The sequence below is a fragment of the Bacteroides sp. 1_1_30 genome (assembly GCF_020982715.1).
In the GTDB taxonomy this organism is placed as follows: domain Bacteria; phylum Bacteroidota; class Bacteroidia; order Bacteroidales; family Bacteroidaceae; genus Bacteroides; species Bacteroides xylanisolvens.
Genome location: NZ_JAJKHN010000061.1, coordinates 1 through 41,359, shown reverse-complemented (window position 1 = coordinate 41,359; position 41,359 = coordinate 1). Strand labels below are relative to the sequence as shown.

Here is a 41,359-nt window from a genome sequence, read left to right as displayed (position 1 = left end):
TCATAAGAAAATATAGGCACTGACTGAATTAGCTAAATGAGCGGAGAAAAACTTACCACCAAATTTGACGAAGAACCGGATTTCTACTCATTTGGGGATTAATCGTCTTTCACAGAATTCACGGCAAGTTGTCGGATATTATGACTTTACAGATGATTATTATCTACATTCCAATTCTAAAGGAAACACATGGGTGGTGAGTCATGGTGGAATTTTCTACTATAATACATCTTATAAACGATTTGTACAGATTAAGAATCTGAAAGTACCCGTAGAGGATATGGATAAACGGGCGTTCGTAACGGATGATGGTGTTTTGTGGATTTTCACCCAACAAACAGGGGAGCTGTTACAGGTTTCGCAGGATGCTTTTGATTGTGACACATTATCAATTCATTCAACTGTTTCATCTACTAATTTTCATGCGAAACCTATTGAAGATGTCTTTTATCAGAATGGCGTTCTCTGTTTTATCGATAGTGAGCATGATCTTTATGTTTATGATATTTCCCGACAATCTAAAATTTATATTCGTAACCTTTCTTCATTAGTGCAGAAGAATGGAACTATTGCAGGAATAGCCCTTTTCTATGAAGATATTATTATTGGTTTTCGAACGAATGGGTTAGTCCGTCTCCGTACTTCACAAAAATATAAAGAAGAAGTGGTCGACCGGAATGTACGTATATATAGTATTTATCGAGATCCTCATCAGAATGTCTTATGGGTTGCTTCGGACGGACAAGGAACGATTATGTATGCTAAGAAATATTCTATTGCCACCAATTTGATGCTCAATCAACTGTCATCTAACTTAAGCAGGCAGGTACGTTCTGTTATGACAGACAATAGTGGTGGGCTATGGTTCGGGACGAAAGGTGATGGACTGCTGCATATACCGGATTATCGTGAGAATGAGGAGGCTTCTGCCGTTACAGTTTACTCTCCTGAAGGAAAGCAAAATGTTGTGTCTTATATACGATGGAATAAAGAATTTCCCGTTTATAAATTGGTTCAAAGCCGTTATATGGATGGCTTTTGGATAGGATCTGGAGATCCGGGACTATTTTACTATTCTTTTGAAGACAAAGCTTTGCATTCTGTGGAGAATCTGCCGGCACAACCCACCGAGATACATGGCATTTATGAGGAAAATGATAGTGTACTTTATGTGGTGACAGCCGGTTCCGGTTTTCATAAATTAATACTTGAGAAGCAGGCAGGTACCATTCGTTTCAAGTCGCAGAAAAGTTATCATTTTTTTCACGGTCAGCGAGAAATTACGATGTTCTATCCAATGTTGCCCGAAGGGGATTCTATTTTGTGGCTTGGCAGTCGGGAGAAAGGACTCGTACGGTTTGATAAGCGGACTGAAGAATATAAAGTGATTTCTTTGAAAGAAATGCTTCATAAGTCGGTAGACGATGTGCTCAGCCTGTATCGGACCAAAGAAGGGTTGTTATATGTAGGGACAACATCAGGATTGGTATGTCTGAATTCTAATGGAAAACAGATGAAAGCTACCTATATCGGACGGGAGCAAGGTTTGCTCAATGATATGATTCATGGTGTACTTGAAGATGAGAACGGACTCTTATGGCTTGGTACGAATCGGGGGCTGATTAAATACAATCCGATAAATGGCTCATCACATGCCTACTTTTACAGTGCAGGTGTTCAAATCGGTGAGTTTAGCGATGATGCTTATTACATGTGTCCATATACACAGGAGCTTTTTTTCGGTGGGATTGACGGGTTACTTTATCTGGATAAAGAGGTGCAGGCTGCTCCGGAATTTTATCCGGATATTTTGTTACGTAAGTTGACTGTTGGACATACGCAAGTGGTTCAGGGGGATGGAGATTACTATACAGACGATGGTAAGGCATTACAGTTGAAGGGGACGGAGGTTTCATTTGCACTTTCTTTTGTTGTTCCGGATTTTTTATCAGGAGAAGATATAGAATATTCTTACCAGTTGGAAGGATATGATAAGGATTGGACCTCTTTTAGTAGTATTAATGAAGCCTCATATACAGGAGTGCCGGCAGGTGATTATATCTTTAAGGTACGCTATAAGAGGGATGTATTTGATACGGAATATCGGCATTTTTCTATTCCGGTATATATCCTTTCTCCCTGGTATCGATCGGTGGCGGCTTATTTGGTTTATTTGGTCATTTTCTTGTTGCTGTTAGGGTACGTGATATATTTACTACGTAAAAACTACCTTCAGGAACGGATGATGAAAACACTGATGGGGACAGAAAGTTGCCGGAAATCCGAGACTGTATATACAAACCGTAGGATGCTTGAAGATTTTACTCTTATTTATAATTATTGTGACCAATTGCGTGCAGAGAATCTTTCTTATGAGCAATGTCTTGAGAAAGTGTCACTGATACGCGAAACTGTGATGAACGCACTTCTTAATCCTGACGCTCTGTTTTTGGAAGAACTTAAACAATTCTTTCCGGATCGGTTTATTGTTTCTGCACGTATGAGTATACAGGGAGTTTCTCAAGAGGTGTTACGTACGTTGGAAGAACAAGGGATTGATCATTCTTCTATATCGTCAATGATTCCGGAACACTTAACATTTCCAGTTTACAAGAATGCATTATACAGTATTCTTTATTGCTGCTATCTCCGGATTACTGAAATGAAAGGTACTCATGGCGTAATAGTAGAAATGTCAGAACAGGATGGTAAGATGCAGCTACATTTTTCTTCTAAAGATGCTACTGCGAAAGCGTTGTATGAATATCTTTCAGATAAAGCTTCTTCAGTGACGGAGAAAGATTCCGATCATGTGTTTGCTGTGCATTTACTTTTAGGTTTTGTACGGTCGGCTTTGGAACGTATTCATGCCGTTCTTCGTTATGATGATGAGAGTGGTAGTCGGTTGACGATTATCTTTGAACCGGCGGTCTTGACAGTGGCAGGTGAACAAGGGAAAAAAACTGTGCTTTTGTTGGAAGACAGAGATGAAATGACTTGGTTGATTAGTAATTTCCTGGCTGATGAATACGTGGTTCATCAAGTAAAGAGTGTGCAGCTTGCTTTTGACGAAATTCGTCGGTCGGCTCCGGCTCTATTATTAGTGGATATGACAATGTATGCCAATGCTGAAAGTACTTTTATGGAGTATGTTAGCCGGAATCGTACTCTGCTTTCAAAGACAGCTTTTATTCCATTGTTAACCTGGAAAGTTGGTTCGGCCATTCAGCGGGAACTGATCTTGTGGTCTGATTCTTATATTGTACTTCCTTATGATATATTATTCTTGCGGGAAGTTGTCCATAATGCTATTTATGGAAAGCGGGAAGCGAAGCAGATATATATGGAGGAACTGGGAGATTTGGCGGGACAGATTGTCTGTACAACTACCGAACAAGCTGATTTTATTCGTAAATTGTTAAAGGTGATTGAAGAAAACCTGGACAAGGAAGAACTGGGCTCAACGTTGATCGCTGATCGTATGGCAATGAGTTCCCGTCAGTTCTATCGTAAATTCAAGGAAATTTCCAATACTGCTCCCGGTGATTTAATAAAGAGTTACCGTATGGAAAAGGCAGCCCGCCTGTTACTTGATGAAGAACTTTCTATTCAAGATGTTATTATGGAGGTCGGTATTTCCAGCCGGTCTTATTTTTATAAAGAGTTTACCCGTCGGTTCGGGATGACACCGAAAGATTATCGGGAACAGCGAAAGGTATGCTGATTGTCAGGTTAAATTCTTTCGTATAGGTGATTAGTTGGGAAACATTATTATTTATTTGTTTGTCACAACCTTGTGCTCTAAATTCCTTTTGTCGATTTTATTGTATTGATTATTAGTGTGTTAATCTGTGCTCTAATTTACCATTCTGTGCTTTAGATATGTGTCTTTATTTTGCCGTTTTTTTGGCAAGGTAGAGCATTGGACTTTTATTCGAATAGCCTTTATTTGCAACAATCTTTTTAAAGGGAATTAACCTTATTACTAATCAAATTTAAAGGAATTATGAATGAAAAACTAAAGTATCTTACCTTATTTGTAATAGGTATGATGTTGAGTTTGGGCATGAATGCTCAATCTGTAAAATCAATCTCCGGTACGGTAACCGATGATCAGGGAGAGGCGGTTATCAGTGGTACGGTGAAAGTTAAAAACGGTAGTACAGGAACAATCACTGACATTAACGGTAAATACACTCTCTCTGTTCCTTCCAATGCCACCTTGGTGTTTTCGTATATTGGTTATATCACACAAGAATTTAAAGTCTCGGAATTAAAGAGTAATGTTCTGAACGTAGTTCTGCAATCGGATACGAAAGCACTGGACGAAGTAGTCGTTGTAGGTTATGGTACCATGCGCAAATCAGACTTGACGGGTTCCATTTCCACAGCCAAAGGTAAAGACATGCTGAAAGCACAATCATTCAATGCGCTTGACGGATTGAAGGGTAAAGTGGCCGGTGTGAATATCTTCTCTAATACCGGTCAGCCGGGTGGAGAATCACGTGTCATCATTCGTGGTATTTCTACTATCAACGCGTCGGCATCACCGCTGTACGTAGTAGATGGAGTGGTGATGTCAAACTTCGAATTGCTTAATCCGAATGATATCGAATCTATCGAAGTATTGAAAGATGCTTCCTCTGCTGCCATCTATGGTGCCCGTGGTGCGAATGGTGTTATCATGGTGACTACCAAGCGCGGTAATGCAGGAAAAGGAGTCCATGTTTCCTATGATGGTTCATTGTCTATCGGTAAGATGGCTAGAAAAATAGACGTAATGGATGCTAACGAATGGATGTCTACCTTCAAGCAGGGATTGGAAAATGCCAACGAATTTCAAGGCAAGAACTTCACAACTGATCTGTCACAGATATTCACAGACGAACGTTTGTTCAATGCAGACGGTTCTCCGAAATATAATACCAACTGGCAGGATGAAGCATCCCGCACTGCCATCTCTCATAACCATCAGATCAGTATCCAACGTACAGGAGAAGGATCTTCTATCGGAGCATTCATTAATTATACCGATCAACAGGGTATTTTGTTGAATTCTTACTTCAAACGTATCAATGCAAAATTGGCGTATGATGACAAACCGACTGATTGGCTGTCTACTTCCGTTAATTTATTAGTAAATCATACTTGGGGTAATAGAACTTCTGATAACCCTTACGGACAAGGCGCATTGCGTACAATGATCGAACAGTTGCCTTTCTTACCGGTTAAGCTGGATGGTGAATATACGCAGACGAACATTATTAATACAAGCTCTATTCTCAATAATCAGACTGATCCTAATAGCGGAAAACAAGGATTCAGCCCGGAAGGTGTAGGTAATCCCGTTGAGTTGCTCGAACGGATGCAGGCTATGCAATATCGTACGCAGATTTTTGGTAATGCTGCTTTGACTTTCCATCTCATGAAAGGATTGGATCTGAAGACCCAGTTCGGTATCGACTATCACAATAATCGTGATGCTAACTATACGCCGTTCACTCCGCGTCCGATGATTAATCAAAGTTCCGAGGGAGCAGCTTCTGCAAATAACTCCAACTCTTTGTATTGGCAGGAAGAAACCTATTTGACTTATGTGAAAGATATAAACAAACATCACATTAATGCAATGGCGGGTATGTCTTGGCAAGAGTATAATTATACCAAATTCGAAGCTTCCGACAGTAAGTATATTGATGACTTCTACGGATATTATAATTTAGGTTCCGGAACGAACCGTCCTTCTGTAGGCAATGATTACGACAAGTGGGCGATGAACTCTTATTTCTTGCGTCTGGCATATTCTTATGACAACAAGTATATGGCTACCGTAACCGGTCGTTATGATGGCTCTTCCAAATTCGGACAGAACAATAAATATGCATTTTTCCCGTCAGTCGGCTTGGGTTGGATGATTTCTAATGAAGACTTTTTGAAAGATAACTCATTGATCAGCAAGCTGAAATTACATACTTCTTACGGTCTGACAGGTAATTCGGAAATTGGTACATATAAATCATTGGCTACGGTGAGCCAGTCGAATACGATCATTGGTGATGCTCTGCATGTAGTGTCTTATCTGGACAATATGCCTAATCCGGACCTGAAATGGGAAAAGACAGGACAGTGGGACTTAGGATTCGAGTTGGGTTTATTCAATAACAGACTGAATTTCGATATTTCCTATTATTATAAGTATACTTCGGATTTGTTGCTCGACCGTCCGGTTCCTGAATCAACAGGTTACTCTTCCATTATGGATAATATTGGAGCCGTTTCCAATCGTGGTGTAGATATTCTGGTTACAGCATATCCTATTCAGACACATGATTTCCAGTGGACTTCCACTCTTAATTTAGGTTTCAACAAAAACCGTGTAGAGAAGTTGGATGAAAGTGCATCTGTTGATCCTGTCACCGGTAAGCGTCAGATTACGACCGACGGTTTTGTGGGTTACGATATGTTGATTCGTGAAGGTGAAGAGCTTTCCTCTTTCTATGGTTATAAGCGTGCCGGTATTTACGATGGTATTCCGTCTAACTGGGATCCGGAGACAATGAACATACCTTCCACTATCGGTGAAAAGGTAACTTATAAGAAACGCGAAATTATCGGTAACGGATTACCTGACTGGATGGGCTCATTCATCAATACCTTCAATTATAAAGGATTTGATTTGACTTTAGACTTCCAGTTTACATGGGGGGTGGACGTGATGCAAGAATATTATCACTCTACTGTAGCCCGTTTCCTAACTAACGGTATAGACCGTCTTTATAAGGAAGCATGGCATCCAACTCTCAATCCGTCGGGTAAAGAACAGGCAATTCGTCTGAATAACTTTGGTCAGGGAGCTAATAACCAGGCAGATGATGACTGGGTTTGCAATGGTTCTTATTTGCGTTGTAACATGATTCAGCTCGGATATACCTTCAATCCGACACTGATTAAGAAGATCGGTCTGTCTTCATTGCGTTTGTATGCGAATGTGAATAACGCATTCCTGATTACTTCTAAGGACTATAACGGATATGATCCGGATAACTCATCTCGTTTAGGTGACAACAAATGGGGGGCTAACCGCCAATTCTTCACCTATCCGCGTCCGAGAACGTTTACGTTCGGTCTTAATGTAGCATTTTAATTCACCGTTATAAAAACCATAAGAATTATGAAACTATTAAAAGTATATATATCTGTATTTTGTATGTGTTCACTTTCTGTGTTGCTGAATTCATGCGACGATTTCCTGAAAGAAGAACCATTGGATATGAAGTCATCTGACCAATTCTGGAAGACGAAAGCTGATGCGGAGTCGGGTGTGAACGCATTGTATTTCGGTGGTGTACCTTATTTACACAACACTGATGTAGGCGGTGGCTGGACTCCTAAAGCGACAATGTGGGGTGGTATTGTGTCCGGATTGTACGTTGATAAGCGTAAGGATAGAACATTTACTACGGCATCCGAAGGGTGTAACTTCAATATTGAATCTTTTGATGATATTGCAATGAAATACTGGCATGAGTTTTATAAAGGTATTTCACGTGCCAACTTTGTTATTGCCAATATTCCGACAATGACCGGTGTGCTGGATGAAGCTACTATTAATAATTATGTGGCTCAAGGTAAATTCTTCCGTGCATATGGATATTTCTGGCTGGTCAAAGAATTTGGTGGTGTTCCTTATATTTCAGAACCTTACACATCTACAGAAGGTATGTACAAAGAACGTCTTTCTGCTGAAGAGGTTTATAAGAAAATTGAAGCCGACTTGCTGGATATTGTCAACGGGGATGCATTGCCGAATAAAACGTTTTATGATAATGGCTGTTATGTCACTAGGGCAATGGCGCAGACTTTGCTGGCACAAGTTTATTTGCAATGGGCTGGTGCACCGTTAAACGGTGGAACAGACTATTATGGAAAAGCAGCGCAGATGGCTTTGAAAGTGATCAATGATAGTCCTCACGAACTTATTCATCCAAATGGAACGACTGATGATTTGAGCTCGGCATATAATGTAATCAAGACTACGAAAAGTTCTGCAGAAATCATTTATGCTAAAGAATATAATTATAGTGATTATAGTGTAGGTAACTCTTATGCTTGTCGTTCTATTGGTACAGATGCTTTCCAATGGGGAGTGTTCCATCCGGGAGGAGACGTGCTGTATAATGCATACCTTCCCTGTGATATGTTGCTTAACAGCTATGCCTCTAATGATATTCGAGGACATGAGAAACAGTTCTTCTTTAAGAAATATACCGATGCTGCAGGAAAGACTTATACTTTGAACAATGCAGGCAACTGGGCGTGGTTTGATGAAAATGCTTTGATTAGCGGTCACGACGGTGATTATAATATGCCGGTATTCCGTTTTGCGGAAGTCTTGCTGATTGCGGCCGAAGGTCTGGCACGTACAAATCATGAAGATAATGCTGTCGGTGGAGCTAAATATTATCTCAATCAAGTGCGTAAACGTGCTGGATTGGCAGATGAGATGGCTACAGGAAATGATTTAATACAATCGATTTTGACTGAACGTTTACATGAGTTACCGTTGGAATTTAAGATTTGGGACGACATTCGCCGTACTCGTTTGTATCCGGAAGCATCTACAGAATCAGGAAAATTGAAATGGACTGCTCTTGCATCGGCTCAAATCCAAAACAAGCCAGATGGAAGCACAAGAGCCGGTGCCATTCCTGAATATGCTTTGTTATGGCCTATCCCGTTAGATGAAATTCAGGCTAATCCTGCGTTGGAAGGACATCAGAACCCGGGATGGAATTAATTAGGTAATAATAAATATTTGTTTCTGATAGAATTGGAGAGAGGGTAAAGGCTAATTATCCTCTCTCTATTGCTTAAACGGTTAGTCTTTCGGTTGTACTCTCATTGTATACACATAAATATTATGTTTTGATTCTCAGTTGTTTAACTTGTACTCTCGTTGACACTCGTTTCCTTTGGTTGACTATACTGCTATTTTTTCTTATTTTGGCGTATCAGAGGACTGATAATTGCTGAAAGATGCTTTAATTTGTAACATAAATAAAAAAGACTTGATAATCTAGTATTAATAGTTTAATTCGTAGACCATGAACAAAAAGAAACTACTATCTTTCGCAATAGCCCTGCTATTGGGAGTTTCCTCTACCTTTGCACAAAAGCAACCGGTAGACTATGTGAATCCTTTAATGGGGACTGATTCGAAAATATCACTATCTAATGGGAATACATATCCTGCCATCGCGTTGCCTTGGGGAATGAACTTCTGGATGCCACAAACCGGAAAGATGGGTGACGGTTGGGCTTACACTTATGCATCCGACAAAATCAGAGGTTTCAAGCAAACCCATCAGCCTAGTCCGTGGATCAATGACTACGGTCAGTTCTCAATCATGCCGATGACTAAACAGTTGAAGATCGATCAGGACAGTCGTGCTTCCTGGTTCTCTCATAAGGCAGAGAAAGCCACTCCTTATTATTATAGTGTTTATTTGTCAGAGTATGACATGACAACTGAAATAGCTCCGACGGAACGTTGTGCATATTTCCGTTTCACTTTCCCTGAAACCTCCGATGCCTATGTGGTAATAGATGCTTTCGATCGTGGTTCGTATGTGAAGGTGATTCCCGAAGAAAATAAAATAGTTGGTTATACGACACGCAATAGTGGCGGTGTTCCTCAAAACTTTAAAAATTACTTTGTGATAGAGTTCGACAAGCCTTTTACTTTCAATAAAGTATGGGCAGACTATCATTTGGTTGAAACACATCTCGAACTACAATCCAATCACGTGGGTGCTGCTATCGGATTTTCGACGAAAAAAGGAGAACAAGTGCATGCAAAAGTGGCATCCTCATTCATCAGCCCCGAACAGGCGGAACTGAACTTGAAGGAAATTGGTAATAAGACTTTTGAACAGACAAAAGAGGCCGGTCGTAAGGCATGGAACAATGTCTTGGGGCGTATCAAGGTTGAAGACAGCGATGAGAACCGTATGCGTACGTTCTACTCTTGCTTGTATCGTTCGGTGTTGTTTCCCCGTATGTTTTACGAGGTAAACGGTAAGGGAGAAACTGTGCATTACAGCCCCTATAATGGTGAAATCCGTTCGGGATATATGTTTACCGACACTGGATTCTGGGATACTTTCCGTTGCTTGTTTCCATTTGTTAATTTGATATATCCTTCAATGGGTGAGAAGATGCAGGAAGGCCTGTTGAATACCTATCTTGAAAGTGGATTCTTTCCTGAATGGGCAAGCCCGGGCCATCGTGGTTGTATGGTTGGGAACAATTCAGCTTCTGTAGTGGCGGATGCCTTCATGAAGAATGTAACCAAAGCGGATGCAGAAAAAATGTACGAAGGCCTACTGAAAGGGGCCAATAGCGTACATCCGAAAGTTTCTACTACCGGACGCCGTGGATATGAATATTATAACAAACTGGGCTATGTGCCATACGATGTGAAAATTAATGAGAATGCGGCACGCACATTGGAATATGCATACGATGACTGGTGCATTTACCGTATGGGTGAAAAATTAGGCCGTCCGGCAGAAGAACTGGATGTTTATAAGAAAAGGAGTCAGAACTACCGTAATCTGTTCGATCCGGAAACTAAGTTGATGCGGGGAAAGAATTCCGACGGAACTTTCCAGACTCCTTTCAATCCTTTTAAATGGGGAGATGCCTTTACGGAAGGAAATAGTTGGCATTATACATGGTCGGTATTCCACGATGTACAAGGACTGGTTGACCTGATGGGCGGCAAGAAGATGTTTGTCAGTATGCTTGATTCTGTATTCAATCTTCCTCCTGTATTTGATGATAGCTATTATGGAGGAGTGATTCACGAGATTCGTGAAATGGAAATTGCTAACATGGGTAACTATGCACATGGCAACCAACCTATCCAGCACATGATCTACTTGTATAACTATGCCGGCGAACCGTGGAAAGCCCAATATTGGTTGCGTGAGACGATGAACCGCCTCTATCTTCCTACTCCGGACGGTTATTGTGGAGATGAAGATAATGGACAGACTTCGGCTTGGTATGTATTTACTGCATTGGGTTTCTATCCGGTATGTCCGGGCAGCAATGAATATGTAATGGGAGCTCCTTACTTCAAGAAAGCAACGATTACACTGGAGAACGGCAAGAAACTGGAAATCTCCGCCCCGAAGAATAACGATGATAATCGTTATATTCGTTCATTGAATTATAATGGCAAGAATTATACAAAGAATTATCTGAACCATTTCGATCTGTTGAAAGGCGGTCGTCTGGTGTTTGATATGGATAACAAACCGAATAAGGGAAGAGGTATCAACGAATCAGACTTCCCGTATTCATTCTCTCGTGACGCAAAGTAAGCTGATATGAATAATTTGAGAAAGAAAGTATTGATGATGACTATGGCGGCAGCAACTTTGTCCGCCATAGCCCAACAGCCGGTAGACTATGTGAATCCGATTATCGGGACCAATGGGATGGGGCACACTTTTCCCGGTGCTTGCACTCCTTTCGGATGGGTACAGTTGAGTCCGGACACAGACACAATTCCGCATAATGTAAATGGAGCTTATCAGAAAAATGCCTACGAGTATTGTGCCGGTTACCAATATAGGGACAAGACCATTGTTGGCTTCAGTCACACTCATCTTAGTGGTACGGGACATTCTGACTTGGGAGACATCTTGTTGATGCCTGCTGTTGGCGATGTGAAGTTAAATCCCGGTCGGGCGGATTATCCGGAAGAGGGATACCGTTCACGTTTTGACCATGCTACAGAAAAAGCTGTTCCCGGATATTATGAAGTGATACTGGACGATTATGGCATTAAGGCCCAACTGACAGCAACACAACGGACGGGTATACATAAATATACCTTCCCGAAAGGAAAAGATGGTCATTTGATTTTGGATCTGGTGCATGGTATTTATAATTATGACGGCAAAGTTCTATGGGCCAATTTGAGAGTCGAAAACGATACTCTGTTGACCGGATATCGTATCACCAATGGATGGGCGCGTACGAATTATACCTATTTTGCTATCTCTTTGTCACAGCCGATTAAAGACTACGGATATAAGGATAAGGAAAAAGTATTGTACAATGGCTTTTGGCGTCGTTTTAAGTTGGAAAAGAACTTCCCCGAAATCACAGGTCGAAAAATCGTGGCTTACTTTAACTTCGATACCGCTAACAATTCGGAACTGGTTGTAAAAGTGGCATTGTCGGCAGTCAGTACGGAAGGGGCCATTAAGAATCTGCATGCCGAGGCTTCCGGAAAGAGTTTCGAACAGTTGGCGGAAGCTGCTCGTACAGATTGGAATAGTGAACTGAAGCATTTCGAGATCGAAGGTACGCCCGATCAGAAAGCAATGTTCTATACTTCTCTTTACCACACCATGATTAATCCGTCTGTGTATATGGATGTAGACGGTTCCTATCGTGGGCTGGATCATAACATACACCGGGCGGAAGGATTCACCAACTATACTATATTTTCCCTTTGGGATACCTATCGTGCGGAACATCCTTTCCTGAATCTGGTGAAACCGGGACGCAATGCGGATATGGTGGAATCCATGATTAAACATGAGCAACAAAGCGTGCACGGAATGTTGCCGATATGGAGTCTGATGGGAAATGAAAACTGGTGTATGAGCGGTTATCATGCTGTGTCTGTACTGGCGGATGCAATAACCAAAGGCGTCTTTTCGAATGTGGATGAGGCATTGGCGGCAATGGTCAGTACATCCACCGTTCCGTATTATGAAGGTATAGCTGATTATATGAAGCTGGGATATATTCCGCTTGACAAAAGTGGTACAGCAGCTTCTTCTACTTTGGAGTATGCATACGACGATTGGACTATCTATCAGACAGCTTTGAAGGCAGGTAACAAGGAAATAGCGGAGACTTACCGAAAGCGTGCCCTCAATTATCGTACTATCTATGATACAAGTATTGGTTTTGCACGTCCCCGTTATAGTGACGGTTCTTTCAAGAAAGAGTTTGATGTATTGCAAACCTATGGTGAAGGTTTTATTGAAGGCAATTCATGGAATTTCTCTTTTCATGTGCCACACGATGTATTTGGCATGATCGACTTGATGGGAGGAGAAGGGACGTTCGTGCAGAAATTGGATGAACTGTTCTCCATGCATCTGCCGGAGAAGTACTATGAGCATAATGAGGATATTACTGAAGAATGTTTGGTCGGCGGATATGTGCATGGTAATGAACCGAGCCACCATGTTCCTTATCTATATGCGTGGACTTCCCAGCCGTGGAAATCACAGTACTGGCTGCGTGAGATTCTGAATAAGATGTATAAGAATGATATTAACGGATTGGGTGGAAATGATGATTGCGGACAGATGTCAGCATGGTACCTTTTCTCCGTGATGGGCTTCTATCCGGTTTGTCCTGGTACAGACCAGTATGTATTGGGAGCGCCCTACCTGCCTTATCTGAAGATGACGCTTCCTAATGGAAAGACATTGGAGATCAAAGCGCCGGGTGTCAGCGACAAGAAACGTTACGTGCAGTCGCTGAAATTGAACGGTAAGGTATACGACAAGATGTACATTACACATGAAGACATTTTGAAAGGAGGCGTGCTTGAATTCAAGATGGGGGCGTCACCTAACAAACGTCGCGGATTATCACCGGAGGATAAACCTTATTCATTAACTAACGGAATCAACGAATAATCAATAAAGGAGTATGAAAAAGATACATTTAATCTATGCAGCCTGCCTGCTGGTAGGTATGGGGGCTTGTGCTGCAAGTGTGCAAAAACAGGTGAAGGATAATTCTGATGTATGGAAAGAGTACAATACAGGTGCTGTATTGTTTGAGGATAAAGCACCGGAAACGCTGGGATCGGACATTTACCACCGGATCATTCCCGATGCTGAATCGTATATCAAGGAACAGGCACGTACTGTATTAGCTACTCTTTACAATTCTCCGGAAGATAGTATTCCCGCAGTGCACAAGATACATTATACTTTGGAAGATATCAACGGTATTTCTGCTAAAGGCGGTGGCAATGGTGATGTGACGATTTTCTACAGTACACGTCATATTGAAAAATCTTTTGCAGCGAATGATACGGCAAAGTTGTTTTTCGAAACGCGCGGGGTGCTCTTGCATGAACTGACGCACGCATATCAGCTGGAACCGCAGGGAATTGGTTCTTATGGAACCAATCGTGTGTTCTGGGCATTTATCGAGGGAATGGCAGATGCTGTGCGGGTTGCCAATGGAGGATTTGACGGACCGAATGCCCGTCCGAAAGGTGGAAATTATATGGACGGATACCGTACGGCGGGTTATTTCTTCGTGTGGTTACGTGACAACAAAGATCCTGAATTCCTGCGTAAGTTTAACCGGAGTACATTGGAGGTTATCCCTTGGTCGTTTGATGGAGCTATCAAGCATGTTTTAGGAGACGAATATAATATTGATGAACTGTGGCATGAATATCAAGTTGCGGTAGGTGATATACAAGCATAATAATGTAAATATGGTGAGTGTAATGGGTAAAAGAGGATTGTTTTTAGTATGGCTGTGCCTGGTGAGTATTTTGCCAGGCATGGCTCAAACCGAGAAACTGATTGATTATGTGAATCCATTTGTGGGAACAGATGGTTATGGTAATGTGTATCCGGGTGCGCAGATTCCTTTCGGAGGAATTCAGATGAGTCCGGACACGGATAGTAAATACTATGATGCGGCTTCCGGTTATAAATATAATCATTCCACCTTGTTGGGGTTCAGTCTGACTCATTTAAGCGGGACTGGTATACCTGATTTGGGAGACTTCTTGTTTATTCCCGGAACAGGAGAGATGAAACTGGATCCGGGGACACGTGAGGAGCCGGAAAAGGGATACCGTTCACGTTATTCTCATGAAAAGGAATGGGCATCACCTAATTATTATGCGGTAGAACTGTCAGATTATGGAGTAAAGGCTGAAATGACGTCAGGAGTACGTAGTGGTATGTTTCGCTTCACCTATCCTCAATCGGATAAAGCTTTTATAATGATCGATATGAACCATACTTTATGGCAATCTTGTGAATGGGCGAATCTGCGCATGGAAAATGATTCTACCATCACCGGATATAAACTGGTAAAAGGCTGGGGACCGGAACGGCATATTTATTTCACGGCTACTTTCTCTAAAAAGTTGACCGGCTTGCGCTTTATGCAGAATAAGAAACCGGTGATTTACAATACCTCCCGGTTTCGTAGCAGCTATGAAGCTTGGGGAAAGAATCTGATGGCTTGCATCTCTTTTGATACAAAAGCCGGAGAGGAAGTGATTGTAAAAACTGCTATTTCATCGGTCAGCACAAACGGGGCAAAGAACAATATGGCGGAACTTGCCGGACTCGCTTTCGATGAACTGAAAGCTAAAGGAGAAGCACTGTGGGAAAAAGAACTTGGAAAATATACCCTTACTGCTGACCGTAAAACGAAAAGAACATTCTATACGTCGGCTTATCATGCGGCTTTGCATCCGTTCATCTTTCAGGATGCAGACGGGCAGTTTCGAGGATTAGATAAAAATATAGAAAAAGCCGAAGGATTTACCAACTATACGGTATTCTCTCTTTGGGATACCTACCGGGCTTTGCATCCCTGGTTCAATCTGGTGCAGCAGGAAGTGAATGCCGATATTGCCAATTCCATGTTGGCTCATTATGATAAAAGTGTGGAGAAAATGCTGCCTGTCTGGTCGTTTTATGGAAATGAGACTTGGTGTATGATTGGTTATCATGCAGTTTCCGTATTGGCTGACATGATTGTGAAGGGAGTAAAAGGGTTCGATTACGAACGTGCGTATGAGGCTATGAAGACCACGGCGATGAATCCGAATTATGACTGTTTGCCGGAATATCGTATGATGGGATATGTGCCTTTCGATAAAGAGGCGGAATCAGTATCTAAAACATTGGAATATGCGTATGATGATTATTGCATGGCACAGGCTGCCAAGGCTTTGGGTAAAGAGGATGATTATCGTTATTTCTTGAATCGTGCACTCTCTTATCAGACTTTGATTGATCCGGAAACGAAGTATATGCGTGGCAAGGACAGTCAGGGAAACTGGCGTACACCGTTTACTCCGGTGGCTTATCAGGGTCCCGGATCTGTAAATGGATGGGGGGATATTACGGAAGGCTTTACTGTACAATATACCTGGTACGTACCACAAGATGTACAAGGGTATATGAACGAAGCTGGCGAAGACTGGTTCCGCAACCGGTTGGATGAACTGTTCACAGTAGAGTTGCCGGATGACATTCCGGGAGCACATGATATTCAAGGCCGTATCGGAGCTTATTGGCATGGAAATGAACCTTGCCATCATGTAGCGTATCTTTATAATTACTTGAAAGAACCTTGGAAATGTCAGAAGTGGGTACGGACGATTGCTGAACGTTTCTATGGCGATACTCCAGATGCATTAAGTGGCAATGACGATTGTGGGCAGATGTCGGCTTGGTATATGTTCAATTGCATTGGCTTTTACCCGGTGGCTCCTTCAAGCAATATGTATAACATCGGTTCTCCTTGCGTTGAGGCAATAACAGTTCGGATGAGTAACGGAAAAGTTATTGAAATGGTAGCAGATAATTGGTCGCCGAAGAATGTGTATGTAAAGGAATTGTATGTGAATGGCAAGAAGCATGACAAATCTTATTTGAAATATGAGGATATACGTGATGGCGTGAAACTACGTTTTGTCATGAGCAGTAAACCGAATTATAAGCGTGCGGTATCGGATGAAGCGGTAGCTCCTTCTTTGTCGTTGCCCGGAAAGACAATGAAATATCAGGTAAATTTAATGAAAACGGGTATATCAAACCAGTGAAAATGACTTTTGAAGGAGTATTACCCAGTCCGTTTGATAGTACGAAGTGATGTTTTTATTACATTTGCCATTGTAAAACGATTATTAATTAAATATCTAAACCATGAGAAGATATTTCCTGTTAGTTGTGTGTTTGTGCTTGGCATCACTACTTCGTGCACAGAATAAGTTAGAGTTAATTTCTCCCAATGGAGAGCTGAAAGTGTCCTTGAATCTCTCGGATAAAATCTATTATAGTATAGATTATAACGGAGATGTATTGTTGAAAGACAATACCCTTCAGTTGACATTGAGGAATCAGGTGTTGGGAGAAAATCCCAAACTGCGCCGTCAGAAACGTACGAGTGTCGACGAGCAATTAACTCCTATTGTTCCTTTGAAATATGCGAAAGTCAATAATCGTTATAATCAATTGCTACTGACCTTTAAAGATTATTCAGTAGAATTCCGTGCTTTTGACGATGGAGTTGCTTACCGGTTTATTACCTCACAAAAAGGTGATGTTGAAGTAATGAACGAAGAGTTTGCTATCAACTTCCCGTCGGATTATCTTCTTCACTTGCAACAACCGGGAGGCTTCCATACAGCTTATGAGGAACCTTACACACATGTTCAAAGTAATGCGTGGAAGCCTGAAGAACGGATAGCTGTTTTGCCGGTATTGATTGACACACAAAAAGACTATAAAATATTAATCAGCGAGTCGGATCTGGCTGATTATCCATGTATGTTTCTCAAAGGAACGGGTACGAACGGAGCAATCTCTGTTTTTCCTAAAGCTCCGCTTGCGTTTGCCGAAAACAGTGATCGTAGCGTGAAGATTACTCAAGAAGCTGATTACATTGCTAAAACAAAAGGTACGAGAAATTATCCTTGGCGTTACTTTGTGATAAGTAAAAATGATAAGCAGTTGATTGAGAATACAATGACTTATAAACTGGCTGAAAAGAATCAACTTCAGGATATTTCATGGATTAAGCCGGGACAGGTGAGCTGGGAATGGTGGAATGACGCTTCTCCTTACGGACCGGATGTGAATTTTGTTTCCGGTTATAACTTGGATACTTATAAGTATTACATTGATTTTGCTTCTAAATTTGGTATTCCATATATCATTATGGATGAAGGCTGGGCTAAAAGTACACGTGATCCTTATACGCCTAATCCCAAAGTAGACTTGCACGAGTTGATTCGTTATGGCAAAGAAAAAAATGTAGGGATTGTGCTTTGGTTGACATGGTTGACGGTAGAAAACAATTTTGATCTCTTCAAGACTTTCAATGAATGGGGAGTAAAAGGACTTAAGATTGATTTCATGGACAGAAGCGATCAGTGGATGGTCAACTTTTACGAACGGGTAGCCCGAGAAGCAGCCAAACATCATTTGTTTGTCGATTTTCATGGCTCTTTCAAACCTGCCGGACTGGAATATAAATATCCGAATGTATTGTCTTACGAAGGAGTGCGTGGAATGGAACAAATGGGCGGTTGTTATCCGGATAATAGTCTGTATTTACCATTTATGCGTAATGCTGTCGGTCCGATGGATTATACTCCCGGAGCGATGATTAGTATGCAGCCTAATGTGTATCGCTCGGAACGTCCCAATGCTGCAAGTATCGGAACACGCGCTTATCAGTTGGCACTCTTTGTGGTTTTTGAAAGTGGTCTGCAGATGTTGGCGGATAATCCTACTCTTTATTATCGTAATGAAGATTGTACCCGTTTCATTACACAAGTTCCCGTAACGTGGGACGAGACTGTGGCACTGGAAGCTAAAGCGGGTGAATATGTCATTGTAGCAAAACGGAAAGGCGATAAGTGGTTTATAGGAGGAATGACTAACAATGGTAAAAAGGAACGTGAGTTTACCATAAAGTTAGATTTCTTGAATAAAGATCGCTCTTATCAAATGACATCTTTTGAGGATGGTATCAACGCAGGACGTCAGGCGATGGATTATCGTTGCAAGTCATCCCAGGTGAAAGCCGGGGAGCAGCTAACTATAAAGATGGTTAGAAATGGCGGCTTTGCAGCTGTCATTGAATGATGGCACATATTCTAACTTTCCATACGTAAAAATGGAAATCCTCTTTCAATCTATCACCATCCTTCTGAAACGCATTGTTCATCGAGCTTTCAGGGTGGTGATAGATTGTTCTCCACCTATCACCTAATCATTCATCTATCACCGTTTGAAATGAACATGCCTGCATATAAATATAAGCTTGTATGTAAATAGAAGTTTCAACAGGGGATACCTTTGGTTTCAAGGCGGGAAACTTTAGTTTCCATTAGGGGAAACTGCAGTTTCAGAGGCTTGAAACTAAAGTTTCCTCGGTGAGAAACAAAGTGTTTTACTACATGAAACTGTTTGTTTCAAGCGTTGAAACCAATCGTTTCACGGCACGAAACACTTTGTTTTGCTATTTGTTCTAAGAAGGCAATGTCTCGGAATCAACGTTTTCTCTTAGAGAACCACTCTTTAAACTCTGCTACTCGGGCTTTGCTGACAAGTATTTTTTCTTTGATTCCTGAATAATACAAGTTGATGGACAGGCGGCTGTTGAACCATAAGTCAATATCTTTAATAGCTTCTCGCGAAATAAGATATTGGCGGTTAGCCCGAAAGAAAAGAGAAGGATTGAGACACTCCGTAAGTTCATCTAATGTTTGAGAAAAACAGTATTCGGTTTCATCGGTTAAGACTACTTTGACCTGACAGTCCTTAATATAAAACAATTGTATCATATCTACAGAAACGGGTAATAGTTTGTCTCCTTTGGTAGGAATAAGGAAATGACTTTTATAGTTTTCCTGCTTTTGGAGTGAATGTATCAGTTTCAGTAGCTCATTCTCCTGTTGTGGAAAGGGGAACTGGTGTTTGTCAGCAGCATCTTGTAAACCTTGGAGCTTATCGAAAGCGTGTTCTATGTCTTCCTTACCGATGGGTTTTAATAAGTAGTCGATGCTGTTTACTTTAAATGCACGTAACGCATATTCATCATAGGCAGTTGTAAAGATAATCGGACAAGTAATATTGATATGATTGAATATCTCGAAGGCGGAACCATCTGCCAGGTGAATATCCATGAATACCAGTTCCGGCATCGGATGAGAACTGAACCATTCGATAGTGGAACTGATACTATCCAGTATGGTCACGATTTCTCCATTCGGTTTTATTTCATTAAGCAGTGAAGTCAGGTTTCGTACTGCTGCTTTTTCGTCTTCTATAATGACAATCTTCATGGTGATTATTGTTCTAGTTGTGATTTTTCAATCAAAGGAATACAAACTGTAAACTCTCTGTCCTCCGTTATTTGTATATCCCGTTTAAACAAGAGCCTGTATCGCTTGGCAAGGTTGGCAAGTCCGATACCGGTTCCGGAAGTTGCAGTCCATTTGGGCTGAATGTCGTTGCTGATAGACAAATTGCCGTTATCGTCCGTCGTGATATGAATGGTCAACGGCTTCCGGTTGCTGATTTCGTTGTGCTTTACTGCATTCTCAATCAACACTTGCACCGCCATTGGAGGGAGGAGATATTCTTCGTAGGCATTGCTTATCTGTATGTCGAATTGTAGATTGTTCTCAAAACGCATCTTTAATAGAAATATATAAGCGGAAACAAATTCCATTTCTTCCCGGAGACTGACACATTGTGACTCATTACTTTGCAAAGTATACCTTAGTACCCGGGAGAGTTCCTGAATGTAATCCTGCGCTTTATCCTGATTTTCGCGTACCAGCGAACGCAGGGTATTCAGCGAGTTGAACAGCATGTGTGGGTTCAGCTGATTCTTCAGTACTTCATACTGATTGCGGAGATTCTCTGCCTGAAGCTGTTCGTTTTCAATAAGTACCAGTTGCTGCTTGAATATAAGATGAATGATGCAGCAACTACTGGTGACGAGACATGCCACAATGAAATCCCGCAATGGATGCAAATAATGATGTACCATGGCATCGATGGCCGGAATATCAAACGTTCTGTGAAGGAAAACAAAAAACTGTCCTGACAAGTTACTCAATATCCATGTCACGATAAAGGAAAGCAAAATCTTTGTCCCTGTAATTTTAATGGAAGCCTGATTGAAATGAAACAAACGGGTATTGATGGCAAAAAGTAACAATAGCGACAGAAAGGTAAACAGTATTTCGTTTGCCACATCTATAAACTTCATCCCCGGGAATAAGGAATGACTTTCGAAACGGTCGAAAAGAGATACTGATTCAGGAAAATGAATCAGTACAGCAACCGCTAAGGAGATGATGACTGTGGAAAGTATATATTTATCTTTTTTTATTGCTTTGGCTATCATACAACAAAGATAGTGGTAAATTATGAGTTACCGGTTATAAAATGTCAATGCTGTTGTCACAGTTGGTCAATTATTGTTTCTGAATGTGTGCCGTGACATACATACCAGGGCGGAATTGTACATTTTCCTCCTTGATGGAAGCATACACTTCGAGCGAACGATTGGTTTCGTCTACTTTTTGTCCGATGGAAATCACGATACCGTGAAAGGTTTGTGTCCCCATTCCGTTTACCCGAAACTGTACCGGGCTGCCGACTTGTATGTCTGCAAGATCTTTCTCGTAAGTAGTCAGGCAAAGCATCGGGCTGCTTTTATCGATAAGTTCGCAAAGTGCTTCTCCCGGATTGATATATTTGCCGATATTCATCGCTACATTAGCGGCATAACCACTAATGGGGGCTTTGACTTCCAGTAGCGGTTGTATTCCGTTCTTAAGTAATGCCTCCGTTTGAACGCCTAAAAGAGAAAGTTGTGCAGCAGCGGCGTCCTGGCGACTCTTCATGGAGAGAAAGTCCGCTTTACTTTGCTGGAATTTCTTTTGAGAAGCTGCTTGTTCGGCAGACAGATTTTTTTGCCGTTCGTATTCAGCTAAGAGATATTCGGTCTGTGCGTGACTGTCCAGATAAGTTTGTTGCAGGGTGATGAACTCCGGATTCTCTAACGTGGCGATTACACTGTTTGCAGTCACCCATTGCCCTGGAAGCAGAGAAGCCTTTTTTACAATGCCTCCCATGGTTAAAGCAATGGTTGCCTGACGTTGAGGAGGAAGAACGATTCGTCCGTTGAACGAAACCTGATTAGGCTTTGAGGTAGCTGAAGTAATGGCATCCACTTCGGGTGGTGCGATGGTATCTGCTATCGTTTCGGCAACGGGAATTGCGGCGGATTCGTTATTTGTAGTTTGCTGGTTTCCTTTGCAAGCCGTTAGAACTAGTAAAAGGATGGGATAAACTATCTTTTTCATATCTTATGTTTTATAATAATTATTCTGGGTGATGTATGTCATTCAATGTCTCGATTTTCCACCTACTTGAAAAGTTCATATTCCAGTGCAGCAATATTGTATTGGTAGACTGTTTCAATATAGCCTCTGCGGATCTCTCTGGCGGTGGTAATCGACTGTATATATTCGGCAATGCCTGTTTCGCTCTGCTGCAATTGCAGGTTGGCTGCCTTTGTCAGTTCGTCCGCTTCTTTCAAGGCAGAAGAGGTATAATATCGTAAACTCTCGTTATATCTGCGGAGGGATGCTTCCAGTTCGAGTGTCTTATTTCTTAACTCCCGGATGTTGGCATCTGCCTGTATTTGCGCTGAAGTGGCAGTTAGCCGTGCCTGCTTCACTTTGCTCTTTTGTGGCAGGAAGTAGATGGGGAAAGAAACCCCGATCATCCAGGCATTCAGATTCTTAAGTGGGAGAATGTCCTGACGTGTATACCCCACACTGATTTCAGGAAAGAAATGGCTCTGCTCTACACGGAGCATTGCTTTCGCTTCATCTGCCTGGCTTTGAAAGTAGGCAGTATGTGCTCCCGACAGGTTTCCATCCGAAATGCCGGTATAGAATAAGGATAAAGTGGAATCCACCGGAACAATGGGATCGTTGGAGTAGCAACTCCATTGGAAACGTGCCAATGCCATTTTCTCTTCTTCTTTTGCTTGGAACCAGCGGTTATGCAGATCGGCAGCTATGGTGGTCATCATATTTTTCTCTAGCAAGGTAATCTCTCCTTGTTGGTATCGTAATTCTCCGATGCGCTGCAGTTCTTCTGCCATTTTATCCTGATCCCGATACATTGAACAGAGATTAGTGGCATATTGGTAGTAGGCCCACGCCCTTTTCACTTCTGCTGTGATTTCTTTCTCTACCATCTGCCGATAATAGGTGTTCGTTTTTACCTGACGGTTGACTAACGCATTCTTATAGAATGGCGTTAGAAGGGAGCCCAGGCTTTGCTCGAAAGCCAGTTCCTTGTCTTTTTTGTTTTCTCCGTTAAGTTGACCCCAGGAATAGCTGAACGAGGTAGGCGTTGCTTCTATCACTTCTCCGCGAGTGGCTTTGGCTTGTTGAATAGCATTATTGGCTATTTTCAGGCGAGGATGATTTTGTTTGGCTATTTCTATCGCCTGTTCGAGACTGACTGTTTGTGTCTGTTGAGCGGAAACGAACGCGGGAAGAAACAAGAACAGGAGACACAATCCTCCGAAAGGCCAGCGCAGTTTGACTCCCGGACGTCTCCAGGTAGCAAATGAATTTACAATTTTGTAAAACACCGGAATAATGAGTAAAGTCAGTACGGTAGAAATAATCAAGCCACCGATGACCACTGTTGCCAACGGACGTTGTACTTCTGCGCCGGCTGAAGTGGCTATTGCCATCGGGACGAATCCCAGAGATGCAACCAGTCCTGTCAGGAATACAGGACGGAGCAAGTGTGGAGTCCCTCTTTTGATAATCTGGTTTGTAGTCATGGAATAGGTATTTTGTTTACGAAGTTCGTTGAAGTGATTTACCATCAGGATACCATTCAATACTGCCACCCCGAACAAAGCGATGAATCCTACTCCGGCCGATATGCTAAACGGAAGTCCGCGTAGCCAAAGTGCGGCGATACCACCGATGAGCGATAGGGGGACGGTTGAGAATACCATCAGGGTATAGGTGATGTTCTTGAATGCGAAGAACAGAATCAATAGAATGAGCATTAATGCTACGGGGATGACCACCAGTAAGGTATTGATGGCATTTTGCAAGTTTTCGAACTGGCCGCCGTATTCGAAGTAATATCCCGGCTTCAGTTTGATGTTCTTGTTCAATGTCTCTTGAATATTGGCGACAACTTGCTGGATGTCTGCGTCACGCACATTGACACCGATGACGATGCGCCGTTTGGTTGCATCCCGGTTGATTTGCAGTGGCCCACTGACAAGGTCGATGCTTGCTACCTCTCCAACAGGGATTTGAATTCCTTCCGAAGTGCGTACAAATAACTTATCAAGATTCAAGTCGGCCACTTTCTCCTGGTCAAGCCGGACCACGAGATCGAATCTCCGTTCGTTTTCAAAGATTACACCTGTTGACTCTCCGGCATAGGCAGTTCGGATAATGGTGTTAAGCTCTTGTATGTTGATGCCGTAACGGGCTATTTTGCCACGGTTGTATTTCACTACCAATTGAGGTAATCCCATCGTCTGCTCAACGATGACATCCGCTGCTCCTGGCACTTTTTCTACAAAGGTAGCTGCTTCTTTGGCTCTTTCATATAATTCGTGCGTGTCTTCTCCATATAATTTGATGGCAATATCTGCTTTTGCTCCCGTCATCAGCTCGTTGAAGCGAAGTTGTATCGGTTGCGAGAAGTTGAATTCGGCACGTTCGGAGAGCGGAGCAAGTGCGTCTTTCATTTTATCCACCATTTCTGCACGGCTTCCGGCACTTGTCCATTCTTTGAATGGTTTCATGATAATCATCACATCGGCGTCTTCCACCGCCATCGGGTCAGTGGGAACTTCCGCCGTTCCTATTTTGGCTACAACATGTTTGATTTCAGGGAATTTATCCATTAATGCTTTCTCTGCCAAGCGGGATACTTCGATACTTTCGGTCAGCGAACTTCCTGCGGGTAGTGTCATTTGCATGGCAAAATCTCCTTCGTCCAAAGTGGGAATGAACTCTGCTCCCAGGCGGGTAAAGAGAAAAAGTGAACCGATCAGTGCGGAGAAGGCTACGATGACGGTACGCCATTGGTAACGAAGACAGGCACGCAGGGTGTACTGGTAGGTCTTGTTCAGTTTCTCGAAGAAGCGGTCGGCAAGGGTGGGTTTCACAACAATGGTATGCTTCAGAAAGAGGGAGGCCATCATAGGAACATAAGTCAGTGAAAGAATTAAGGCTCCGATAATACAGAACACAAGTGTTTTGGCCATGGGGGTGAAGTATTTCCCTTCAATCCCGTTCAATGTAAGGATGGGGAAGAAGACGATAAGGATAATCAACACTGCAAAAGTGGCCGAACGTGCAACGCCGGAAGCTCCTTTTTCCACTTCTTTGTCCATCTCTTTGCGGGTCAGTGTGCGGCCTCGGAATTGTTTTCCGTAAATGTGAGCGAGGATACCTTCCAAGATAACGATAGAGCCATCTACTACAATACCAAAGTCAATGGCACCGAGACTCATTAGATTGGCGGTGACATTGAATACACGCATCATGATAAAAGCGAAGAGCATTGCCAGCGGGATGACGGATGCGACAATCAGTCCGGCACGGAGGTTGCCGAGGAAGAGGATGAGTACAAGGAAGACGATAACCGCTCCTTCAATCAGGTTGTTGACAACCGTAGAGATGTTCCGGTTTACCAGTTCCGAACGGTTCAAGTAAGGTTCTATACTGACTCCTTCGGGTAATAGCTGCTGTATTTTTTTTACCCGTTTTTCGAGTTCTTGAGTCACTACATTTGCGTTGGCACCTTTTAGCATCATGGCAATTCCGCCGACACACTCGCCCTCACCATCCTTTGTCATGGCACCGAAACGCTTTGGAGAACCGAAGCGGACAACTCCTACATCACTGATATGTACCGGAATCCCATTTCGGTTGGTCACTACAATCTGTTCAATATCCTTGATGCGGGTAATCATACCTTCCGACCGGATATAGTAGGCGTTCTTTATCTTCTCAATGTAGCTTCCGCCGGTATTTTGGTTGTTGCTGCTAAGTGCTTCGAACACCTCGCCGATAGTGATATTCAAAGAAAACAGGGCGTCCGGATCGACGGCTACTTCATATTGTTTCAGGTAACCGCCGAAACTATTGATTTCTACTATACCGGGTATACCAGACAACTGACGTTTCACCATCCAGTCTTGAATGGTGCGGAGTTCCATTGCGTCATATTTCTTCTCATATCCGGGAGCTACCTTCAATATATACTGGTAAATCTCTCCCAGACCGGTGGTGATGGGCATCATCTCCGGTGTTCCGAGTTCGGAGGGAATCTCGCTTGTTACGCTTTGTATTTGTTCATTTATCAACTGCCGTGCATCGAGTGTGGGGACACTTTCTTTAAAAACGACCGTTACGACCGATAGCCCGAAGCGGCTGACAGAACGGATATCTTCGACATTCATAATATTGCTCATCGCTATTTCGATAGGCATAGTGATGAGTTGTTCCACCTCTTGTGGCGCGAGTGTAGGAGATACGGTCACTATTTGTACCTGATTATTGGTAATGTCGGGCACGGCATCAATAGGTAGTGTCAGCATCGCATAGATACCTCCGATAAACAGGAAGAGAGTAGTGAGTCCTACAAATAGTTTCTTCTTGATTGAAAAACGTACAATAGCTGTAAACATGACTTTCGTTGTATTATTATTTCACAGTACAAAATTACTGCCTATCTTCATCCGTTATCACTAAGAATAAATGAAGCGGAAAGATTGTGGGGTGAAGTGACGGATTGGGGAATTGAAAGATGTAAAATCATTGTTCTTGTTTCACTGCTGAACAAACATTTCTTTCAGTTTACTCGTTTAATATAAAAACAAACTAAATGTATATTCAACATGAAAACATTCGTCTTGATGATGGTAAGCCTGTTGTTTGCAATTTCTTCGGAAGCGCAAAACAAGTCTTTTTATGATTTTACAGTGAAAACTATTGATGGTAAGGACTTTCCTCTTTCTTCACTGAAAGGTAAGAAAGTGCTGGTAGTCAACGTGGCATCTAAGTGTGGGCTGACGCCCCAGTATGCTCAACTGGAGAAACTATATGAGAAATATAAAGAAAAAGACTTTGTTATTATCGGTTTTCCGGCGAATAACTTTATGGGACAAGAGCCGGGTAGTAATGAGGAAATAGCTAAGTTCTGTTCTTTGAACTACGATGTTACTTTTCCGATGATGGCTAAGATTTCCGTTAAAGGAAAAGATATGGCTCCTCTTTACCAATGGTTGACGGAGAAAAAACAGAATGGGAAAGAAAACGCACCGGTTCAGTGGAACTTTCAGAAGTTTATGATTGATGAGAACGGAAACTGGGTGGGAGCTGTGTCCCCGAAAGAAAGTCCGTTCTCTGAAAAGATTATTACTTGGATAGAGAAGGAATAAGAGAAACTTTTTTCAGCTCTTCTTCGAAGTTGGGAGTGAAGATTCCTTTACCCAGATTTTCTTTTATTTCTTCGATCTTCCAAAATCGTCCACCGTCCAGTTCGTCGCTGGGATGGATTTCTTCCTCATAAACGGTTTTGTGGACAAAAACAAGCTCTTTTTCACGGCTGGATTCAAAAACATAACTGGTGAGAAGCTCGGGAGTGAAGTCTGTGATGCCCAATTCTTCACGGACTTCTCTCTTTAGGGCGATTTCTACGCTTTCGCCCAAATCAATATGTCCGCCTACAGCCGTATCCCATTTCCCCGGTTGAATGTCTTTCCATTCGGGTCGTTTCTGTAAATAGATGTCTCCTTGGGTATTGAATACGTGAAGGTGAACTACCGGATGAAGCAGTTTGCTACCGCTGTGACATTCTTCGCGAGTGGCGGCTCCGGTGATATTTCCCTGTTCGTCTACGATAGGGAACATTTCTTGGTTATTATCGCTTGGCATAGTGTCTTTTATATTGCGTAAAATCTTTCAGAGAGGAGAATATCTTATGGTATTAATAAAGAAGAATCTCCATAACTTAGGAATCGGAAATCATGCGCCAGTGCATAATCATAAATAGTGTGCCAATTCCCTTTTACAAAAGCTGAAACCAAAAGCAGCAAGGTACTTTGCGGCTGATGGAAATTAGTAACCATCGCCTTTACTATTTTATAATTGTATCCCGGTGCTATGATAATCTGTGTACTGGTGTGAAGGGTTTCCAAACCATTCCTGTCGAGATATCCTAATATCTTTTGCAGCGCAACAACGGGAGGAATCTGGTCGTACTTTTCATAAGGCTGCCATTGTTTGACACGTAGTTCTTCTTCCGTAGCATACGGATTTTCAGCCAATGTAACTCCAATGTGATACAGGCTTTCCAGAGTCCGTACAGAAGTAGTTCCTACTGCAATAGCACAACCGTCGTGGTCAATCAGTTTTTTGATGGTACTCCGATTGACCGATATATATTCCGTGTGCATCTCGTGACCTTCGATTTCTTCACTTTTTACAGGTTTGAATGTGCCTGCTCCTACATGTAGAGTTAATTCTTCAAGATCAATCCCTTTTTCTTGAAGAGCATCCAATACTCGTGGAGTAAAATGTAATCCCGCCGTAGGCGCAGCTACCGAACCTTTAATCTTAGAATAAACAGTCTGATAAGTCTCCTTGTCACTTTCTTCCGTATCCCGGTTTAAGTAAGGAGGAATAGGAAGTTCTCCGAATACTTCAAGGATATCGGCAAACGTCACTTCCGGATTATCCCATGCAAAATCTACCCAATGGCTGGTTCCTTTACATTCTCCTCGGGTAGCGGTCAGGGTAATAGGGAATCCTTTGACGGTCATTTCGCGTTTCAATTGTCCGTCTTTCCATTTCTTCAGATTGCCGATCATGCAAAGCCAGGCGGCATGTGCTGTCTGTTGGAAATTCAAGACATAATCGTTTGGCTGAATCGGTTCAAGACAAAACACTTCGATCAGTGCTCCCGTCTCTTTTCGAAAATGGAGGCGTGCCTGAATGACTTTTGTATTATTGAATATCATCAGACTGCCTTGCGGCAGATATTCCGGCAAAGACGTGAAAACATCTTCACTAACTTCTCCACGACGGTATATTAAGAGTTTGGACTGGTCGCGGGTAGGCAACGGGAATTTAGCAATACGTTCATCCGGAAGAGGATAACTGTATTCACTGATATGGATATGTCTAGGATCTTCTTTCATTGTTTTCTAAAATAAAAAGAGGTTAGAACCCATTCGGTTTCTAACCTCTTTAACCAGTCGGGGTGACTGGATTCGAACCAGCGACCACTCGCCCCCCAGACGAGTACTCTAACCGGGCTGAGCTACACCCCGAATTGCGGATGCAAAAGTACAGATTAATTTTTAATTAGCAAATAATCCGTTGATTTTTCTAGTATGAATAGTGCCGATTTATAGCTATTATTCTGATTATTAGTCTTTCTTGTGATTATACAAATCTTTATTTCAATGAGTTAGTAGTTTTTTTGATTGCCTCTTATGTGATATAATAGTACATTTCTTTAATTTTGCTTGAATTAGAAAACAATCTGCTTATTTTTCATTTGAAAGCATTAATCCTTTTCTTGTCCTAAAAACACTATAAAAAACAGGTCAGTCTATAATAAAACGAAATAGGAAAATGATAAATGAACTAACAATCAGAGAGTTTGTTTATAAATTAATGCAAATAAAAGGTGTTTGACTTCCTTAGTATGATACTATATTTCCATTTTTGGTGCGTGGTAAATTAGGAAGTTATACATTTGTAAAAAGACTTAGTTTAGAAAGGTGTTAAATGTTAGACATTAAAAATAGAGAGACATTAGAGATATACGTCCTGGGTGACGATTTTAAATTTTATCAAAATCTGAAGTATCTTCCTTTGACTTCTTATCCTTCTAATAATCAATCAGCTTTGATTATATATTGTTTAGGTGGAAAGGCCACAATTACAGTGCATGAAGATGTACATTGGATACAACCGGAGGAATTGATTATATTATTACCCGGACAATTTGTCTCATTTAGTGAGCCAAGTGAAGATTTCTCGACCGTTACGATGGTTATATCTACTTCACTGTTTAGTGATGCGTTAAGTGGTGTACCCAGATTTTCTCCGCATTTCTTTTTCTATATGCGGACTCATTACTGGTATCCGCAGACGGAACGCGATATTCCTCGGATATATAATTATCTGGGTATGATAAAAGATAAAGTTACCTCTCAAGATATATATAGGCGTGAGCTGATTATTCATTTGTTGAGGTATCTGTATCTGGAACTGTTCAATGCTTATCAAAAGGAATCGACCTTGATGACTGCCCGCAGGGATACCCGTAAAGAAGAGTTGGCTAATAAATTTTTTGGGCTTATCATGAAGCATTTTAAGGAGAATAAGGATGTGGCTTTTTATGCGGATAAACTGTGTATTACTTCCAAATACCTGACTATGGTAATTAAGGAGACAAGCGGGAAGTCTGCTAAAGACTGGATTGTTGAATACATCATATTAGAAATCAAGGCTTTGTTGAAAAACACAAGCCTGAACATTCAGGAAATAGCGATTAAAACGAACTTTGCGAATCAATCGTCGCTTGGACGTTTTTTTAGAAAGCATACAGGAATGTCGCTTTCACAATATCGAATGAGTAACTTAGAACAATAGTGCGGACAATTGCCTCACAATAGGCAATAATATCTATAGGGATTGGGAAGAGAAAGGGAATGAAGTCTATTTCATTCCCTTTTATTATGCGGTATATCTGATGTAGGATGGATTAAATTCCCATACATTCGCGATAGAAGTCGAGCATTTCGAAGATAGTGTCCTTATCGGCAGTCTGATTGATGCAAATGTCTCCAATATCTTTCAGTAAGGTGAAATTGATAGTACCTGAAGTATTTTTTTTATCATGCGTCATAAATGCATACAGTTGGTCATATTTCTTGCAGTCGAAAGTAAATACGCCATAATTATCCTTGATAAACTGGATCGTTTGCCGCATTTTCTCTTTCGGGAAACCTACTTTGAGATGAGAAAGATACAGTTCGCACACAATTCCCCAAGCTACTGCATATCCATGTAATACAGGACGGTTTTCTGCCAGTGCCATACTTTCGAACGCATGTCCTACGGTGTGTCCTAGATTTAATGCTTTGCGGATTCCATGTTCGAAGGGATCCTGTTCTACAATATCTTCTTTCACTTGTACCGATTGGCCTACCAATTGTTTGAGAGCTGCATAATCAATACTAGAGGAATCGAAATTGAGCAATTCTGCCCAATGTGCCGTATTGCTAATCAAACCATGCTTCAACATTTCAGCATATCCGGAGAAGAAATTGTGTGTGTCCAATGTGCGCAGGAATTCAGTTTCAATCAATACACTGTTTGCCGGAGCGAAAGCACCGATTTCATTTTTCAGTCCGTTGAAGTTGATTCCTGTTTTACCCCCCACTGATGCGTCCACCATAGCGAGCAGAGTGGTTGGTATATTGATATAGGAAATGCCCCGTTTGAATGTAGCTGCGGCAAAACCTCCGAGATCTGTCACCATCCCTCCTCCAAGATTGATAAGTAAAGAGTGGCGGGTAGCCCCTTGAGTACTTAATGCCATCCAGACGGAAGCGAGTGTTTCCAGAGTTTTATGCACATCTTCTGCTCCGATACAGATTTCTACAGCATCTTTTAACAGATCCGATTCCTTTAGAGAAGGGAGACAAAGACGCTGGGTATGCTCGTCTGTGAGGACGAATAATTTGTCATGCGGACATAGCTCAATGGCACGACCGAGGCTCGTTTCCAAGCTTTCGCAGAGAATAACTTCTTGTTTACTCATGATTCTTTTGCTTTTTTACTCTGCAAATGTATATAAAATATCTTTTTTTACTTACTTTTGTCTCATTAAAACGTTTAATCATGAAAGCATTATTACCTGTATATTGTCGTCCTTTAGGATATGTTGTCTTGTTGGTAGCTCTGTTCATCCCTTTTATTTTGGTGATGCAGGGAGTAGTAACTGATACTAACTTGCTGTTTTATAAAGAATGTACAAAGTTGTTGATGATGGCAGGATGCTTGTTAATAATCTTTGCATTGAGTAAGAATGAAAGCCGTGAAACGGAGCAAATCCGGAATTCGGCTGTTCGTAATGCTATCTTTTTGACATTCTTGTTCGTCTTTGGTGGTATGTTGTGGCGTGTTATGCAAGGAGATGTGATAAACGTCGATACTTCCTCTTTCCTTACTTTTCTGGTTTTTAATGTGCTTTGTCTGGAGTTTGGTCTGAAAAAAGCGCTTGTTGATCGATTCTTTAAAAGATAATTTTCTTTTCAATTAAACCTTTTACGATTCGATTTGTCAAAAAGACATTGTTATTGCTACTAATATAATCGTAAATAAGGTAAATGAAAAGATTTTCAGCAGGGTTGGTGCTGATGTTGCTATGCACCTTCTCAATTTTTGCACAGAATAAGGTTATTACCGTTTCGGGACGTGTGGTGGAATCCGATACTAAAGAGCCCGCAGCGCAGGCTACAGTTCAATTGCTATCATTACCTGATAGTGCTTATGCCGCCGGTATAGCCAGTAGTAACCAAGGATGGTTTACTCTCCCCAAAGTAAAAGCCGGAAAATATGTGTTGAAAGTTTCCTATATTGGATTCCGAACCAAGCTCGTACCGGTACAATTATCTGCTAACGCCACTGATAAAAAATTGGGAACCATTACATTGGACCCTGATGCTGTCATGCTGAAGGAAGCGGTGATTACTGCCGAAGCTCCGCAGGTGGTCGTGAAAGAAGATACGCTGGAATATAACTCAACAGCTTACCGTACTCCCGAAGGGGCGATGCTCGAAGAGTTGGTGAAGAAACTTCCGGGAGCAGAAATAGACGATGACGGTAACGTCAAAATCAATGGTAAAGAAGTAAAGAAGATTATGGTGGATGGTAAAGAGTTCTTTGGCGGTGATGTGAAAACCGGATTGAAGAACTTACCGGTCAACATGATCGACAAACTGAAAACATACGATAAAAAATCGGACTTGGCACGTGTTACCGGAATAGATGACGGAGAAGAAGAAACTGTTCTTGACCTGAAAGTGAAGAAAGGTATGAATCAAGGTTGGTTTGGTAATGCAAGTGTTGCCGGTGGTACAGAAGATCGTTACGGAAGCAACTTGATGTTGAATCGTTTTGTCGATAATAGCCAATTCTCTTTAATCGGTTCTGTTAATAATGTGAACGATCAGGGATTCTCCGGTGGAGGTGGCGGACCTCGTTTCCGGAACAGCAATGGTTTGACTGCTACCAAGATGTTAGGGGCTAACTTTGCTACCCAGACTGAAAAATTGGAACTGGGAGGTAGTGCCCGTTATAATTTCAGTGATCGGGATGCAACATCTACAAACTACTCGGAACGTTTCCTGCAAAATGGAAATTCTTATTCAAATTCGAACAGTAAAGGCCGCAATAAGAATACGAACTTTAATGCAGACTTTCGGTTGGAGTGGAAACCGGACACATTGACAAATATCATTTTCCGTCCGAACGTTTCTTATGGAAAGTCTAATAGTTATTCTATTTCCGAATCGGGTACTTTTAATGGAGATCCATTTAATTTGGTGTCTAATCCTAATGAGTTTTTGAATAAGATTTTCTGGGGAAGTACGGATGATCCTTTAGAAGCTATTCGTGTCAACGCCAGTAATAGTGAATCAAAATCTGAAGGGCAGAATCTCTCTGCAAATGCTTCTTTGCAAGTGAATCGTAGATTGAATAATCAGGGACGAAACATCACTTTCCGTGGTACATTTAGTTATGGAGATAATGACAGCGAACAGTTTAGTGAATCATTGACGCGTTATTTTGATGATAATGCAAAAAAAGAAGATGATGAGCGTAAACAATATACTACTTCTCCAACCAAGAATTATGATTATACTGCCGAACTGACTTATAGCGAACCGATTGCGAGAGCTACCTTCTTACAGTTCCGCTATAAATTTCAATATAAATATAGTGAAAGTGACAGAAGTACATACAGCTTGATTCCTGATGCCGATAAAGGACAGGATTGGTTTTGGAATTTTGGTGATGGCCTGCCTGTAGGATATGAAGAGAATAAAGATAGAGATTTGAGTAAGTATGCTCAATATAAATATTATAACCATGATATTAATGCAGGACTAAATATTATCCGCGAGAAATATAGATTGAACTTTGGAGTATCTTTGCAACCGCAGAACACCAGATTGGATTATAAGAAGGCCGAAGTAGATACTGTGGTAAAAAGAAATGTGTTCAATTTTGCTCCTAACGTTGATTTTCGTTACAGATTTTCTAAAGTCAGCCAGTTGCGCTTTACCTATCGGGGACGTGCAAGCCAGCCGAGTATGGAAAATTTGCTTGATGTAACTGATGACTCTAATCCGTTGAATATCCGTAAGGGTAATCCGGGATTGAAACCTTCTTTCTCTCATTCTATGCGTTTGTTTTATAATACTTATAATGCAGATAAACAGCGTGGCATGATGGCTCATGCAAACTTGAATATGACTCAAAATAGCATTACTAATGCCACTACTTATAATCAGAGTACTGGTGGAGTGACTGTTAAACCGGAGAATATCAACGGAAACTGGAATGCGATGGGAATGTTTGGATTCAATACAGCATTGAGAGACAAGCGGTTTACCATAAATTCTTTTTCCCGTGCTAATTATACCAATGCGGTTTCTTATCTTTTTAATGACGATACTAAAATAAATGACAAGAACACTAGTACGACACTGACTTTCGGAGAGAATTTGAATGGAACTTTCCGTAACGACTGGTTTGAATTTACCTTGAATGGTTCAATCAACTATAACTTTGAGCGAAATCAACTGCGTCCGGAAAACAATCAAGAACCCTATACATTTGGTTATGGTGCAAGTACTAATATCTCTTTACCTTGGAGTATGACGTTGTCTACCAATATCACTAATAACGCTCGTCGTGGTTATCGTGATGCCAGTATGAATAAGAATGAACTTATTTGGAATGCACAGATTGCCCAAAACTTCCTGAAAGGCAATGCCGCAACCATCAGTTTTGAAGTATATGATATTCTGCGGCAGCAATCTAATATCAGCCGTTCGTTAACAGCCGATATGCGTTCTGTTTCTGAATATAACGGAATTAATAGCTACTGCATGCTTCGTTTCTCTTATCGTCTGAATGTTTTTGGAAATAAAGAAGCTCGCGGCAATATGCGTCATGGCGGTTTTGATGGTGGTGGACCTCGTGGCCCGCGTGGTGGCTTTGGAGGTGGCAGACCACACTAAAGCAGAGTAATAGGTTTAAATAAAAACAGGAAGTCCCGGCACAACGATTCAATGTTGTTGCCGGGACTTCTTTGTTAATCCGAGAATTTACTCTATATTTGTTGTTTAGTATCCGTATGAAAGGAGATTCCTATGATTGATTGGAACTATATGCTTAGCCAGATAGCAACAGTGGCTTTTGATATTCTTTATTTTGGAGCCATTATCGGTACGATTGTCATCATCATTCTTGACAACCGGAATCCGGTTAAAACCATGGCATGGATACTCATATTACTTTTCCTTCCTATTGTCGGACTTGTCTTTTATTTTTTCTTTGGGCGGAGTCAACGTCGCGAACGTATCATTGGGCAAAAAAGCTACGACCGCTTATTGAAGAAACCAATGGCCGAATATCTCGCACAGGATTGTTCGGACGTTCCTTATGAATACTCCCGTCTTATTCAGCTTTTCCAGCAAACGAATCAAGCGTTTCCATTTGAGGGGAACCGTGTGGCAGTCTATACCGAAGGATATACCAAACTTCAATCATTGTTGCGTGAACTGCAAAAAGCGAAGCAGCATATCCACATGGAATATTACATCTTTGAAGATGACGCTATCGGGCGTATGGTCAGGGATGTGCTGATAGAAAAAGCTTCTCACGGGGTTGAAGTACGGGTTATCTATGATGATGTAGGTTGCTGGCATGTGCCTAACCGTTTTTTTGAAGAAATGCGCAATGCCGGTATTGAAGTCAGGAGCTTTTTGAAAGTACGTTTTCCCTTATTTACCAGTAGGGTGAATTACCGCAACCATAGAAAGATTGTCGTTATTGACGGACGCGTGGGCTTCGTTGGGGGAATGAACCTGGCAGAACGTTATATGCGTGGCTTTTCTTGGGGGATTTGGCGAGATACGCATATCATGTTGGAAGGCAAGGCAGTGCATGGTTTACAAACGGCTTTTTTGCTTGATTGGTATTTTGTAGACCGTACGTTGATAACCGCTTCCCGTTATTTTCCGAAGATTGACTCTTGCGGAAGTTCTTTAGTGCAAATTGTCACGAGTGAGCCTATCGGGCCATGGAAAGAAATCATGCAGGGATTGACTGTTGCCATTACCAGTGCAAAAAAATATTTCTATATGCAAACACCTTATTTTTTGCCTACAGAACCAATATTAGCAGCTATGCAAACAGCAGCATTGTCTGGGGTGGATATACGCTTGATGTTACCGGAACGTGCAGATAACTGGATAACTCATCTTGGATCGCGTTCTTATTTGGCAGATGTGATGCAGGCAGGTGTTAAGGTCTATTTTTATAAGAAAGGTTTTCTACATTCTAAGCTGATGGTTTCAGATGATATGCTTTCCACTGTAGGCTCTACCAATGTTGACTTCCGTAGCTTTGAGCATAACTTTGAGGTGAATGCTTTTATGTATGACGTAGAAACTGCCCTTGAAATGAAAGAAATATTTCTTCAGGACCAGCGCGAAAGTACACAGATCTTTTTGAAGAATTGGGGCAGACGTTCGTGGAGACAAAAAGCTGCGGAGTCTATCGTGCGTTTATTGGCTCCGCTACTTTAATAAGGATGAAATTGTATTTGGATCTTATCTGAACAGTGAGAAGTTTACGCTTCCATACACCCTTCTCTCAATGAAATGTGGATTCTCTTCGAAGTTATTATCTTTTCCGTGTTCTAGTACCAATAATCCTCCTTCTTTGAGAAGATTGTTTTGGAAAATTAATTCGGGGATTGTTTCCAACTCTTTTAAAGCGTAGGGAGGATCGGCAAAAATGAAGTCGAACTGTTCGCGGCCATTCTTGATAAACTTGAATACATCTCCGCGTATCGGCAGACATTTGTCTGTCTGCACCTCTTTCATGATTTTGCAGATGAATGAGTGATGTGCAGGATCTTTCTCAATGCTGATAACACGGTCGCATCCGCGGGATACCAGTTCGATACTGATGCTTCCTGTCCCGGCAAACAAATCAAGAGCTGTTATTCCTTCTTCAAAATCGATATAGTTATTGAGTACATTAAACAGATTTTCTTTGGCGAAATCTGTTGTGGGGCGTGCTTTAAATGTTCGAGGCACGTCAAATCTTCTTCGTTTGTAAATACCGCTGATTACTCGCATGTTAATAAGGCTTGCATGTCAATATTAGTTGCAGGATTCATGATGAATACCTGTAGGATAAACTTTTTCAATTCACTCATTAAAACGTCTTTCTCCGGAAGTATTCCGGTTAGGTGTAACTCATCCCGTTCCTGATTAAACTCCAGTTGTTTCCAGGCGTACAATAAATAGTAAATACGGTCTTCTGTGTGCGTACATTCAAAGGAATTAGCCAGAAGCAGATGTCCTCGTTCAAAACAATAGATGTCAATACCGTCTTTGCGTACAGAAGCATACATCTTCTTACTGTTTCCCAATCTGCTTTTTACAGAAAAATAATCGATGAATGGAGTAGATTGAGAATAGAAACGAGCTTCGGGATATTGTTCATTCAAAAAGGTCTGTGCGCTTTTGTCTATGCCGAAGATGACAGCTACATTATTCTTTCTTAGAATATTATAGAGCACCGTTTCGTTTTCTCTTTTCTGATGATTATGATAAAACAGAAGTTCCGCCTGTCCCTCCTCAAATAAGTCTAATGGCGCAATTGTAAAACGCTTGCTTGCCATCATTATATTTACCCGTTTGTAAGGATGATTTAGGAAGTCCGATTCGTGAAAGACCGCCTTTAGATTGGCTGTAAGGGATAGAGATGTGTCTATCTCTTTCTCTATTATTGAAAGCGAATCGTCATGAATCGGGTTATAGATAGAAAAAGAAAATCCATCCGTACTAAGACGGATGGATAAAGTATATTGTTTTGATTTAGTAAAATCAATCATTATTCCCAGTTACCAGCACCATTGTTTGGAGTATCGATAGAACCTACCATCAAGCCGCTATATTTACCTAGTTTAGAATCCAGGTCTTTTAGGTTGATGATTTCTTGTTTGTCAAGTCCGCTCAAATAAGTTTCGTATGGAGCTTTCACTTCGAACAAATATACTGGAGCACCAGACTTGGCAGTGTCATTTTTCACGTTCATTTCGAATTGAGCACCATTTCCGTGAGGAATATATTTCATAGAGTCGGCATTGAATCCTTTTGGATAGATAGTATCCAATACAGCTACCCACATAGTGTCACGTTTGAAGTTTTCAAGTCCCCATTTCTTAACTTCATCGTATCTACCGGTTTTCTTTGCTTTTTCGATGATAGCCATGGCTTTCTTTTCAGTCAGTCCGTCTTCCAATTGCTTGTCAGTTAACATTCCCATCTTCATAACGAACGGCAATTTTTGATTTTTAACGAAATCAATCAGTGTGTCTAATTTGGGTGCATACATTCCGCGGTGCAGCGAACGGTATTCCTGCTGTGCCTTACGGATGTCGATCAAACGGGCAATGACTGCTTTTTCTCTTTCTTTTTTTGCGTTTTCAAAATTGATAGGACCCATAATGCTGGTGTAACAGATGTAAATCAGTGCAGCAGCACAAAGCACCAATACAATATTAAATACTGTTTTCATGATAAATTATGTTTTTAGTTGTTATATTCGCATCGCAAAAATAGAATAAATAAATTTAAATACGATAGTTCCTCGAACTTTTTTCTCGTACAAAAATGATAAATAACTATTTAGAAAGGCAAATTAAGGAAAATTTTCCTTATCAGCCAACTTTAGAGCAGGAAATTGCTGTAAAATCTCTTTCAGAGTTTCTGCTGTCCACACTGGCAGATGAAGTCTTTATCTTAAGAGGCTATGCTGGTACTGGTAAAACATCGTTGGTAGGGGCATTGGTGAAAACGATGGATCAGCTGCAGCAGAAATCTGTATTGTTGGCTCCTACAGGACGTGCGGCAAAAGTTTTTTCAGCGTATGCAGGACATCCGGCTTTTACTATTCATAAAAAAATATATAGACAACAATCTTTTTCTAATGAGCTTAGTAACTTTTCGATCAATGACAATTTAGCTACCAATACATTGTTTATTGTCGACGAGGCTTCCATGATTTCAAACGAAGGACTGTCGGGTAGTATGTTTGGAACAGGACGTTTATTGGATGATTTGGTGCAATTTGTGTATTCGGGACAAGGTTGCCGACTCTTGTTGATGGGAGATACAGCACAGCTTCCCCCGGTAGGTGAGGAGTTGAGTCCTGCGCTTTTTGCTGATGCATTGAAAGGTTATGGACTTGAAGTACGTGAGATTGATCTTACCCAAGTGGTTCGGCAGGTGCAAGAATCCGGAATATTGTGGAATGCCACGCAGTTGAGGCAACTGATAGCGGAGGATGATTGTTATTCCTTACCTAAGATAAAAATAACAGGTTTTCCTGATATTAAACTGGTACCCGGAACTGAACTGATAGAAGAACTGACTAATTGTTACGATCATGATGGTATGGATGAAACGATTGTTGTCTGTCGATCTAATAAACGTGCTAACTTATATAATAATGGAATACGTGCACAAATTCTTTGGCGTGAAGATGAATTGAACACAGGAGATATGTTGATGATAGCCAAAAATAATTACTATTGGACAGAGAAATATAAGGAGATGGATTTTATCGCTAATGGAGAAATTGCAGTTGTCCGGCGTGTTCGTCGAACTCGTGAAATATATGGTTTTCGTTTTGCCGAAGTTACTCTCCGCTTTCCTGATCAGAATGATTTTGAATTGGATGCGAATCTATTATTAGACACTTTACATTCGGACTCACCTGCATTGCCGAAAGAAGACAATGACCGATTGTTCTATACGGTACTTGAGGATTATATAGATATTCCAAACAAAAGAGACCGGATGAAAAAGATGAAAGCCGATCCGCATTACAATGCTTTGCAGGTGAAATATGCATACGCAATAACCTGTCATAAAGCGCAAGGCGGACAGTGGCAGAATGTGTTTTTAGATCAGGGGTATATGACAGATGAGTATTTGACTCCGGATTATTTCCGGTGGTTGTATACAGCTTTTACTCGGGCGACAAAGACACTGTATTTGGTGAATTACCCGAAAGAGCAGGTGGAATAGTTTTGTTTTTTGAATGACTCTTAATCTTTATATGATTTAGAGTTTTAAGGTTACATTGATTATATAATCAGTTGATTTCAATATTGTTGGATTCAAAAAGGTCTTTGAGTACTGGTTGTGGTTTGTTTATAGATGAAAAGAGTATTTTAAGATAAGAGCTAGCATTAGATAAAAATAGATAGCAATAATCCCTTTATTTGACTCTATTCACAGATTTGGAAAGAGTAAATAAAGGGATTCTCTATAAATTATTTCTCTATATATTAATTATTTGTAAACAATAGTAGTTGCATCATTCTTAGTTAACTTTGGTATCACTTGACCAGTCTTTAAATAAAGAGTCTTAATTTTGCTGCTACGATTGGCGTTTAAGTTTGTTAATGCAGGACATTCCGAAGCATCAATTGACGTAACATAATCATAACTTGCATACCAGGAAACAAGACTTAAATCCAAAGACTCAAGTTTACTACTGATGACTTTAAGACTTTCTGCCTCCGAATAAACATAGCTACCTCCTGCATTGAAACTAGTAATTGGATTATCTCCCAAATTATACTCTTCACAAATAGTAGGGCTATTAAATGTGAGTGATGATACCTTATGTAAACCTGAAATATCAAGCTTTTTCATGTTTGAACAATAACCTAAACGTAATGAAGTCAGGTTAGGGAAATACTCTATTCCGGTTAAATCTTTAATCTGGTTAGAGTATGAGGTGTTAGAGAATGAAGTTGCGTTTAATCCTTCTTCAAGAATAATACATTTGGTATCATCAATAGGGAGAGCCCAACCGTTAGATATACAAAGTGCTCGAAGAACGGCATCTGGAATTTCCACAGGGCTGGCGTCCGGATCTTTTTGAACAATAGCAATATCTTTTACTAATGTACCACTGGTTTGGGCAATATGAATTGTACCTCCACGCGAAGCTGGTGATGCGGATAGTTTATAAGTAGGGATATTCAGTAAATGTTCCTCTTTCTAAAAAATCAAGAGAAAAGCTTTGCTTTACGTGAGCTTTTCTCTTGAT

At 41.2% G+C, this 41,359-nt stretch carries 24 protein-coding genes, 1 tRNA gene and 1 pseudogene; 14 read left to right on the top strand and 12 right to left on the bottom strand.

Going from position 1 to position 41,359, the window contains the following annotated elements:
- Positions 1-79: 79 nt before the first annotated feature.
- The 8 genes and pseudogenes from LPH68_RS17570 to LPH68_RS17535 all read left to right on the top strand — a co-directional run.
- Positions 80-3,724 (top strand): annotated as a pseudogene (locus tag LPH68_RS17570) (helix-turn-helix domain-containing protein); the annotation flags it as partial.
- Positions 3,725-4,006: 282 nt separating this feature from the next.
- Positions 4,007-7,144 (top strand): TonB-dependent receptor, encoded by a 3,138-nt coding sequence (locus LPH68_RS17565; protein WP_004305436.1) that lies wholly within the window; start codon positions 4,007-4,009, stop codon positions 7,142-7,144.
- A gap of 27 nt (positions 7,145-7,171) precedes the next feature.
- A complete protein-coding gene (locus tag LPH68_RS17560; protein ID WP_230297035.1) occupies positions 7,172-8,797 on the top strand; it encodes a RagB/SusD family nutrient uptake outer membrane protein in 1,626 nt (541 codons plus the stop codon).
- 307 nt (positions 8,798-9,104) lie between these two features.
- On the top strand, positions 9,105-11,390 hold the full coding sequence (locus tag LPH68_RS17555; RefSeq protein WP_151923011.1) for a GH92 family glycosyl hydrolase: 2,286 nt from the start codon (positions 9,105-9,107) through the stop codon (positions 11,388-11,390).
- Positions 11,391-11,396: 6 nt separating this feature from the next.
- Positions 11,397-13,739 carry a GH92 family glycosyl hydrolase gene (locus LPH68_RS17550; RefSeq protein ID WP_049701844.1) on the top strand — a complete coding sequence of 781 codons (2,343 nt, stop codon included), beginning with the start codon at positions 11,397-11,399 and terminating at the stop codon, positions 13,737-13,739.
- A 13-nt stretch (positions 13,740-13,752) separates the two neighbouring features.
- A complete protein-coding gene (locus LPH68_RS17545; RefSeq protein WP_008020566.1) occupies positions 13,753-14,547 on the top strand; it encodes a basic secretory family protein in 795 nt (264 codons plus the stop codon).
- Positions 14,548-14,557: 10 nt separating this feature from the next.
- Positions 14,558-16,915 (top strand): GH92 family glycosyl hydrolase, encoded by a 2,358-nt coding sequence (locus LPH68_RS17540; protein ID WP_192921142.1) that lies wholly within the window; start codon positions 14,558-14,560, stop codon positions 16,913-16,915.
- A 103-nt stretch (positions 16,916-17,018) separates the two neighbouring features.
- Positions 17,019-18,965, top strand: coding sequence for a glycoside hydrolase family 97 protein (locus LPH68_RS17535; RefSeq protein ID WP_128859408.1), 1,947 nt, complete (start codon positions 17,019-17,021; stop codon positions 18,963-18,965).
- A 407-nt stretch (positions 18,966-19,372) separates the two neighbouring features.
- Here the strand turns inward: LPH68_RS17535 and LPH68_RS17530 are convergent, their stop codons facing one another.
- The 4 genes from LPH68_RS17530 to LPH68_RS17515 form a co-directional block, all read right to left on the bottom strand.
- A complete protein-coding gene (locus tag LPH68_RS17530; protein WP_004311025.1) occupies positions 19,373-20,167 on the bottom strand; it encodes a LytTR family DNA-binding domain-containing protein in 795 nt (264 codons plus the stop codon).
- A 5-nt stretch (positions 20,168-20,172) separates the two neighbouring features.
- Positions 20,173-21,240: a sensor histidine kinase gene (locus tag LPH68_RS17525; RefSeq protein ID WP_004313051.1), complete on the bottom strand. Its 1,068-nt coding sequence runs from the start codon at positions 21,238-21,240 to the stop codon at positions 20,173-20,175.
- Positions 21,241-21,310: 70 nt separating this feature from the next.
- Positions 21,311-22,204, bottom strand: coding sequence for an efflux RND transporter periplasmic adaptor subunit (locus LPH68_RS17520; RefSeq protein WP_151923012.1), 894 nt, complete (start codon positions 22,202-22,204; stop codon positions 21,311-21,313).
- Positions 22,205-22,266: 62 nt separating this feature from the next.
- Positions 22,267-26,592 (bottom strand): CusA/CzcA family heavy metal efflux RND transporter, encoded by a 4,326-nt coding sequence (locus tag LPH68_RS17515; RefSeq protein ID WP_087321647.1) that lies wholly within the window; start codon positions 26,590-26,592, stop codon positions 22,267-22,269.
- Between the two features lie 210 nt (positions 26,593-26,802).
- On the opposite strand from LPH68_RS17515, the gene LPH68_RS17510 reads away from it, so the two are divergent.
- Positions 26,803-27,345: a glutathione peroxidase gene (locus LPH68_RS17510; RefSeq protein WP_151923013.1), complete on the top strand. Its 543-nt coding sequence runs from the start codon at positions 26,803-26,805 to the stop codon at positions 27,343-27,345.
- Here LPH68_RS17510 and LPH68_RS17505 read toward each other — a convergent pair.
- From LPH68_RS17505 to LPH68_RS17495, 3 genes are all read right to left on the bottom strand, one after another.
- Positions 27,323-27,841 carry an NUDIX domain-containing protein gene (locus LPH68_RS17505; RefSeq protein ID WP_151923014.1) on the bottom strand — a complete coding sequence of 173 codons (519 nt, stop codon included), beginning with the start codon at positions 27,839-27,841 and terminating at the stop codon, positions 27,323-27,325. The two genes, LPH68_RS17510 and LPH68_RS17505, sit on opposite strands and share 23 nt — an antisense overlap.
- A 44-nt stretch (positions 27,842-27,885) precedes the next feature.
- On the bottom strand, positions 27,886-29,106 hold the full coding sequence (locus LPH68_RS17500; RefSeq protein ID WP_151923015.1) for an S-adenosylmethionine:tRNA ribosyltransferase-isomerase: 1,221 nt from the start codon (positions 29,104-29,106) through the stop codon (positions 27,886-27,888).
- A 57-nt stretch (positions 29,107-29,163) separates the two neighbouring features.
- Positions 29,164-29,238, bottom strand: a tRNA-Pro gene (locus LPH68_RS17495).
- A 463-nt stretch (positions 29,239-29,701) separates the two neighbouring features.
- Here LPH68_RS17495 and LPH68_RS17490 point away from each other — a divergent pair.
- Entirely contained in the window at positions 29,702-30,571 is an 870-nt protein-coding gene (locus tag LPH68_RS17490) for an AraC family transcriptional regulator (protein ID WP_230297034.1), read from the top strand.
- Positions 30,572-30,683: 112 nt separating this feature from the next.
- Here LPH68_RS17490 and aroB read toward each other — a convergent pair whose 3' ends face one another.
- On the bottom strand, positions 30,684-31,745 hold the full coding sequence (gene aroB / locus LPH68_RS17485; RefSeq protein WP_008020580.1) for a 3-dehydroquinate synthase: 1,062 nt from the start codon (positions 31,743-31,745) through the stop codon (positions 30,684-30,686).
- Between the two features lie 80 nt (positions 31,746-31,825).
- On the opposite strand from aroB, the gene LPH68_RS17480 reads away from it, so the two are divergent.
- The 3 genes from LPH68_RS17480 to cls all read left to right on the top strand — a co-directional run bounded on the left by LPH68_RS17480 (position 31,826) and on the right by cls (position 36,807).
- Complete coding sequence (locus tag LPH68_RS17480; protein WP_004305412.1) at positions 31,826-32,230, top strand: hypothetical protein; 405 nt, start codon at positions 31,826-31,828, stop codon at positions 32,228-32,230.
- A gap of 83 nt (positions 32,231-32,313) precedes the next feature.
- The gene (locus LPH68_RS17475; RefSeq protein WP_151923016.1) at positions 32,314-35,235 is read left to right on the top strand and encodes a TonB-dependent receptor; all 2,922 of its coding nucleotides are present in this window, start codon (positions 32,314-32,316) and stop codon (positions 35,233-35,235) included.
- Positions 35,236-35,367: 132 nt separating this feature from the next.
- Positions 35,368-36,807 carry a cardiolipin synthase gene (gene cls, locus LPH68_RS17470; protein WP_004301164.1) on the top strand — a complete coding sequence of 480 codons (1,440 nt, stop codon included), beginning with the start codon at positions 35,368-35,370 and terminating at the stop codon, positions 36,805-36,807.
- 24 nt (positions 36,808-36,831) lie between these two features.
- Here cls and LPH68_RS17465 read toward each other — a convergent pair whose 3' ends face one another.
- Genes LPH68_RS17465 through LPH68_RS17455 form a run of 3 tightly spaced genes read right to left on the bottom strand, consistent with a single transcriptional unit; the run spans position 36,832 to position 38,812 of the window.
- On the bottom strand, positions 36,832-37,365 hold the full coding sequence (locus LPH68_RS17465) for an RsmD family RNA methyltransferase (protein ID WP_049701858.1): 534 nt from the start codon (positions 37,363-37,365) through the stop codon (positions 36,832-36,834).
- Positions 37,356-38,126, bottom strand: a complete 771-nt coding sequence (locus LPH68_RS17460) for a DUF3822 family protein (protein ID WP_004323629.1) — start codon at positions 38,124-38,126, stop codon at positions 37,356-37,358. Before LPH68_RS17460 ends, LPH68_RS17465 begins: the two co-directional genes overlap by 10 nt.
- Positions 38,126-38,812, bottom strand: a complete 687-nt coding sequence (locus tag LPH68_RS17455) for a hypothetical protein (protein ID WP_004301363.1) — start codon at positions 38,810-38,812, stop codon at positions 38,126-38,128. The genes LPH68_RS17460 and LPH68_RS17455 overlap by 1 nt, the downstream gene beginning before the upstream one ends.
- A 95-nt stretch (positions 38,813-38,907) precedes the next feature.
- Here LPH68_RS17455 and LPH68_RS17450 point away from each other — a divergent pair, with 95 nt between their 5' ends.
- Complete coding sequence (locus LPH68_RS17450; RefSeq protein WP_074557448.1) at positions 38,908-40,326, top strand: ATP-dependent RecD-like DNA helicase; 1,419 nt, start codon at positions 38,908-38,910, stop codon at positions 40,324-40,326.
- 267 nt (positions 40,327-40,593) lie between these two features.
- On the opposite strand, the gene LPH68_RS17445 is transcribed toward LPH68_RS17450, so the two are convergent.
- A complete protein-coding gene (locus LPH68_RS17445) occupies positions 40,594-41,166 on the bottom strand; it encodes a hypothetical protein (protein WP_230297033.1) in 573 nt (190 codons plus the stop codon).
- Positions 41,167-41,359 lie beyond the last annotated feature (193 nt).

Coding starts and splice junctions, on each gene's coding strand:
- LPH68_RS17565 (WP_004305436.1), top strand. CDS start 4,007: ATGAATGAAAAACTAAAGTATCTTACCTTATTTGTAATAGGTATGATG.
- LPH68_RS17560 (WP_230297035.1), top strand. CDS start 7,172: ATGAAACTATTAAAAGTATATATATCTGTATTTTGTATGTGTTCACTT.
- LPH68_RS17555 (WP_151923011.1), top strand. CDS start 9,105: ATGAACAAAAAGAAACTACTATCTTTCGCAATAGCCCTGCTATTGGGA.
- LPH68_RS17550 (WP_049701844.1), top strand. CDS start 11,397: ATGAATAATTTGAGAAAGAAAGTATTGATGATGACTATGGCGGCAGCA.
- LPH68_RS17545 (WP_008020566.1), top strand. CDS start 13,753: ATGAAAAAGATACATTTAATCTATGCAGCCTGCCTGCTGGTAGGTATG.
- LPH68_RS17540 (WP_192921142.1), top strand. CDS start 14,558: ATGGTGAGTGTAATGGGTAAAAGAGGATTGTTTTTAGTATGGCTGTGC.
- LPH68_RS17535 (WP_128859408.1), top strand. CDS start 17,019: ATGAGAAGATATTTCCTGTTAGTTGTGTGTTTGTGCTTGGCATCACTA.
- LPH68_RS17530 (WP_004311025.1), bottom strand. CDS start 20,167: ATGAAGATTGTCATTATAGAAGACGAAAAAGCAGCAGTACGAAACCTG.
- LPH68_RS17525 (WP_004313051.1), bottom strand. CDS start 21,240: ATGATAGCCAAAGCAATAAAAAAAGATAAATATATACTTTCCACAGTC.
- LPH68_RS17520 (WP_151923012.1), bottom strand. CDS start 22,204: ATGAAAAAGATAGTTTATCCCATCCTTTTACTAGTTCTAACGGCTTGC.
- LPH68_RS17515 (WP_087321647.1), bottom strand. CDS start 26,592: ATGTTTACAGCTATTGTACGTTTTTCAATCAAGAAGAAACTATTTGTA.
- LPH68_RS17510 (WP_151923013.1), top strand. CDS start 26,803: ATGAAAACATTCGTCTTGATGATGGTAAGCCTGTTGTTTGCAATTTCT.
- LPH68_RS17505 (WP_151923014.1), bottom strand. CDS start 27,841: ATGCCAAGCGATAATAACCAAGAAATGTTCCCTATCGTAGACGAACAG.
- LPH68_RS17500 (WP_151923015.1), bottom strand. CDS start 29,106: ATGAAAGAAGATCCTAGACATATCCATATCAGTGAATACAGTTATCCT.
- LPH68_RS17490 (WP_230297034.1), top strand. CDS start 29,702: ATGTTAGACATTAAAAATAGAGAGACATTAGAGATATACGTCCTGGGT.
- aroB (WP_008020580.1), bottom strand. CDS start 31,745: ATGAGTAAACAAGAAGTTATTCTCTGCGAAAGCTTGGAAACGAGCCTC.
- LPH68_RS17480 (WP_004305412.1), top strand. CDS start 31,826: ATGAAAGCATTATTACCTGTATATTGTCGTCCTTTAGGATATGTTGTC.
- LPH68_RS17475 (WP_151923016.1), top strand. CDS start 32,314: ATGAAAAGATTTTCAGCAGGGTTGGTGCTGATGTTGCTATGCACCTTC.
- cls (WP_004301164.1), top strand. CDS start 35,368: ATGATTGATTGGAACTATATGCTTAGCCAGATAGCAACAGTGGCTTTT.
- LPH68_RS17465 (WP_049701858.1), bottom strand. CDS start 37,365: ATGCGAGTAATCAGCGGTATTTACAAACGAAGAAGATTTGACGTGCCT.
- LPH68_RS17460 (WP_004323629.1), bottom strand. CDS start 38,126: ATGATTGATTTTACTAAATCAAAACAATATACTTTATCCATCCGTCTT.
- LPH68_RS17455 (WP_004301363.1), bottom strand. CDS start 38,812: ATGAAAACAGTATTTAATATTGTATTGGTGCTTTGTGCTGCTGCACTG.
- LPH68_RS17450 (WP_074557448.1), top strand. CDS start 38,908: ATGATAAATAACTATTTAGAAAGGCAAATTAAGGAAAATTTTCCTTAT.